43 protein-coding genes (1 of these 43 running past the window's edge) are annotated in these 57,671 nt (G+C 42.0%); 20 read left to right on the top strand and 23 right to left on the bottom strand.

The features are described 5' to 3' along the window. The 4 genes from MLE17_RS11985 to MLE17_RS11970 form a co-directional block, all read left to right on the top strand. Nucleotides 1-97, top strand: the final stretch of a protein-coding gene (locus MLE17_RS11985; protein WP_243346954.1) for an AAA family ATPase. 3,563 nt of this gene lie to the left of the window's left edge; only the last 97 of its 3,660 coding nucleotides appear in the window; its start codon lies off the left edge, out of view; the stop codon is at nucleotides 95-97. Next, complete coding sequence (locus MLE17_RS11980; protein WP_243346953.1) at nucleotides 78-269, top strand: hypothetical protein; 192 nt, start codon at nucleotides 78-80, stop codon at nucleotides 267-269. The genes MLE17_RS11985 and MLE17_RS11980 overlap by 20 nt, the downstream gene beginning before the upstream one ends. Nucleotides 270-333: 64 nt before the next feature. Beyond that, nucleotides 334-1,332, top strand: coding sequence for an energy transducer TonB (locus MLE17_RS11975; RefSeq protein ID WP_243346952.1), 999 nt, complete (start codon nucleotides 334-336; stop codon nucleotides 1,330-1,332). A 3-nt stretch (nucleotides 1,333-1,335) separates the two neighbouring features. Beyond that, complete coding sequence (locus MLE17_RS11970) at nucleotides 1,336-1,980, top strand: energy transducer TonB (protein ID WP_243346950.1); 645 nt, start codon at nucleotides 1,336-1,338, stop codon at nucleotides 1,978-1,980. A 69-nt stretch (nucleotides 1,981-2,049) separates the two neighbouring features. Here the strand turns inward: MLE17_RS11970 and MLE17_RS11965 are convergent, their stop codons facing one another. From MLE17_RS11965 to MLE17_RS11950, 4 genes are all read right to left on the bottom strand, one after another. Beyond that, nucleotides 2,050-3,297 carry an ABC transporter permease gene (locus MLE17_RS11965; RefSeq protein WP_243346948.1) on the bottom strand — a complete coding sequence of 416 codons (1,248 nt, stop codon included), beginning with the start codon at nucleotides 3,295-3,297 and terminating at the stop codon, nucleotides 2,050-2,052. Nucleotides 3,298-3,652: 355 nt separating this feature from the next. Next, nucleotides 3,653-4,822, bottom strand: a complete 1,170-nt coding sequence (locus MLE17_RS11960) for an ABC transporter permease (RefSeq protein WP_243346946.1) — start codon at nucleotides 4,820-4,822, stop codon at nucleotides 3,653-3,655. 99 nt (nucleotides 4,823-4,921) lie between these two features. After that, entirely contained in the window at nucleotides 4,922-5,902 is a 981-nt protein-coding gene (locus MLE17_RS11955) for an HlyD family secretion protein (RefSeq protein WP_243346945.1), read from the bottom strand. A 74-nt stretch (nucleotides 5,903-5,976) separates the two neighbouring features. Then, complete coding sequence (locus tag MLE17_RS11950) at nucleotides 5,977-7,497, bottom strand: TolC family protein (RefSeq protein ID WP_243346942.1); 1,521 nt, start codon at nucleotides 7,495-7,497, stop codon at nucleotides 5,977-5,979. A gap of 333 nt (nucleotides 7,498-7,830) precedes the next feature. On the opposite strand from MLE17_RS11950, the gene MLE17_RS11945 reads away from it, so the two are divergent. The 3 genes from MLE17_RS11945 (at nucleotide 7,831) to MLE17_RS11935 (ending at nucleotide 11,115) form a co-directional block, all read left to right on the top strand. Beyond that, nucleotides 7,831-8,835, top strand: coding sequence for an AraC family transcriptional regulator (locus tag MLE17_RS11945; protein WP_243346940.1), 1,005 nt, complete (start codon nucleotides 7,831-7,833; stop codon nucleotides 8,833-8,835). 27 nt (nucleotides 8,836-8,862) lie between these two features. Further along, on the top strand, nucleotides 8,863-9,372 hold the full coding sequence (locus tag MLE17_RS11940) for a hypothetical protein (RefSeq protein WP_243346938.1): 510 nt from the start codon (nucleotides 8,863-8,865) through the stop codon (nucleotides 9,370-9,372). 114 nt (nucleotides 9,373-9,486) lie between these two features. Next, nucleotides 9,487-11,115 carry a beta-N-acetylhexosaminidase gene (locus MLE17_RS11935; protein ID WP_243346936.1) on the top strand — a complete coding sequence of 543 codons (1,629 nt, stop codon included), beginning with the start codon at nucleotides 9,487-9,489 and terminating at the stop codon, nucleotides 11,113-11,115. A 351-nt stretch (nucleotides 11,116-11,466) separates the two neighbouring features. Here MLE17_RS11935 and MLE17_RS11930 read toward each other — a convergent pair whose 3' ends face one another. Further along, on the bottom strand, nucleotides 11,467-12,486 hold the full coding sequence (locus MLE17_RS11930; RefSeq protein WP_243346934.1) for a hypothetical protein: 1,020 nt from the start codon (nucleotides 12,484-12,486) through the stop codon (nucleotides 11,467-11,469). 209 nt (nucleotides 12,487-12,695) lie between these two features. Continuing rightward, on the bottom strand, nucleotides 12,696-13,298 hold the full coding sequence (locus tag MLE17_RS11925; RefSeq protein ID WP_243346932.1) for an acetate uptake transporter: 603 nt from the start codon (nucleotides 13,296-13,298) through the stop codon (nucleotides 12,696-12,698). 162 nt (nucleotides 13,299-13,460) lie between these two features. Between MLE17_RS11925 and MLE17_RS11920 the strand changes: the two genes are divergently transcribed. From MLE17_RS11920 to MLE17_RS11890, 7 genes are all read left to right on the top strand, one after another. Then, complete coding sequence (locus MLE17_RS11920) at nucleotides 13,461-19,232, top strand: alpha-2-macroglobulin family protein (protein WP_243346930.1); 5,772 nt, start codon at nucleotides 13,461-13,463, stop codon at nucleotides 19,230-19,232. 95 nt (nucleotides 19,233-19,327) lie between these two features. Continuing rightward, on the top strand, nucleotides 19,328-20,401 hold the full coding sequence (locus tag MLE17_RS11915; protein WP_243346928.1) for a DUF1573 domain-containing protein: 1,074 nt from the start codon (nucleotides 19,328-19,330) through the stop codon (nucleotides 20,399-20,401). Nucleotides 20,402-20,518: 117 nt separating this feature from the next. Then, nucleotides 20,519-20,977: an adenylyltransferase/cytidyltransferase family protein gene (locus tag MLE17_RS11910; RefSeq protein ID WP_243346927.1), complete on the top strand. Its 459-nt coding sequence runs from the start codon at nucleotides 20,519-20,521 to the stop codon at nucleotides 20,975-20,977. A 6-nt stretch (nucleotides 20,978-20,983) separates the two neighbouring features. Continuing rightward, nucleotides 20,984-21,718, top strand: coding sequence for an SDR family NAD(P)-dependent oxidoreductase (locus tag MLE17_RS11905; protein WP_243346924.1), 735 nt, complete (start codon nucleotides 20,984-20,986; stop codon nucleotides 21,716-21,718). 82 nt (nucleotides 21,719-21,800) lie between these two features. Then, entirely contained in the window at nucleotides 21,801-22,736 is a 936-nt protein-coding gene (locus MLE17_RS11900; RefSeq protein WP_243346923.1) for a CDP-alcohol phosphatidyltransferase family protein, read from the top strand. Continuing rightward, nucleotides 22,723-23,727: a lysylphosphatidylglycerol synthase transmembrane domain-containing protein gene (locus MLE17_RS11895; protein ID WP_243346920.1), complete on the top strand. Its 1,005-nt coding sequence runs from the start codon at nucleotides 22,723-22,725 to the stop codon at nucleotides 23,725-23,727. Before MLE17_RS11900 ends, MLE17_RS11895 begins: the two co-directional genes overlap by 14 nt. Then, a complete protein-coding gene (locus MLE17_RS11890; protein WP_317236619.1) occupies nucleotides 23,727-24,557 on the top strand; it encodes a lysophospholipid acyltransferase family protein in 831 nt (276 codons plus the stop codon). Before MLE17_RS11895 ends, MLE17_RS11890 begins: the two co-directional genes overlap by 1 nt. Before the next feature lie 29 nt (nucleotides 24,558-24,586). Here the strand turns inward: MLE17_RS11890 and MLE17_RS11885 are convergent, their stop codons facing one another. From MLE17_RS11885 to MLE17_RS11870, 4 genes are all read right to left on the bottom strand, one after another. Then, a complete protein-coding gene (locus MLE17_RS11885; protein ID WP_243346916.1) occupies nucleotides 24,587-25,828 on the bottom strand; it encodes an FtsX-like permease family protein in 1,242 nt (413 codons plus the stop codon). A 268-nt stretch (nucleotides 25,829-26,096) separates the two neighbouring features. Continuing rightward, complete coding sequence (gene rbfA, locus MLE17_RS11880) at nucleotides 26,097-26,432, bottom strand: 30S ribosome-binding factor RbfA (protein WP_243346915.1); 336 nt, start codon at nucleotides 26,430-26,432, stop codon at nucleotides 26,097-26,099. 45 nt (nucleotides 26,433-26,477) lie between these two features. After that, the gene (rpoN, locus tag MLE17_RS11875) at nucleotides 26,478-27,929 is read right to left on the bottom strand and encodes an RNA polymerase factor sigma-54 (protein ID WP_243346914.1); all 1,452 of its coding nucleotides are present in this window, start codon (nucleotides 27,927-27,929) and stop codon (nucleotides 26,478-26,480) included. A 168-nt stretch (nucleotides 27,930-28,097) separates the two neighbouring features. After that, nucleotides 28,098-29,756, bottom strand: coding sequence for a nucleoside kinase (locus tag MLE17_RS11870; RefSeq protein ID WP_243346913.1), 1,659 nt, complete (start codon nucleotides 29,754-29,756; stop codon nucleotides 28,098-28,100). A gap of 185 nt (nucleotides 29,757-29,941) precedes the next feature. Here MLE17_RS11870 and MLE17_RS11865 point away from each other — a divergent pair, with 185 nt between their 5' ends. Together MLE17_RS11865 and ybaK are read left to right on the top strand one after the other, a co-directional pair. Then, complete coding sequence (locus MLE17_RS11865; protein ID WP_243346909.1) at nucleotides 29,942-30,394, top strand: DUF695 domain-containing protein; 453 nt, start codon at nucleotides 29,942-29,944, stop codon at nucleotides 30,392-30,394. A gap of 9 nt (nucleotides 30,395-30,403) precedes the next feature. Continuing rightward, the gene (ybaK, locus tag MLE17_RS11860; protein WP_243346908.1) at nucleotides 30,404-30,877 is read left to right on the top strand and encodes a Cys-tRNA(Pro) deacylase; all 474 of its coding nucleotides are present in this window, start codon (nucleotides 30,404-30,406) and stop codon (nucleotides 30,875-30,877) included. 9 nt (nucleotides 30,878-30,886) lie between these two features. Here ybaK and MLE17_RS11855 read toward each other — a convergent pair whose 3' ends face one another. The 3 genes from MLE17_RS11855 to rlmH all read right to left on the bottom strand — a co-directional run bounded on the left by MLE17_RS11855 (nucleotide 30,887) and on the right by rlmH (nucleotide 32,999). After that, nucleotides 30,887-31,198, bottom strand: a complete 312-nt coding sequence (locus MLE17_RS11855) for a hypothetical protein (protein ID WP_243346907.1) — start codon at nucleotides 31,196-31,198, stop codon at nucleotides 30,887-30,889. Between the two features lie 32 nt (nucleotides 31,199-31,230). Beyond that, nucleotides 31,231-32,409, bottom strand: coding sequence for a M24 family metallopeptidase (locus MLE17_RS11850; protein WP_243346903.1), 1,179 nt, complete (start codon nucleotides 32,407-32,409; stop codon nucleotides 31,231-31,233). A 116-nt stretch (nucleotides 32,410-32,525) separates the two neighbouring features. Further along, nucleotides 32,526-32,999 carry a 23S rRNA (pseudouridine(1915)-N(3))-methyltransferase RlmH gene (gene rlmH, locus MLE17_RS11845; protein ID WP_243346902.1) on the bottom strand — a complete coding sequence of 158 codons (474 nt, stop codon included), beginning with the start codon at nucleotides 32,997-32,999 and terminating at the stop codon, nucleotides 32,526-32,528. A 193-nt stretch (nucleotides 33,000-33,192) separates the two neighbouring features. Here rlmH and MLE17_RS11840 point away from each other — a divergent pair, with 193 nt between their 5' ends. Further along, nucleotides 33,193-33,582 (top strand): DUF4783 domain-containing protein, encoded by a 390-nt coding sequence (locus MLE17_RS11840; RefSeq protein ID WP_243346900.1) that lies wholly within the window; start codon nucleotides 33,193-33,195, stop codon nucleotides 33,580-33,582. Continuing rightward, complete coding sequence (gene nadC, locus MLE17_RS11835; RefSeq protein ID WP_243346899.1) at nucleotides 33,575-34,414, top strand: carboxylating nicotinate-nucleotide diphosphorylase; 840 nt, start codon at nucleotides 33,575-33,577, stop codon at nucleotides 34,412-34,414. The genes MLE17_RS11840 and nadC overlap by 8 nt, the downstream gene beginning before the upstream one ends. A gap of 134 nt (nucleotides 34,415-34,548) precedes the next feature. Here the strand turns inward: nadC and MLE17_RS11830 are convergent, their stop codons facing one another. The 7 genes from MLE17_RS11830 to MLE17_RS11800 form a co-directional block, all read right to left on the bottom strand. Further along, complete coding sequence (locus MLE17_RS11830; protein WP_243346898.1) at nucleotides 34,549-35,244, bottom strand: hypothetical protein; 696 nt, start codon at nucleotides 35,242-35,244, stop codon at nucleotides 34,549-34,551. 98 nt (nucleotides 35,245-35,342) lie between these two features. Continuing rightward, nucleotides 35,343-35,786 carry a hypothetical protein gene (locus MLE17_RS11825; RefSeq protein WP_243346897.1) on the bottom strand — a complete coding sequence of 148 codons (444 nt, stop codon included), beginning with the start codon at nucleotides 35,784-35,786 and terminating at the stop codon, nucleotides 35,343-35,345. Between the two features lie 955 nt (nucleotides 35,787-36,741). Further along, nucleotides 36,742-43,869: a leucine-rich repeat domain-containing protein gene (locus MLE17_RS11820; protein WP_243346892.1), complete on the bottom strand. Its 7,128-nt coding sequence runs from the start codon at nucleotides 43,867-43,869 to the stop codon at nucleotides 36,742-36,744. 80 nt (nucleotides 43,870-43,949) lie between these two features. Next, on the bottom strand, nucleotides 43,950-45,485 hold the full coding sequence (locus MLE17_RS11815; RefSeq protein ID WP_243346890.1) for a leucine-rich repeat domain-containing protein: 1,536 nt from the start codon (nucleotides 45,483-45,485) through the stop codon (nucleotides 43,950-43,952). Between the two features lie 74 nt (nucleotides 45,486-45,559). Further along, nucleotides 45,560-46,123, bottom strand: a complete 564-nt coding sequence (locus MLE17_RS11810) for a hypothetical protein (RefSeq protein ID WP_243346888.1) — start codon at nucleotides 46,121-46,123, stop codon at nucleotides 45,560-45,562. 287 nt (nucleotides 46,124-46,410) lie between these two features. Further along, entirely contained in the window at nucleotides 46,411-46,854 is a 444-nt protein-coding gene (locus tag MLE17_RS11805) for a hypothetical protein (RefSeq protein ID WP_243346886.1), read from the bottom strand. Nucleotides 46,855-46,895: 41 nt separating this feature from the next. Next, nucleotides 46,896-47,675, bottom strand: coding sequence for a hypothetical protein (locus MLE17_RS11800; RefSeq protein WP_243346884.1), 780 nt, complete (start codon nucleotides 47,673-47,675; stop codon nucleotides 46,896-46,898). Between the two features lie 1,043 nt (nucleotides 47,676-48,718). Here MLE17_RS11800 and MLE17_RS11795 point away from each other — a divergent pair. Both MLE17_RS11795 and MLE17_RS11790 read left to right on the top strand, forming a co-directional pair. After that, entirely contained in the window at nucleotides 48,719-50,641 is a 1,923-nt protein-coding gene (locus MLE17_RS11795; RefSeq protein WP_243346881.1) for a T9SS type A sorting domain-containing protein, read from the top strand. Between the two features lie 6 nt (nucleotides 50,642-50,647). Beyond that, on the top strand, nucleotides 50,648-52,339 hold the full coding sequence (locus MLE17_RS11790; RefSeq protein WP_243346880.1) for a T9SS type A sorting domain-containing protein: 1,692 nt from the start codon (nucleotides 50,648-50,650) through the stop codon (nucleotides 52,337-52,339). 159 nt (nucleotides 52,340-52,498) lie between these two features. Here the strand turns inward: MLE17_RS11790 and MLE17_RS11785 are convergent, their stop codons facing one another. The 3 genes from MLE17_RS11785 to MLE17_RS11775 form a co-directional block, all read right to left on the bottom strand. Further along, nucleotides 52,499-53,260 carry a DUF6261 family protein gene (locus MLE17_RS11785; RefSeq protein WP_243346877.1) on the bottom strand — a complete coding sequence of 254 codons (762 nt, stop codon included), beginning with the start codon at nucleotides 53,258-53,260 and terminating at the stop codon, nucleotides 52,499-52,501. Nucleotides 53,261-54,938: 1,678 nt separating this feature from the next. After that, nucleotides 54,939-55,502, bottom strand: a complete 564-nt coding sequence (locus MLE17_RS11780) for a hypothetical protein (protein WP_243346875.1) — start codon at nucleotides 55,500-55,502, stop codon at nucleotides 54,939-54,941. A gap of 222 nt (nucleotides 55,503-55,724) precedes the next feature. Next, the coding region (locus MLE17_RS11775; protein ID WP_243349006.1) for a YDG domain-containing protein at nucleotides 55,725-57,671 on the bottom strand (1,947 nt) is incomplete at its 5' end.

Raw genomic sequence — 57,671 nt, 5'->3', positions numbered from 1 at the left:
CATCATCTCGCACGTGGACAGCCTCAAAGAACGTATTCCTACTCAAATCGTGGTGAAGAAGCGCAGCAACGGCGTGAGTGCGGTGGAGATTGTATGAGAATGGTGGTGCTTCTACCGGCTCTCGTAACGCTACTACCGGCTCTCGTGGTTCTTCTACCGGCTCTCGTGAAGCTACTACCACCTCTCGTGGTTCTTCTACCAGCTGTCGTGAAGCTACTACTGGCTCTCGTAGTTTTTCTACCGGCTGTCGTAGAATAACTACAATTTAGATACTGATATATAGCCTTTAATCGTTATTTAACTATCTTTGATTTCTTCAAAAATAGAATTTATATGACACCTTCATCCAAATACCATTTCCTCTGTTTTACCTTTCGCCTGTTGACCTATTTTGCCGACCGCACGAATGGCGCTGCACTGTTTGTACGTCCGAAGCTGATGGTGGGTTCAATTATTCTTTCGTTGGGATTGGTTTTACCGGAAAAAGCGGTTGCGCAAAAGCCTTATGAAGATGAAAAAACACCTCCGGCACAGACTGTAGTTCCGGATTCGGGAATGATAAAGGAAGAAATTATGCCTACTTGTTATATGGTAGACATGCCTGAATATCCCGGTGGAATAGATAGTATGATGATGTTCCTTTCAAAAAACATGGTATACCCAAAAGAAGCTATTGAAAAGAAAATAGAAGGGTTGGTTATCAACAATTTTTTCGTTGACAAAAGTGGTTTAATCTCAGACGTACAAATCATTAAAGGCGTCCATCCATTGCTTAATGAAGAGGCTGTAAGGGTAATTAAATCTTTTCCAAGATGGAAATGGAATAAAGACAGTAAAGATATTTCTCCACTTCGTTTCACATTACCTATCCGATTTACAATTCCAAAGGAGACGTATAAATCTTCAACACCGACAAACTCCAAGACTCAAAAGAATTCTGTCGTTCTATCTGATACTGTTATATATAAAAAAGATTCAACTATCTCCGATAATAACGATATTCCAGAGCCAATATTAATCTTTGAAAGTATGCCAGAATTTCCAAAAGGAAATGAAGCAATGATGGATTATATTCATGAGCATATTATTTATCCAAAAGAACTGCTTGATTCAAATATAAAAGGAACAGTCCTCTGTGAGTTCCTTGTAAGTAAAGAAGGAGTAATTTCAGATATTAAGATTGTAAGGGGGCTAGATCCATTACTTGATGAAGAAGCAGTACGAATTATAAAGACTTTTCCTAAATGGAAACCCGGAATGCAAGGAGGCAAAGCAGTTCCGGTAAAATATACCCTTCCCATCCGTTTTACACCACCCCATAAAAAGAAATAACCCATGTCCAGAAAAATCCAGTTCCATACCTTTCATCTGTTGTTTCGTCTCTTCTCTTATTTGGCTGATAAGTCGGGAGGGTGGAGTATGTTTGTACGTCCCAAGTTGATGGTGGGTGCGTTGATTGTGGGTGTAACCGCTTGTAATGTAAAGACAGGAAAGAATCCAGAAAAAGCGTTGGATAAACAAAAGTCAGATTCAGCAAAAGAAAGACGAAGCGATAATGATTCAGAAGAAAATGATGGCTCACACGTTTTTGCTTGTTATTCAATTGCAGGTCTAGCTCGTGTAGAAAATACAGATGACAATAATGGGCCATATATTATAGTTGATCAAATGCCCGAGTTTCCTGGAGGCCGAGATGCAATGAATCAATTTATTGATAAAAAACTTATCTATCCACCATTTTACCCACCATTAGACAAGATGAATAAAGTAGAAGGGATGGTCATATGTACATTTGTGATAAACAAAGATGGTGCAATTTCAGATATTAATGTCGTGCGGGGCATTAATCCACGACTCGATGCTGAAGCAGTTCGTCTTATTTCAATAATGCCCAAATGGATTCCGGGAAAACAAGGCGGGAAAGCAGTTCCTGTAAAATACACCCTTCCCATCCGTTTTACCTTACCTCCCAAAAAATAACGCCGACCCACTTTCGCAGACCGGCGTGCATTAATCAAGAAACTAAATATAGTCACTTTCAAAAGTCTTTTATCGGATTAGATTAATCCTTTTCAGCATGCGCATGGCACGGAGCCTTTTCAGTTTATTACCCGTAATCACAAAGTGATACGAGATGCACGCTGTGGTGAAGAAGACAAAAGTTTGGACCCATAGGGCAATGTATTCGAAACGGATTTGATGAAGGTCAGCCCCCATTGTACTTAGTTTCAAGAAACCCTGAATTCCAAAAGTAGAAGGGAAGAGATAGGAAAACCATTTCCATCCAACCGGAATTGCCGCCTGCGGCCACGATACCCCCGCCAGAAAGAGCAGAGGAACGGAGGTAAAGACAAAAATCAGCATTGGCGTTTCCCGGTCACGAATCACCCCTGCCAGTGTGATGGCAAAGAAGATAGCCGACAACAGGTATGGCAGCAGAAAGAGCATAATCTGTCCCGGATGCCCCACCATCGGGAAGTCGAAGATAGAAGGCACGCCACGTAGTACCCACGCACACACCGGTGCATAGATCATGAAATAGCACAGCGCTTTTCCCGTTACAATACGCAGGCTCCCGATGAAATGATGATGTCCGAATTCGAGCGGGAAGGTACGGTTTGCATGATTGCGGCTGGTTCCGGTGAGCATACCCACACCCAGTAAAAGTGTCTGCTGGATAATCAATATCAGAATAGCCGGCACCATAGCCGAACCAAATCCCACTTGCGGGTTAAACATCGGCACCCAATCGTATCCGGCAGGTGTAGTGATACGGTCGCCCTGGGTTTGGGTAACGTTACCCAGATTGCGTACCTGTATTTCTTTACCCATCTTCATCGAAACATCGGTAGAGGCCGTGAGCATCGCTTTGTAAAAGAGCATACTGCTCATGTCGCTGTAGAGCGAGACGGTCGATTGTTCTCCCCGGGCAATGTTCCGGCTGAAATCTTCGGGAATAAGCAGGATACCATACGCCTGACGACGGTGCATCAGTTCCTGTCCTTCACTCACTTCCGTACAGCGGGAAACGACATGTACATCAGGGGTTCCGTCAATACGGCGGATGAAGTCCCGGCTCATAGAGGAGCGATTCTGATCCACTACCACCATGGGAACCTCACGTACCATTTCGTTATTGTACATGTAGGAATAGAGCAGCGGGTATCCGAAGGGAACCACCAAAAAGAATATGATTACCCCTGCATCGGAAAAGACACTTTTCAGCTCCTTAAACCAGACAGAGAAGATGTCGGCAATCACGGTCCGCAGAAAGCGGTATAGTTTTGTTTCGGTCATATTTTTTTAGATTAAAGACCATGAGATAAAAGAGTCAGGACTTTGGTAGCGGCACTGAAAAATGGCAGGGAGTCAGTCTCCCTCACATTTCTGCGTGCCGCTGATGCATTTCTGCACGCCTCCCTCGCATTTCTGCATGCCGACGGAGCATTTCTGCGTGCCTCTCTCGCATTTCTGCATGCCGACGGGGCATTTCTGCGTGACTCCCTCGCATTTCCGGGTGCCGCTGATGCATTTCTGCACGCCTCTCTCACATTTCTGCATGCCGACGGGGCATTTCTACGTGACTCCCTTGCATTTCCGAGCGACCCCCTCGCGTTTTTATCACTTGTCTGATTTCTTATGTCTGGGAATACTACATTTTATACTCCTTATATTTCAAAGCATGTTTGAGTTTGGGTAAAAAAGGCAACGGCAACAACATGAATCCGACCAATACCAGATAATCTACCCGTGAGTAGTACATACTAATGCCGTTCAGCGCCTGGTCCACATAGATGAGGAAGTAGTGGCGCAACGGGAAAATATGACTGAGTACCTGTAACGGTTTGGCCATGGCAAAAACGGGGAAGGAAAATCCCGACATCGAAACGGAAATCACCCCAATCAGACTCGCCGCACTCAATCCCAACCGCAACACCGGCAGCAGCGAGATAAAGAATACTCCCAGTGCCTGCGATGCCATGACAAGTAACAAGAGCGCCAGCACCATTGGCCAGACACCGCTCATCAATGGGAAATGCAGGTATTTGTAAAGCAACACCTGAAAGAATACACCCACCAACGTAAAGATGACCGTATGTGGCAACAGTTTACCGATAATGGAAACCGTCATCGAATCCCCGCCGGTATGCAGCCAGTGCAGCGTCGTTTTTTGCTTGATTTCTATCCCTATTGAATAAACGGTCAGCAACAAAACCAGCAATTGTAACACTCCAGGCAATAAGATATTATTGAGGTAAATGGAATAGTTCATCCACGGATTACTCAACGGATGCGAATCCACCACAATGGGTTGCAGCTGCGCCATAATCTGCCGCATCTCCTGACCTTTGGCCAGACGCGTTTTGCGATTTGCTGCTCCCGACACCAATACCGATACGGTCTTCATATCTTTGAAAACCAAAGACGAAGCAATGAAAAAGGTATTATTGGTGTAAAATGAAATCTTCGGTTGCTCTCCATTCACCAAATCGCGGGTGAAATGGCGCGGAATGACAAACACGGCATAGACCTTTCCCTCCTGCATGGCCGAACGGGCTTCTGTAAACTGAGCCAATTCCATCACCACCTGACTTTGGGAAAAAACATCCAGCTGGCGAATGACGTTCCTCGATGTTGATGTCCCGTCCAAATCAACCACCGCCACGGGCAGATTGGTCGGCAATCCGTTCTTCATGAGCGAAGTAAACAGGAAGTAGCAAAACAACGGCGCAATCACCATCGTAAAGACGTAAATCGGATGCGATACGAGTCGCCGTATTTCCCGACGGATAACGGGGAGAAGACCTATATTATTTACCATTTAATCATTTACAATTTACCATTGAAATATGCAGAAACAATTAGCTCATTTACTAATTTCCCAATTTGCTAATTATCACTCCCTCATTCCTTCATTCCCTCAATCCCTAACCAGCAGCACCGACATTCCAGGACGTAAATCAGCCACTTTCTCCACCGGACGGGCACGCACCTCGAAGGTTTTCGCATCAAACTGTCCGGTTACTTTGGTTGATTTCCAGGCCGCGTAGCTACCCATATCCTTGAGGAAAGTTACTTTCAGCGTAATCTCTTTATTGTCCAATGCCGGAACTTTAGCCTTGAAGGTTGCACCCATCTTCAGCTCTTTCAACTGGTCTTCGCGCACGTTGAATACCACCCAGCTATCGTTTAGGTCCACCAGGTTCATGATGGGTGCTCCGGTACCGACCAGTTCTCCCACTTTCGGGTAAAGCTCCGAAACTTCAGCATCAACCGGAGAGGTAAGGGCCGTTTCTTTCAGGTAAGACCGGACTTCCTGCACTGCACCTTTCGCACGGTCAACCAGTGCTGCGGCAGCCAGCTTATCTTCACGTTCCGCTCCGTTTCTGGCCATGTCGTATTGAGATTTAGCGGCTTTTTCGGTGGCGACGGAGGCTTTGTAATTAGCCTCGGCTTCATCGCGTTTCTGTGCCGCTACCACGCCTTTGTCAAACAAGGTTTGCACGCGGTCAAACGATTTATGGGCAATCTCACGGCCTGCAATGGCTTTTTGCCACAGTTCATAAGCACCGGTAATCTGTTCCTGACGGGCACCTTTGATGGCCTTCATATTTTGCGCTTGTGCCGCATTTTCAGCCGCCTCTGCCTGAGTCAGTTTGGCCAGTACTTCGGGAGAATCAAGGATAACCAGCGTATCTCCCTTGGATACTTTTTCTCCTTCGGCAAAGCGAAAAGCCTGAATGCGTCCGGGCACTTTACCCGAAATGCGTACTTCGGTTGCTTCTACCTGTCCCTGAATCACCTCCTGTTGAGGTTTCAGGCATAAAAATCCGATAACGATTGCGGCTATGATTCCAGCCAGCAGAATCAGAAATACCCAGAAAAGTCTGTTCTTTTTCATGTTTGTAGTGATAGACCCCCTAAATCCCCCGAAGGGGGACTTGATGGCCGATTAATAATTTATTGAGTTATCATTTATTTGCCGGAACCAGAAGCCCCTCCTTTGGAGGGGTTGGGGAGGTCTAAGTTTTCCCCTAACGCTTTTGCCAGATACACCTTGCAAAGCCTTACGTCAATCTCCGCATCTATCTTTTCGGAGTTTGCCGAAAGCCAGGCAGTCTGAGCTTCGAGTACATTGGAAGCGGGGATTACTCCTTCGTTGAATCCTAATGTTGCATAACGCAGATTCTCTTCCGCTTTCTCCATATTCTTTTTCGCAGCGATGAGGCGCTTAGAGGCTTCGTTGGATTTGTACACCGCCTGATTGACCTGCAATTCGATTTTCTCCTTTACCTCATCCAACTGGAGTTGGGCTACACGGGTTTCGCTTTTGGCGGCTTTCAGGTTGTGAAAGTTTTCGCCCCAGTGGAATATCGGGACATGCACTGCCACGCCCACATTCCACATTCCACCGAATTTGGTTTCGTAACCGTTGTAGCTGTTGGGATTCGACAAGATATAGCTTCCGGTCATTGCAACTTGCGGCAACAGGTCGGCAATTACCAGTGACTCTTTTTTCTTGTATATTTTGGTGGCTAAATCCAGTGATTTAAGTTCCGGTCGATTGGTAAATGCCCGGTTTGCATCACCCGAAGCGATAACCATTTCCGGTTCAGTAGGGGTATTTTCATCATTCAGGATAAATTCGGATTGAAGGGAAATTCCACACAATTGGCACAAGGACATCCGGCTCAGGCTCAACCCGTTTTCGACTTTGGATAAAACGGTTTCCGCTTCATTCAGTTTCACCTTCACGGTCAGTCCGTCCGCCTTGGTAGCTACGCCGGTAGCGATAGAGGTCTGCACATCGGCATCCAGTTTCTGAAGGAGTTTCACATAACCTTCCGCCAGTTTTTTCTTGTTGGCCAATGAAACCACCTGCCAGTAGTTTTCGTCCGTTTTCAGGATGATGTCCTGCCGGTTGGTGTTGTGTTTGGTTTTGGCCAGCTCCTCTGCAAATTTGGTGATTTCGTTGTAAGCCTTGATTTTACCGCCCATATAGATAGGCTGCGTCACGGTCAGGATACCGGCGAAGACATTCTTCATGTCCATCTCGAAAGCCTCTTTGGGGATGATGGCGTAATCTTTCCAGAGGATTTTTTCGGGATTGGTCTTGGGATTGAATGGATTGCCGTTTTTGTCCAGAGGAACAGCACTTCCGTTTACCATTGTCCAGGAATTGTTGACCTGGTCCGCCCGAAAGCCGAATGAACCGTCAGACATCACCGTTCCCACCGGCAGGTAAGCATCTTCACTCAGCAGGGAGATGTTTTTGCTGTTGCGCAGGTAAGTTCCGGTAAAGGAGACATCGGGCAGGTATTTGGTAAATGCCGCTTTCTTTTTGCTATGCTCTTCGGTGATTTTCTCCTGAGAGATTTTGAGTTCCTTGTTGTTGTCGATGGCCATGCGGCGGCAATCTTCGAGGGTGAATTTTTGCTGTGCCTGTGCAGTTACCACACTGCATACAACAACGATTCCGAATACGCCTATTTTCATTTTCAGATAATATTTTAATTTCAAAATTCGATGGAACTTACACGCATTGACAGGCTCTCCCGAGTGGAGTCAATGCGTGCTTATTCACTGATATCTTATTTATATGAATTCGGGGGCAAAATTACTCTCACTTTAAGGTTTGCATTTTCCCCAAAATGAATTACTTTTATCCAATCGCGCAAGCCTTTTTATTTTAGCCACGAATTCACGAATAAAAACCGGAGTTAAACTCTGATATTTCAAGCGAATACTCCCGAATCTTTTTTCAAGACTGAAAAAAGGGAAGAAACATCTCATTCGTCCATTCGTAGCCTGGTCACAACAATTACAAATATGATTCACGGAATAGCCCTTCGCAATATACTTTTCAGCCTCGAATCCCGGGGCGTTGACTTTGATGACCTGCTCACGGAGGTCAATCTTACTCCGGATGACCTCTATAAGACCGATGTGGTGGTTTCGCCTGTGCAATTGGGTGAATTCCTGGAGAAAACGGTCGCAAAGCTAAACGACCATCGCATCGGACTAAAGATTGGGTTCGAATCGCCTTTTTCCACGTTGGGCGTACTGGGGCAGATTTACCAAAGCTGTAACACCTACGCCGAAGCGTTGGAAAACATGAAAAAGCACATCGACCTGATTGATACGCTCAACTATTATGATTTTCAGATAAAAGAGGACGGTATCTACCACATTACCTGCATTCATGAAGATTGGTTGGAGAATTATCCGATGGCGGCCCGGCAAATGACGGAGCACAACATCGGGTTTAACATACGGAACCGTCGTGAATTTCTGGGGCGCATCGTGAAGCCGGTGAAGATATATACTCCCTATCCCAAAGAGGGCGAGCGCGACTTGCTGGAGGAGTATTTCGACTGTCCGATTATATTCGGGGCAGAGTATCTTTGTATTGTTTTGCCACTGGAAATGCTCGAATGGAAAATTCCGACGGCCAATCCCGATGCCTTGCAGATGTACGAAAGCTACATCCAGCGCATAAAAAACCGGCGTAACGTCTGGACCGAGCATACCAAGCAACATATCTTTGAGCAAATGAAGAGTACGGCTCCGTCACTCAACCTGATAGCGTCGCTGATGAATCTCTCCCCGCGCACATTGCAGTTTTATCTGAAAAAAGAGGAGACTTCGTTTCAGGAGCAGCTCGACCTGATACGTTTCGAGTCGGCCAAGTTATTGCTGAAACAGCCGCAAATTCCTATTGTTGAAGTTGCCGACCGTCTCGGCTTCGAAGTGCAAAGCTCCTTTACCCGTTTTCTGCAAAAGCGTATCGGGAAAACGCCGAAGGAGTTCCGAAAGGAGCTGATGGGAGAGTGAGTAATAATATTCTAATTCAAATTATTTATGCGGATAAAAGAAGTAATATTGCTAATAATTATCTCAATTGGAATTATTTCATGCACTAAAATATCTCCTGCTGCTTTTTGGTTGAACTATAAAAAAGATTTTATAGTTAAGGAACTTAATAATCAAGGTCCTTGGGGTGGATATAGGATAATTCATTGGAAAATAAAGGGTAACGAAGCATTTGAAAAAAGTGATATTTTTAATTATGCTAAAGATAATGGGTGGATATTGATTGATAGTTGTAGTTATAATACTAAACTGCCTAATAGCTGGAGTTTCTTAGGAAAAGCTATTTTCCCATTTAATTACAATAAATCAAACAATGCTGATAATCAAATAAATGACAAACTACCTCGATATATTTATTCTGATTTTGACTTATATAGCTTTCGAACTGGGTGGCTTCTAGTTGAGCCGGGAACAGATGAGTCGATTGAAAAAACAGGATTTATACTATTCAGTAAAAGCAGACAAGAAATGACAATTTATCATTTATGGGGAGAATAATTCAATGAATTATCTTTTCCAAAGGTTCAAGCTTTAGAAAAGTTCGATAGTAAAACTTCACCCATTACCAATTTTTTTTTTGACCATATCTTGTTCAATTCATATTTATATCCAATGAAAAAAATAACCGCAATCCTGGCCGCACTCTTATTTACCCTGAATATGATGGCATCGGAAAAGAAAGCTAGGGTGGACCTGATTCCTGTCCCCGTGCATTGCAAAGTGGAAAAAGGGACATTTACCTTTTCACCCAAAACAGAAATCTGCCTCACCACCGACAATCCGGAGATGCGAAATGCAATCGCCATTCTCTCCGAACGTTTCGAGCGCAGTGCCGGAATTCAACTTAACGTAACTTCAAATGCGAAAGGCGCACAGGTAATCGTCTGCTCGCTGAGTCCGGCCATTACGCATAAAGAGGGCTATAAACTGAATGTTACTCCACACCGTATCGAAGTTGCGGCAGCCACTCCGGCGGGGATTTTCTACGCGATGCAGAGCCTTCGCCAACTGCTTCCGGCAGCTATTGACAAAGATTCGTTATCTTCCGGTGTCAAGTGGTCAGTGCCTTGCATGGAGATTGAGGATTACCCGCGCTACCCTTACCGCGGACTGATGCTGGATGTCTGCCGCCACTTTTTCCCCGTTTCATTTGTCAAAAAATACATCGACTACCTGGCTTACCACAAGATGAACCGTTTCCACTGGCACCTGACCGATGACCAGGGATGGCGCATCGAGATAAAGAAATACCCGAAACTGACGGCGGTGAGCGCCTTTCGTGACCGCACCCTGATTGGCCACTACAGCGACAAACCGCGCCGCTGGGACATGACGCACTACGGCGGCTATTACACGCAGGAGGAGATACGCGATGTCATCGCGTATGCGCAAAAGCGTTTCGTGACCATCATTCCTGAAATTGAGATGCCCGGTCACGCCGAGGCGGCTTTGGCGGCTTACCCGAATCTTTCGTGCAGCGGAGGCCCGTTTGAATTGGTCGGCGATTGGGGTATCCGGAAGGATATTTATTGTTCGCGTGAAGAGACGTTTCTGTTTTTACAAGATGTATTGAGCGAAGTGGCGGATTTGTTCCCTGCTCCGTATATCCACATCGGGGGAGATGAGGCGCCCAAGTTGCGTTGGTTGCGCTGCTTTGCCTGTCAGGAACGCATCAAAAAGGAGGGATTGAAGGACGGGCACGAACTGCAAAGCTACTTTATCCGTCGCATGGAGGATTTCCTGCAAACGAAAGGGAAACGAATCATCGGTTGGGACGAGATACTGGAAGGGGGTCTGGCGCCGAATGCCACCGTGATGTCGTGGCGGGGAACGGATGGCGGTATCGCAGCTGCACGCCAGCATCACGATGTGATTATGACTCCGCTGCAAAGCGTTTACCTCGACCATTATCAGGGAAAACAGGCGGACGAACCGCTGGCTATCGGCGGTTTCACTCCTTTGTCAAAGACATATGACTTCGACCCCACGCCCGCATCGCTCAAACCCGATGAAGCGGCTCATATCCTCGGGGTGCAGGGAAATCTCTGGACGGAATACATCGCTACCGAGGCCTATGCCGAATACATGGCTTTCCCCCGGGCTGCCGCTATTGCCGAAACGGCCTGGTCTTCTCAGGTAAATAAAGACTACAACGCTTTTCTGAATCGGTTGAATCTCCTTTTACCGCATTACGATGCGATGGGATTGCGTTACAGCCGGTCATTTCAGAAGGGGGAATAGGTGGGTTTTTGCCCGATGCAAATTTGCCGGAAATCGAAACTTGGAGAGATAATTTCACTGTGAAATCAGTTGCTGCAAATCTGCAGGAGATAATTTCTATGCGAGAATGACCGCTGCAAAATTGCAACAAACTTTCCCGGAATGGGAACGGGCGCTGCAAAGTTGCAGGAGATGTTCCCGATGCGGGACGGACTGTCGCAAAATTGCAGCGAATGTTCCCGAAGCGGGACGATGCGCTGCAAAATTGAGCAGGTTTTCCCGGAGTGGGAACGGACGCTGCAAGATTTTCAGGCAAATATTTTACCATATAAAACAAGAAAGCCGGCTCACGATGAACCGGCTTTCCTTGTTTTATTGATATTGAATGTAAATGGGTCTTGGTTTTTCCTTCAACACCTCTTCGGGGGTGAGCATGTGGTGAGGAGGATTCTTGAGGTCGTTTTTGTAAAACAGTTTGAATCCTGTAAACTGTACCGGCTGGTGGTGGATGTATGCCTCGTAACTGTCGTGTTTCAGGTAAGGAGCGCCCCAACCGTCCATGTTCATCACAATCTGTACTTCGGGGTGAAGTTTGATGTTCTTGTAGTTCTTCACCATGCCCTGGGTAAAACGGTGTACAATCAGGATTTTGGTGCTCAGGTGATTATCCTTGACCAGTTTGGCCAGATAATTGGAGCAATAATTCACATCCTCAGCATCAAACCAACCGATTTTCGTACCTGGGCGGTGTCCTTCCTTCATGGAAAATTCAGGGTCGATGGCCAGATGTACATTTGGCATTTTCAGATATTTTTCAAGTAACGGCACTTCTGCTTTCAGGTTACTCAGTGCCACCTGTACATCCAGGAAGACGATGGCATTTCCCATTTTTGCAATGGTCAGCGCCGAATCAATCTGCTTATCCGGCATCCGGTAACGGTACATTCCATCTTTGCCCGGACTGCCCTGCGCCACTACCGCGATGTAGTGAATGGCCGGAATCACCGGTGTCGTCGGGTCGGCCTTTTGCCACGCTTTCATCTCGGCATGAAGCTTCACCCAAAGCTCTTTCGGAGGATATTCACCCAAAACCCCCATTCGCTTAGAGAAAAGATTCCCGTAATAGGCAATGATACGGTGGAAGGGTAGAATCGCTCCGTTTTGCGGATAAGGTTGAGGCTTCACAGGCCATCTGCCGGTCGTGTCACCGTTGACCAGTGCCTGTAGTTTTTTGTTGTATGCGACTGTGTCCAAATTGGTTGTCTCTTTGGCAACTTCTTTTGACAAGGATTTCTTTGTTGAATTTTCTTTAGCTGAAGATTCAGATTTGTTTCCGCATCCGGTGAAAAGAAGGAGGGATGCGACGGTTAACGATAGAATGACATTTTTCATAAGGCATAATTGTCTGGTGGTTTAACGGAATGCAAGATAGCGAAAACTTTTTACTAACGGCGGTGATGGTTAAACTTTTCCAAAGTTCAAAACTTTGGAAAAGTTAGAGTCAGTGGGAAACAAAAAAATCTGGTGATTTGTGAAGCGCACAAAATCACCGGATTAATTGTTTTTTAGAGGTGTACGAATGAGCTTCGTTTACCACTAAATTATTTCATGATTGGAGAACCTACAGGAAGCATTACGCGACCGTAGAATTTGTTGAGCAGGTTAGCTCCGGCTCCGTAGAAGCCTAACAGAGAGATAAACAACTCTGACCATGCAGCGATGGTGTGCCAGATTTCGCCCATTTCGAAAGAGCTCATCATCAGGCCAAGGAAAAGCACATCAATCAGTACCATGATTGCAATCAGTACTTTATTTGTGCGGAACGAAGCCACCGTAATAAAGAGTGAGATAATCAGGTAACCCAGAAATGCAAAACCGAGTTGGTGAACATCTACAGTTTGTGCCAGAGCAGCTCCGAAAACGCCCAGTTTAATCAACCATGCGGTTCCGACTGACAACCAGAAAAATCCGTAGATACCAAAAGCGGTAGAACCAAAAAGGTTGTTGTGTTTAAAGTCATAAACACATGCCATCAACTGAGCGAAACCACCCAGGAAGATAGCCCATGGAATCACCATGGAAAGGCCTTCAGTCCAGCCCAGTTTTTGAGATGCGGCTACCAGGGTAACCATAGCAAGGCCGGTCAATCCCAGCGGGGTGGGGTCGGCCACTTCAATTCTAATGTACTTGCCTTGTTCGTGCATAAAAAGATTTTAGTTTATAATTTGCGGGCGCAAAGGTAGTTATAAATCAGTACACTGCAAACTAAGGTTAATTTATAAGACCTTATTTTGCTCATGGAGAAGAATGTTTTGAGTATATTTCCGTTAGAAAAACAGAAGCCGTGATATAAATCCTACATGAATATGAAAACAAAACTTTTATTTTGGACAATGATTCTCTGTGGCATTTTCGCCCTGAATGCGCAGAACTCTTCGGTAAATGACAAATACCAACCTTATTGGACCAAAATCGAAAAAGCGCAAAAAGAGGGGTTGCCTAAGAGTGCATTAAAAGAAAGCCGGGCTGTTTTAGCTCAGGCAAAGTCTGATAAAAACGGTCCGGCCATATTGAAGTCGTTGGTCCTGATAGCCGGGCTACAACAAACGATTGCCCCGGATAGTGTGAAATATCTGTTTAGGGAAATGGAAGGAATGTTGGAGGAAAATCAGGAACCAGTTTTTAAAAGTCTTCTTCACTCCGCTCTGGCTGAACTTTATCACCAGAGTTACCGGCGTGAGTGGTGGGTCATCAGACAACGGACTGCTATTGCTTCCGATAATTCTGATGATATGTCTTCCTGGACTTCTGCCCGGTATATCGATGTCATAGTCAGCCACATCAAACAATCTTTGCAAAATCAATCGACCCTCTCTACTGTTCCGACTGAGAAATACGCTCTGGTATTGGATAAAGGCAAAGATTCTCCGCGGTTACGTCCTTCCATGTACGATTTACTCGTTTACCGGGCAGTGGAGTTGCTACAGGAAAATGACTTCGATGAATACCGGTCAATTGCAATTTCGGCTTTGAATGATTTGAAGAACATAAATACCCAAAAAGGAAACGGGGATGCCTACCTGATGGCTGAATTGCAGCGATTATCATTCTGCAAAGGCCGCGAAGTTTCAGATAACCAGTACGAACAAGCATTATTAGCATTGCAAAAGAAATATAGGAATTCGCCAATTTCGGTGGAGGTTGACCTTGCTTTGGCTGAATTTTATCTTGAAAATGACAATGATATTATTCCCCTGAATGAAGATAATTCAGAGGTTGAACCAGACAACTCTACTAAAATCCGCAATTATGAAAAGGTGCTTCAGATTTGCAATGAGGCGATTCGTCTTTATCCCAATTACGACCGAATCGGACAGATTCAATCCCTGAAAGAACAGATTCTGTTACCGTTCGCCCATTTTTCCATGCCGTCGCAGCTTTATCCCGGTCAAAAGGCTAAAGTCAAAATCCACTACCGGAATCTTGACCAGCTTTCCTTCCGCATTTATCGGGTGGATGCTCCAATGATGGCGGAAATCATCCAGACAAAGAGTAAATATCCGGAGAAAATGGTATTGGAACAAAAACTATCACTCTCCAATCCGAAACCATATCTGGAAAAAGATACCGTAGTGGAAATTTCTGTTTCTCAAATCGGTAATTACCGGTTAGAAAGTTCAGCTGTATCGGGCAAAGAGGTCAAAAACAACGGGTCTGAACATTTCAGTGTAAGTAAAATAGCTGCAGTTAGCCGGTCTGCCGGAGGTGTTGTAGAGGTGCTGGCTGCTGATTTTAAAAGTGGCGACCCTTTGACCAACACCACAGTAATTCTATACAAAAGGAATTATCCCGACCAATTTGCGGAAGTCGGAAGAGGTAAAACACAGGCGCACGGACTTTTTACTGTGGATAAATCAAAATCAGCCAACGCCTATCAGGTCGTGGATGGCGATGATGTTTATTCCCCCATTTCCTATTTACCCTATTCCGGTGAACCCTTGACAACGGCAACGGGTGCTGACATCGAGCAACTATTCACAGACCGCATCGTTTACCGTCCCGGACAGACGGTTTATTTCAAAGGATATGTTTACCGGAGTTCGTTGGAGCGTGGGACGGAGGCCATCGAGCAAAGGGCAGTAACCGTTTTACTCAAAGATGCGAATGGTAGGGAAATAGATAAAAAAGAACTGGTTTCAAATGAATTTGGCTCATTTGCCGGCAGTTTTATTTTACCCAAACAAACCCTAAACGGGGAGTTTTCTATATCTACGGCTAATGCAAATTACTCCTTCTCCGTAGCAGAATACAAACTGCCGAAGTTCAAAATTGAGTTGAAGCAGTCAGACAAAACGTACCAGTTTGGAGATAACATTACCGTCAAGGGAAATGCACAAACCTTCTCCGGCGTGAAGATGGACGGCCAGGTCGTGAAATATAAGGTAACCCGAAGGATGCACTGGTTCTGCCGCTGGGGAAGCCGGATCGAAAAAATAATCGCTACGGGAACTGCTAAAACGGATGCGAACGGCCAGTTTACGATTTCTTTTCAGGCAGAAAAAGATCCTAATAGCTCTGCTTATCCCTGGCTGGCTTACAATTTCAATGTTGAAGCCTCATTGACGGATAAAACCGGAGAAACACAGCAAGCAGACCTGTCTGTTCCGGTTGGCAATGTTTCAATGGCACTTGATTTTGAAATGCCGCAGGATGTGGATCGGGAGCATTTGCCTAAAATAATCATTCGGGCGAATAATCTCAGTGGAATGCCGGTTACAGCAAAAGGCAGCTACCGGCTTTACCGGTATGAAAATCAGACTTTGCAGGAAATAGATGACAATCAGAAGTTGGTGCGCGAAAAGAAACCACGACTGGAAGCCGAATTTGAAGCCAATAAACCGATTAATACCGACCGTTGGAATGCATTGACTTCCGGTGAATATCTGATTGTTGCCGAAACAAAGGACGAACAAGGACGAATAATCAAGGAAGAACGTCGCTTTACCCTTTTCCATTTTTATGAAAAGGAGATGCCAAAGACGGCTTACGTCTGGTTGTACAAATCCGTCACCGAATGTCGTGTTGGCGAAGGAGCCGTGATGCTGTTCGGTTCATCGGCAGATGCCGACGTTCTTTTTGAAGTCTATGACAATAAATCATTGGTTGACCGGAAACGGTTGAAACTCAACAACAATGTAAGAAGGGTAGTTGTGCAGTATCTTTCAAGCTATGGGAAATCCATTACCGTGCAATTCAGTTATTTCAAGAACGGGCATTTCTTCCATGAATCCGTCGATGTGAAACAGGCCGAACCCGATCGTAAAATCTCTATGCGTTGGAGCTCTTTCCGCGATAAAACCACACCCGGACAAAAGGAAGAGTGGAAACTAACTGTTCGTGACCGGGAGGATTATCCCTTAAAAGCAGAAGTGCTGGCGGAGATGTATGACCTGTCATTAGACCAAATCAGACCTTTTAATCCGGTGTTTAATCTTCCTACGTTTACAACTCATGCGTTGAGTCCCTGGTATTCCGAAGGAAGAGGATTTAATAATGAAACCGGTTGGCTGAATTTTGACGGGAAACAGTACAAATCCCGCGAATTTGACTTTGACCGATTAAATCTGGATATCAATTCCTACAGAAACAGGTCATTAAGGGCGGGGGTAATGGAGGCAAAGGCGGCCGTTGGTGCTGTCAATTTTGACAAAGGGACAGATGATATTTCTGAACCATTTATGGTGCTTAATGAAACAAAAGTGGCAATAACCGGAGTGCAGCAAATTTCCACAAAAAAAATAACACTCGAACAAAACCAGAAACCTGTTACAATTCGCAAAAACTTTGGAGAAACAGCCTTCTTCTATCCGCAGCTCAAAACGAACAAAGACGGAGATGCTGTGGTCAGCTTTACTGTACCGGATAATCTTTCAGATTGGAAATTTATCGGAAGGGCCCACACTAAGGATATGCGGACTTATCAGCTGTTGGATACCATTTCCGTCAGGAAAGATTTAATGATTGAATCCTATATGCCGCGCTTCGTGCGTCAGGGTGATAAAGTGGTGTTGACTGCCAAAATCTCAAATCTCTCCGATAAGGCTATTTCCGGAATTGCCAAAGTCGAGATTTTCAATCCGTTTACGGGAAAGATTCTGACTAATATCAGCCTGAATCCTCTGCCTTATCAGCTTCCGACTGACGGTAATACATCGGTCGCATGGAATCTGGATATTCCTTCTGACGCTGAATTATTGGGGTGTCGTTTTATAGCCGAATCCGGTCAGTTTAGCGATGGTGAAGAACAGATTCTACCAGTACTGACCAAACGTCAGTTAGTCACGGAAGCAGTTCCTTTGAATCTCGGATGGACGGGAGATAAAAAGATTTCATTACCCCAAGGTTCACCTTCACAGACCGATTACCGGATTACTCTTGAGTTGGTTTCCAATCCGGCCTGGTATGCTGTTCATGCTTTACCCGTAGTGGCAGAACCGACCTCTGAAGACCTCGTTTCCTGGGTAACGGCTTTGTATGCCAATTCATTGGCAACACACATTGTAGCCTCAAATCCGGGCATACAGAATTACTTCAAGACCGCATCGTTGTCAACAAATGCGCAGGAAGCCTTCCGTTCCAAACTGGAGAAAAATGAAGAGCTGAAATCCGTCCTGATACAGGAAACTCCGTGGGTCAATCAGGCTGTAGGGGAAACGCAACACAAACAGAGATTAAGCGAACTGCTTAATTCCAACCGGTCAAAAACACTTACAGATAAGGCGCTGACCCGAATTACACAATTACAAAACAATGATGGTTCTTTTTCCTGGTATCCGCAAATGGCTGGAAGTGCTTATCTGACTCGCTTTGTACTATCCAGTCTTTCGAAACTTTCATCGTTGGGCGCAACAGAAAATAATCCGGAAATTAAACCAATACTTGAAAAGGCAGTCCACTATCTGGATGCCGACTTGCTCAAAACTTATGAGGATTTGAAGAAGTACAATTCAAATTGGTCCCAGACTGCAGTGCTGTCTCTGTCAGATTTACAGACGTTGGTTTTGCGTGCCGCATTTCCCAATATAGAAATGAGTGCTAAGGAAAAAGAAGCTTATCAATTCTATCAGACACTGGCAGAGCAACATTGGGTTGAAAAGTCATTACAGGAAAAAGCACTGACCTTAATCCTGATGAAGCGTCTGCAAAATCAGTCAGTGGCGACAAATATTCTAAAATCCATCAAAGAATTCGGCAGCGAATCACCGGAGTTTGGGTACTATTTCCCTTCTTTGACACCTGACCACCGATGGGGGCGAACAGCAATAACCGTTCATACCCAAATTATGGATGCCTTTGAGTTGATGGGAACAGAAGCTCCAATTTTGAAGAAAATGCAAATATGGCTATTGAAGCAAAAACAGACTGAACAATGGAATTCGTTGCCTGAAACCGTCGATGCCGTGTATGCTTTACTCAAGAGAGACAGCGAGTTACTCGCTGCAACCGGTAAAGTTTCAGTAAAAGTCGGGGATAATGTTGTTCTGAAAACAAATGACGATTCTCCAACGTTTGAATACAAGGCGGAAATTCCTGTTTCGGATTTCAATAAATCGAATCGGGAAATCGTTTTCACCAAGACAAGTCCGGGGATAACCTGGGGAGCCATTTATCGGCAATATTTTGAAGATATGGATAAAATCAAGGCTCAAAAAGGTGCTTTATCCGTTTCCAAAACATTGTATCGTGAGGCCCTAACTGGTAATCAGAAGCAATCACAGCCGGTTACACCGGAAATGCCTCTTAGAGTAGGCGATAAGGTTATCGTAAGACTGGTTCTAAAATCAGATCGGGATCTGGATTTTGTTCATTTAAAAGATAATCGGGCAGCTTGCCTTGAGCCGGTGGAACAACTTTCGGGATGCCGTTGGAAAGATGCCGTTTGCTATTATCAGGAAACAAAGGACGCTTCCACCCAGTTCTTTTTCCCACAACTTAATAAGGGAACTTATGTGATTGAGTACTCATTGTGGGTCAACCGGGCCGGGAGCTATACCGCAGGCGTTGCATCATTACAATGCTTATATGCACCGGAGTTTGTTGCGCATTCTGTCGGAGAATCTTTGTCTGTTAAGCCATAAAAAGGCTGTAAGGGATTCGCATTTACCCTTATTTTAATACATTTGCAGGGATATTCTGTATCATGATTTATTCATCTAAATAAAAAAGTGGAGTTATGAAAAAAGTGTTTTTCGCAGCACTAGTTATGTTAGCTGCAATTTCAGCTTTCGCTCAGAGTGGGCCAGTGATTGATTTCAAAGACAAATCGCATGATTTTGGAACCATCAAGGAAGATGACGGGAGTGTAACCTGTGAGTTCATTTTTACCAACAAAGGTGATGCCCCATTGGTAATCAGTCGAGTGCAGGCATCGTGTGGTTGTACTACTCCTGATTGGAGTAAAGAGCCAATTGCTCCGGGCAAAACGGGATTTGTAAAAGCAACTTATGCAGCCAAAGGCCGTCCCGGACAGTTTAGCAAAACCATCACAGTGTATTGCAACACAAAAGAAGGTACTGTCATACTGAACATCAAAGGAAACGTTTTACCCAAAACAGCAAGTATCGAAGACCAATATCCGGTATCTTTTGGTGACTTGAAGCTTGGTAAAATAAACCTTTCGTTTTATGACATTCAGAAAACCGGAACCAAAACTGACAAAATTGCAATTTACAACAGCGGGAAAAACCCGCTGTCTTTGCATTTTAGCCGTGTTCCGTCACATTTGACTGTAGTTGCTTCTCCTGCTGTTGTTCCGGCTTCAGGAAAAGGAGAAATCGTTGTAACCTACAAAGGTGCTGTGAAAGATTGGGGAACTCGTCTTGATGATATTTTTATTCTCCAGAATAATGAGTCAAAAATCGCCAGTGATCGCAAGATTACAGTTTCGGCTAATATCGTGGAAGATTTTTCCGTTTTAACTCCTCAGCAACGTGAAAATGCGCCCCGCATTGAAGCCAGTTCTACAAACGTAAATTTTGGCAAAATTAATCTTAGCGACAAAAAGACAGAAGTTATTACTTTGAAAAATGCAGGAAAAAGCACGCTTCATATCCGTAAAATAAAAGCTAATTCCAGCCTGTTACAGGTAAGGGCTGACCGTGTCAGTGTTGCTCCGGGGAAATCTATTCAGTTGCAGATTGCTCTTATTCCGGGTAAAGCCAAAAGTGGTGTGAATGAATTGGTAAGTGTTATATCCAATGATCCGTCCAATTCGATAATCAACATTCATGTAGCCGCTACACGTTAATACTTCCCAAATTCAGAGTGCTATAGACGGACAGAATATCCATTTTCGGACAATCTTTGGATTTAATGATTACTTTTGCGGAAAATTTTAGAGGCAGAATGCCGGAAAGCTTACAATATGTTTAAAGGAAAAACCGTAGTTTATACATCCGGAACGTTTGATATGTTCCATATCAATCACCTGAAAATGATCAATTACGCTCGTGGTTTGGGCGATTTATTGATTGTTGGTGTCAGTACAGATGAGCTGGTTTGTTCATATAAGGCCAAACCGGCTATTCCTTTTACAGAGCGTTTACAAATTGTTGAAGCACTTAAAGGCCCCGATATTGTTATACCTCAGCACAGCCTTGATCACACTGAGATTGTGAAGAAACTACACATTGATGTTTTTGTGGTAGGGGATGACTGGTATGGTAAATACGACTATCTGCAGGATTTAGGTGTGGATGTTTTTTATTTCCCATATGGCAACGGTATTTCTTCTACCAGCCTGAAAAAGTCAATTTACGAAAGCTATAACCAGAGTCTGCGCGTTGAGCGTGAAGCAAAACCGATAATTCCCAAAGAAGAATAAGAGATAATGAATCAACAAACCGCTTTAATAACAGGTGGGACAAAAGGAATAGGCAAAGCCGTTGCTCAGCGATTGTTGGGTGAGGGCTTTGATGTTTTATTGACCTATGGATCCGATATTCAGCGTGCAAACGAAGTTAAGGATGAACTCGCAAGTGCTTTCCCTTCAAGTCGGGTTTATATCCTTCAGGCTGATATTTCAGATTTGGCATCAATTGATCTTATTTGTAATTATATATCTGATAATGGCCTTTCTATTGGTTCTGTGATTTTCAATGCCGGACTGACTGACCGAACTGACTTTCATCAAATCAATCCGGAAGAGTGGAAACGTGTCTTTGATGCTAATGTTCATTTCCCAGTCTTCCTTCTTCAAAAATTATATGATCAAATGCAACCCGGTGCATCCGTTGTCTTCACCGGATCATTGATGGGAATTCATCCCCATTCGGTGTCACTTGTCTATGGAGTCACCAAATCGACCGTTCACGCATTGGTAAAGAACCTGGTCAAATTCCTAGCTCCAAAAGGGATTCGTGTAAATGCTGTGGCACCCGGTTTTGTGGATACAGAGTGGCAGAAGACGAAACCCGCAAAAATCAAGGCTAATATTAATGCCAAGATTGCTTTGGGGCGTTTTTGCGAACCGGAAGAATTAACTGATGTCTACCTGATGTTGGTTGAAAATAAATACATCAACGGCGAAATTATCACTGTGGACGGTGCCTATTCGTACAAATAACATATCTGAGGAATCGAAAAATAGCTTAATTTGACTACCTTTGCGGCCATTATGAAGACTATGTCTAAACATTACAACCACAATGGCTCAAAATTCAACTGAAAAAATAACACTCGAATCCTCTCTAAAATCTCTGGAAATTGAGAATTTCCTTGACCGTTACTTTTATCGTCCGGTCGCTTTTCAGATCGCTCTATTACTTCGTCATACTCCGGCAACACCCAATATGGTCACCGTTTTGTCCATTTTTGTTGGGATTGCCGCTGGTACCCGCTTTTACTTTGATGATATCTGGACAAATATTACGGGTATCCTTCTCCTGATTTTAGCTAATACACTCGACTGTGTTGATGGCCAATTGGCCCGACTTACTGGGATTAAATCGAAAATCGGTAGAATTCTTGATGGATTTGCCGGTGATCTTTGGTTTGCAACTATTTATATCGCGATATGTTTGCGTACCATGAATGAAGGAGCTCCGGTATATATCTTTGCATTAGCTATTTTCTCTGGTTATTCTCATTCCCGTCAGGCTGCTATCGCTGATTATTTTAAGAATATCCACCTCTTTTTCCTGAAGGGGACAGCCGGTAGTGAACTGGATGATGCCGAAACTTTACAACAAAAATATCTTGCCCTTTCCTGGAAAAATGATTTCTGGGAAAAATTATTCAAATTCTTTTATCGCTTTTATACCCGCGGACAGGAAAAGCTTACTCCCGAAATTCAGAAAATGCGAAAAACTATCGCATCCAGATACAACAATAACATTTCAGAAGAATTAAAAAGCGGTTTTCGTACCGAATCAACCGGAATCATCTTTTGGATGCACTCGTTATCTTTTAATACTCGTTCTCTTTTCTTATTCGGATTTACTTTAATCGGTCATCCATGGTACTACTTTATTTTTGAGATTGTGGCGTTGAATCTGGCTTTACTTACCGGATTGAAGAGATATGAGCAAGTTTGTAAAACTATTAATGAAAACATTTTAGCCGGAAAATATGACAAAAGGTAAAATCACCAAGAATATCTTCTTTCTCATCGCTGTTGTAGCCATTGTGTTAATTGTATGGAAGATAGGTTTTGATACTATTGTTGAGAATATCCTGAAAACAGGGTGGTGGTTTTTCCCGATTATCGGTATCTGGCTGGTGGTCTATCTGATAAATGCCAAAGCGTTTCATCTGATCATCAACGACGAAAAGCATAATGGCAAAGTCTCTTATCTGAAGTCTCTTCAACTGACTATTACCGGTTTTGCCCTTAATTATTCTACTCCGGCCGGTATGATGGGGGGGATGCCATATAGGGCTTTAGAACTACAGAAGATAGTAGGAGGGCATAAAGCGACTTCCTCAGTGGTGCTTTATACCATGATGCATGTGATGGCCCACTTTTTCTTTTGGTTGACCTCTATCCTGGTTATTGCATTCTTTATTACCGTTTCCCACGATTTGTCGATTGTGCTAACGGTTATATTTATCTTCTTCGTTGGTCTGACATTCCTGTTTTTCAAAGGATATAAAAGAGGATTGTTATTGAAGTTTTTTGCTTTCCTCAAAAAACAACCGTTTTTCAAAAAGAAGGCTGCAGCTTTTTATGAGAAAAAAGAGGCAGAGTTGATTGAAATTGATACTCAGATATCAGATCTGTACCTTAACCGCAGGAAGACGTTTTATTATACGTTAGGCCTAGAATTCCTCGGTAGAATGGTGAATAGCCTTGAAGTCTATTTCATCATTCATGCAATTGGTATTGATGTGACCTACATGCAAGCGTTTGTAATGGTTGCTCTCACAACATTACTGGCCAATATTCTTTTCTTTTTCCCAATGCAATTGGGTCCAAGGGAGTTCGGATATACCGGAGCTTTAAAGTTGATGAAAATAGCGCCTCTTGTAGGCCCGGTAGGTGGTTTGGGTATTTATGTAAGTCTCGTTACACGTATCCGGGAAATGATCTGGATCGGTATTGGTGTTGTTCTTATGAAAATTAATTCGAAATAATGCGCAGGGTAGTTCTTGACCAAAAAGATTTCGCAATAATGTCACCGCTGTTAAGGGGTAAAAAAGGGTTACGTTTAGGACGGTGTCTTGTCAGGTTGTTGTCAATACATCGGGTAAACCGGGTATATGAAAACTCTATACATTTGAGAGGGGCAGAGTTTGCCGCTTCTTTACTTAAAGACGTGGGAGTATCTTATGAAATTGAAAATGAAGAACAGTTATCTAATTTACCAGAGGGGACTTTCATAACTGTTTCTAACCACCCTTATGGTGGATTAGACGGTGTTATTATGATCGACATCATGGTTAGACGTCGCCCTGATTATAAATTCATGGTAAACTCCATTCTGATGAATGTCAGAACCATGGCTGATAATTTTGTCGGTGTTCAACCTGCAACGGCTAAAAGTTCAGGTTCTAATGATAATGCTCTAAAACTTAAAGAAACAATTCGGCACATGAAAGAGGGGCATCCTATGGGTTTTTTCCCGGCAGGAGCAGTTTCCAACTTTCATAAACCCAACTGGTTTCAACTTACTGATCGTGACTGGCAGCCAACTGTAATACGTCTTATTCAAGCGGCAAAGGCACCGGTTATACCTATTTTCTTTCATGGAAAGAACTCCTGCTTCTTTAACTTTCTCGGCCGGGTCAACTGGCAACTCCGAAGCATGCGTATGCCTTACGAAGTTTTCAATAAAAGAGGGAAAACAATAAAAGTAACAATCGGTGATCCAATTTCCTGGGAAGAGCAGAAACAATATGCAAAAGTAGAGGAGCTGGCTGCTTTCCTGAAAGCCAGGACTTATGCACTGAGTAAAAAAGGGTGAATGGAAAATTTTCCACTCACCCTTTTTTATCAGTTATTTTGTCTGGTTTCGCTCAGATATTTATTCTTCAGCGATTTTACCGGATACCAGGCAGACAGGAACCCAATCGTAAATACCACTCCTAATATGGTCATCAGGTCTGTACAGACCACTTTTACCGGATAGGTATCCACTACAAATGCTCCCATATTGCCTCCCATTCGTAATAATCCGAAACTTTCCTGAGCGACACATAGAAGAAGTCCTAGTACAATACCGACTATTGCTCCAATTGCGGAGATCATCCACCCTTCAAATAAGAAGATCCGTGAAATAAGCTGATTGTCCGCACCCAGGCTACGTAGTGTTGCAATATCAGCCTTCTTCTCGATAATCAGCATAGACAGCGAACCGATGATATTAAATGTCGCAATCATCAGGACGAAACAAAGGATCAGGAAGGTCATCCATTTTTCGATTTTCATCATTTTGAAAGCCTCTTCCTGTTGTTCGTACCGGTCTGCAACTTTAAACTGAGGCCCCAGAGCCCTGGCTATTTTCGACTTAACATCGTCAATATCTGTGTTTGGCTTCAGTTTTAACTCAATTGAGGTTACCTCATTGGTATATTGGAAAAGCTTTCTGGCCAGACTGATCGGAACGATGATAGTTGACTCATCGTATTTCGCCTGATTGACACTAAATATTGCAGTGACATAGGCGTAGTCTGTATTAAATGCGGATGCCGGATTAGCCATGCTGACTTTACCTTCCCTTTTCGGAGCGTAAATTTCAAGCGGCTCCACAAAGTTAGCCCCCACTCCAAGCGACAGGGATAATCCGGCGCCAACGGTCGCATAACTCACCAGGCTATCAGCCAATACAAATTTCCCATCATACAGGATACTATCAATGTGGGTTAGCTTTGAGAAATTATCCGAAACCCCCATCAGGGTTGCAGTTACCTGACGGTCCTTGTAGCGAACTAAAGCGTTGTCTTCCACAATCTCAGAGAAGACAGCTATCTCGGGCATCTTTCTCAATGCATTGATTTTTTCATTATTTGCATTGAATGTTTTTCCTTCAACAACAGAGACCTTTAGTTCGGGGTCAAAGGAGCAAAAAAGAGATGCAACCAGATTCTGGAATCCATTGAAAACCGATAAAGTACAGACCAGTGCCATTGTAGCGATGGCTACACCACTGACCGATACCATCGAAATGACATTGATGGCACTGTGGGACTTTTTCGAAAAAAGATATCGAAATGCGATTTTACCGGAAAGACTCATGGTGTAGTTTTCTTTATGTCATCCTGGGGATGAATTGCCAGTTTGTGGGTTAAGAGCCTGTTTTAATTTTATTGCTCGACTTTTTTAGGGCTATTACAAAGTAGATTTTTTGCTTTTCTCCCGCAGATTTAGCGGGCTAAATCAAGGGCGAAAAGTGAAAAATATGCACGGAATAGACTAAAAAAGGAGCAAAGAAAGACGATAAGCCTGCTTTATAAGATGTTTCGGTAAAATTTAAACAGGCTCTAAGTCCGGATGGGAAAATGCTTTATTTCTTAAGCAGGTTGTCGATATTCTCGATGTAGTCCAGCGAGTCATCTATATAGAATGACAACTCAGGAATCACGCGAAGCTGGTGACGTACACGTTTGCCCAAATCGAAACGAATCTGCTTCACATTAGCCTGAATAGCTTTAATCAGCTCCGGGCCTTTTGCCGATGGGAAAACGCTGAGATATACTTTGGCAATTCCCAGGTCAGGAGATACGCGCACGGTGCTCACGGTAATCAGGATACCTTGCATGGCACGGGCTTGTTGAAGGAATATATCGCTCAATTCTTTTTGTAACAGGCGATTGATTTTACTTTGTCTTGTTGTTTCCATTTATATAAACTGGTTTGCTCCTGAAAAAAGAGGAGCTGATATTAATTAAACTTCTTTACGTAAGCGTGCTACCGGCATGCCTAATTGCTCCCGGTATTTAGCTACTGTGCGCCGGGCGATGATGTACCCTTTTTCGTTGAGGATTTCGCACAACTTTTCATCGGGTAGCGGGGAGCGCTTATCTTCAGCCTCAATAGCATCCTTGAGGATCTTCTTGATTTCGCGTGTTGAAACTTCTTCACCCGATTCAGTCTGCATACTGTCAGAAAAGAAAAACTTCAGCGGGTAAACCCCGAAATTGGTCTGTACATATTTGCTGCTGCTCACCCGGGAAATCGTGGAGATGTCCAGGCCTACCTTTTCAGCCACGTCTTTCAAGATCATGGGCCGAAGGTCGGTTTCATCTCCCGTAAGAAAAAAATCACGTTGTAACTCTACGATGGCCTCAAAGGTAGAAGAAAGCGTCATCTGGCGTTGCTTGAGTGCATCAATAAACCATTTGGCGGAATCAAGTTTTTGCTTGACGAACTGTACCGCCGCTTTTTTATCCTTGGTTTGGTTTGCTTTATTACCCATGAAATCCTGAAACATATCCGAATAACCGCGGCTTACCCGAAGGTCAGGAATATTTTTATCATTCAGGTAAATCGAAAGCTCTCCATCAATGGCTTCAACGATAAAATCAGGGATGATCTGATTTACTCCGATCGCTTCGCCTTCCTCTCCGGAAGAGTTCCCGGGTTTGGGATTCAAAGAGGTAATTTCGGCAATGGCCGCTTTAAGCTCTTTTTCGCTGATTTTATACAGGGTGATTATTTTGTCAAAATGCTTTTTGGAGAATTCCTCAAACGAATCAGTGACAATGCGGATGGCAAGTTCGATAGACGGTTCCTGTTTCTTGCGTTTCAACTGAAGCAAAAGACATTCCCGTAAATCCAGGGCACCTACACCCGCCGGGTCAAGGTCCTGGATAATATCCAGAATCAGACGTAGCTCTTCGTCGGATATATCTATGCCGACCTGAAACAGCAAATCGTCAGAGATGGCACGCAAATCGCGTCTCAGATAGCCGTCCGGGTCAATGTTTCCAATGATGTATTCACCCACTTTTTCTTGTAGCTCGGAGAGTTCTCTTAAGTGGAGTTGCCGGATAAGCCCCTCGTGAAAAGTCTCGCGCTCACCTACAAAGATAGTTTCGCTGCGGTCTTCGCGGTTTTGCTTTTCATTTAGCTTGTAGGAAGGGATTTCGTCTTCGTTGATATAATCGCCCAGACTGAAATCTTCATTCGACCAGTTATCATCAGTTTCGTTGCCAAAGTCATCTGTGTCAGAAACTTCAGCCAAATCAACACCCTCTTCTAAAGCCGGATTTTCCTCCAGTTCCTGATGGATTTTCTCCTCCAGCTCCATGGTGTTTAGCTCCAGCATTTTAATCTGTTGGATTAATTGCGGAGTAAGCTTTTGTTGAAGTTTTTGTGATAGTTGAAGTTTTTGCATAAATCGGGTAAAGTCAGGCTCAGCGCATGATTGATGCAAAGGTACGACATTTTCAACGCTTATAAAAGTTGAAAATATAAAACAGCAGAAGCCCTGAAGGTGGAGATTGCCTGAAAAAGAAAGCCTGCCGGATCATTTCTCCGACAGGCTTTAGGGATATGTCTGGTATCAATACCGGAAACTGCTTCCACCCAGAAACTCCCGGATAAGGGATGTCGGTGGAATTTCCCGGTCGTAAATCGGATAGAAATAGCTAAGGAAACGCAACAGGCGAGTGGCTTCGGAATATTCGTCACAGTTTTGCGGCACAGCCATCAGCAGCGGCTCCACATAGCGTTTCAGCACGGCCAACTCAAATAACAGAGCCGAATTGAACATCGCATCGGCATTTTCCTGAAAGGGGAAAATCCACTTCTCTTCGCCCCGGCGAACACTCGGCCAGCGGGCAATGGTGTTACGGGCAGAGTAGTTGCGGTATTTGAAGTCGCGGATGATGCGGCGTAACAGACGGTTATCCGTTGTGGGAATCCAGTTATGGTCATCCAGCGAAATCGTGGTCAACGCCGAAACGTAAATCCGGTACTTCAGTTCATCGGGGATATGCGGGGTCAATTCCGGATTCAGACCGTGTATACCTTCAATCAGCAGGATGTTATTTTCATGCAGGCGCAGTTTATTTCCTTTATACTGACGTTTGCCCTGTTCGAAACTGAACGTTGGCATGGCGATTTCCTTTCCTTCGAGCAAATCATTCAGGTCTTTATTGAAAAGCTCCAGGTCCAGGGCATAGAGGGATTCAAAGTCATGCTCCCCATGTTCATCCAGCGGCGTTTTGTCCCGTTCGATAAAATAGTTATCCAGGGAAATGGAGACCGGCTTGAGCAAATTGGTCATCAGCTCGATGCTCAGTCGTTTGGTAAAGGTCGTTTTTCCGGACGAAGAAGGGCCTGCAATCAGGATGATCTTGGAGCTTTTAGCGGCAATCTCATCGGCAATGTGGGAGATTTTCTTTTCGTGAAGCGCCTCCGAAACCTTGATAATGTCGGTCGCTTCCCCGCTTTTGCTGGCCTGATTCAACGTCGCCACATCGCTGAACCCGAGGATTTCATTGAAACGGTTGTATTCGTGAAATATATCGAGCATCTTTTTCTGAGGCACAATATCCTCCAAAATCGTCGGTTTATCCCGGTTGGGGATTCGAAGCAACACACCGTCCTCGTAACAAATCAGGTCAAACAGGTAAAGGTATCCGGTCGATGGAACCAGGTTGCCATAGAAATAGTTGATGTGCTCGCCCAGCTGATAGTATGAAGAATAAACCTCCCCCGTGGAAGCCAGCAATTCAGCCTTGTCCATCATGTCGTTGAGTTCAAACAGACGGACGACCTCTTCGGTCTGCGCCTCTTTGCGGTGGAAATGAAGGTCTTCGTCGATAATCTCCTGCATCCGTCTTTTTATCCGTGATACTTTATCCGAACAAACATCCGCTCCCAGTTCCATTTTACAGAAATAGCCTTTGGAAATGGGGTGTTCAATCCGCAGTTTTGACCCCGGGAAAATTTCCGCCATCGCCTTATAAAGCACAAAGCACAGCGAACGCACATACGTGCGCATTCCCGATGAATTGGTCAAATCTATGAATTCGACATTTTTTGAGGTGAAAACACGGAAACGAAGTCCTTCCACCCGGTTATTCACCTTCGCACTAACGACGAGGTAAGGCGTTTGAACCTCCAGTTCATTGTAAATATCAAGCAGGGTTACTCCCACGGGAAAATCACGAAACTCATTCGTGTTTTTGCAATATATTCTGACGGTATCGTACATGGTGGTTCGTGTTTTTGGTGAGACAATAGAGGTTATTCTCCGAAATATATCCGTTTTGAGTAAATAAAACAAACAGTCGCCTCTTTTTTTTCTCAAAGCAATGAATTTAGGGAATTCCATGCCGGTTTTCCTCAGAATTTCGTAGGTTTGTCGGTTTTCTAAATCAAACAATAATTTACTCCTATATGAAACTTACCGACAAATGGTTTAGCGCTATCTCTGAAGATGAGAATGGCAAACTGGTCATCGTGACCGGCCGTGACGATATTATGGATTTTGTGAAATCCGGAAAATTCAAAGAGCGAGCCGAGATTTACTGGAAATACGAAGGCGATGGACAGGGAATGCCGTCGGAGGAGCTTTCAGAACAAATGGAGCAGGTGGAAGAGGCTTTGCGTAAATCCATGGAAAAGGACAAACTGGCCATCCTGACCGGCGTCTATACCGGAGGTGGGCAGAAGACCTGGGTCTTTATCTGCCGCACCGTTCGTGTATTTGGAGAGCGCTTGAATGAGGCACTCTCTTCCTTTGACCTGTTGCCAATTGAGATTTATACGGAAAATGACCCTGACTGCGAAGAGTATCTCGATATGCTAGAGATGAGAAGCTGGGGTGGTGATGATGACGATGAAGATTAATTTCTTACCATGAAGATACAGAAGACCAATGCCGCCCGCATACTCGACCGTTTGAAAATTGCTTACGAACTGGTTCCGTATGAGGTGGACGAAAGTGACCTGAGCGCGATTCACGTTGCAGAGCAATTGGGGCAGTCCATCGAACAGGTGTATAAAACCATCCTATTGCGTGGTGATAAATCCGGTGTTTTTGTCTGTGTCATTCCCGGTGCGGCAGAGGTTAATCTCAAACTGGCAGCCAAAGTCTCCGGTAATAAAAGCGCCGAAACCGTTGCCATGAAGGAGCTTTTACCGTTGACCGGATATATCCGTGGCGGCTGTTCTCCTTTGGGTATGAAAAAGCCGTACCCTATTTACCTCCACAAGGATGCGCTGGAGCAACCGTTTATCTACATCAGTGCCGGACAGCGCGGCCTGCAATTGAAGCTCTCTCCGCAGGATTTATGTCAGGCGGTAAATGCTACGGTTTGCGAGGTGGTGTAACTCTGTTATTCAGGCGAATAAATGAGATAATACAATTTCGTAGGTAGAAGAACCGCGAGAGGTGTTCGCCGTTTCACGAGAAGTGGTAGAAATACTACGAGAGCCGGTAGTAGTTTCACGAGAGGCGGTAGAAGAATCACGAGAAGTGTTCGCAGCTTCACGATAACCGGTAGAAATCTTACGAGAGGTGGTAGAAATACTACAAGAAGCGGTAGTAGCTTCGCGATAGGTGGTAGATGAACAGCGAGAGCCGTTCGCAGCTTCACGAGAGGCGGTAGAAATACCGTTTAATTGAATAAAACAAGCCGGAACGATTGACATTGTTCCGGCTTCTCTTTTCTATGTCGAAGAACTCAACAAGGAAGTTCTACAATCTCCTCATTAAGGACAGTCAGCTTTTCGATACCGTCGGCATTTACTACAAAAGTATTTTCTACACCCACAGCTCCCGTGCCAGGGATTACGAATTTAGGTTCGAGGGCAAAGATGTGGCCTTCGGTCAGGATCTCTTTCGAACGTGGAGCCAGTACAGGCGATTCGTTGATTTGGATACCGATGCCGTGACCGATGAATCCGGCCTGTTGGCTGTATCCCATGAAGTAGGGGAGAAGGTCATGTTTTTTTACCTTTTCAATGGCCATGTTGTAAAGCTCTGCAGTTGCTACACCTGGTTTGGCGATAGCTACAATGTCGCTCTGAATCTCCAGGGCCAACTGGTGTGCATTATAAGCCAGCGGAGCCACTTTGCCTACCGAAAATACGCGGGTCATATCCGAAATATATCCGGTAAAAGTTCCTCCCATATCCACCATAATGGCTGTTCCCGGAGTCAGGACTGTTCCGTTTCCACCGACCGGTAAGGAGCTGTGCAAGCCGCTACCGCCCATTGCAAAATCATAAGGCGAAGGTGCATCAGCATTGTCCCCGGCAATTACACTTCCCATAAAGATTTCCATCGATTGCCCGAATACCCGGAAATGTCCCAAGGCTCCTTTCTGACGGAACAGACGTTCGATTTCGATAGAGAAGTCGATGTCGGTCATGCCCGGTTTGTAGAGTTGCGGTACTTCGCTGTAACAAGCTGCGTGCAAAAGTCCTGAATGGCGCAGCAGGCCAATCTCATAAGCCGATTTGATGGTACGCACTTTGCGTAATACGGCGGTTGCATTGAAGGTCTGTTCCGGTGTAAAGATGGATTGCAGACGGGTAACGTCGTTGTAGCTCAGTTCGTCAAGCTCCAGCATCAGTGTCTTTGGAGTTGTGATACCTTCCTCTGCCAGAATCTCTGCGATTTGTTCCGGTTTGCGGATATAATATACGTTTTCACCTTTGAGACCTACCGGACGTTTCACAAAGAAGAAAGGACTGCCTTCTACCGGCAAATAAAAGTAACCGCTGAATACACGGTCAGCCACATAAAACAGGTTGACATTTCCTGCCAGTAAGCAACCTTCGGTGCCTTGTCTGGCCATCTCTTTCTGTATGGCTTTCCAGCGGTTGCTGAGCTCAGGTAAAATTTCGTTTTTAAACATCTTGTATATGTACAATTTATGGATTTACAATTTACTATTTGGGGCCTCAATTTACTATTTGTAAGTATCGAATCACGAAGATGTCAATTGTAAATAGTAAATTGCTAAATGGTCAATTATTCGTGGTGATATGGTTCGTTATTCAGGATAGTCATGGCCCGGTAAAGCTGTTCCAGAAATATCATGCGGATCATCTGGTGTGAAAAGGTCATTTTCGATACCGAAATCTTTTCCTGCGCCGCTGCATACACTTTATCCGAAAAGCCATAAGGCCCTCCAATGACAAAGACCAAACGTTTCGATACCGAATGCATCTTTTTCTCAATATAGTCGGCAAATTTCATTGAAGTAAACTCTTTGCCATGTTCATCGAGTAGAACCAAAACATCTCCGGGTTGCAGTTGTTTTAATATCAGTTCCCCCTCTTTCTCCTTTTGCTGAGACTCGCTCATGCTCTTGGTGTTCTTGAGCTCGGGAATAATTTCAAATTCAAAGGGAAGGTAGAATTTCAGTCGGTTACGATATTCATCAATAGCTTCGGTGAAATATTTTTCGGTGGTTCTTCCTACGGCGATCAGCGCTATCTTCATTTAATAAGTAACAGCTTTAAATGGGTGAAAAGTTGGTTTTTGTCGTTTGGGAGGCGAATTTACGGTTTTTCTGAGTAAATTTGTATTGTATTTCAGGCAAATCATCATGAAACGGGCATTCAGCATTTCTATTTTAGAGATTGTATCCAATGCAAGTTCCAAGTGAAGCCAAAACCAAAAAAATCAAGGTCTCATGAAACGTTTCTTTTTAATCATAATCGCAACCTGTCTGTTCTCGGTGAGCAGACTCTTTGCTCAGGATGCATCTGATATTGAGACTGCATTCCAGAAAGCCAATCTCTCGCTGATGTCTGACCAGATCAGTTCGTCAGTCGATCTGATTTTACCGTCAGAAGATTCATCTGTAAACCACGATGAGTGTGTGATTTTGGTTACGCGCTTTTTGCGTTCCGTTTCACCGAAGGATTTTACTATTATTCACCAGGGGAATCGTGGCGAAACCAAGTTTATGGTCTGTTCTTTAACGACAGCACGGGGAAATTACCGCGTGCACCTGCTCTTCAAAAAAGTAAATACACAATATCTAATCAGCCAGATACGAATCGAACCTTCCAATGAATGAATTAATCGATCAATTGATTGACATTGCCCTTAGAGAAGATATAGGCGATGGCGATCATAGCACATTTTGTTGCATTCCCGAATCTGCCACAGGCAAAGCAAAACTATTAGTTAAAGATCCCGGTGTGATTGCCGGTGTTGAATTGGCTCAACATATTCTTAAACGTTTTGATCCTACTCTCAAAGTCGAAGTCTTCATTCAGGATGGAGCTGAGGTAAAACCCGGAGATATCGTTTTTACCGTTGAGGGAAAGGAGCGTTCGCTTCTGCAAATAGAGCGTCTGATGCTTAATGTAATGCAACGCATGAGTGGTGTGGCCACCACCACCCGCTGTTATGTAAACGAACTTGCCGGTCTTAAAACCAAAGTGCTGGATACCCGCAAAACCACTCCCGGCATGCGTCTTATAGAGAAGGCAGCTGTGAAAATCGGAGGTGGTGTAAATCACCGCATCGGCCTTTATGATGCCATTATGCTGAAGGATAATCACATTGACTTTGCCGGAGGAATCAGGAATGCGATTCTTCGTGCTCAGGAATATCTGAAGGAAAAAGGGAAAGATCTGACCATTGAGGTAGAAGTTCGTTCGATGGAAGAACTTGAAGAGGTCATGCAAACAGGCGGCATCAACCGTATTATGCTCGATAACTTTACTCCCGAGCTGACCTGCAAAGCCGTTGATCGCATAGGTGGTAAATATGAAACGGAATCGTCAGGTGGTATTACTTTCGAAACTCTTCGTCAGTATGCTGAATGTGGCGTTGACTTTATTTCTGTAGGGGCATTGACCCACTCGGTAAAGAGTCTTGATTTAAGCTTTAAGGCTTGCTGATAACACTACCCGACAGTTTCGGGAAATATATTATTTCCGGGCGATATCCTGATTTCCAGACCAGGTATCGCCCGGTTCCTTATTATTGCTGATCCGGAGTCCTGATTGCATGAGTGAACATATTCCATTGATGCTTAGTATAATATCTTACAGGTATTGAAATTTACGACAAAAGCCAATCCGAAGTTCCATATTATGTTGGTTACATTCCTGACATTAAAGGTTGCACCAATTTCAGGTCGTATTGCCCATTTGTTCAGGTCAGAGCTTATACCGCAACCCAAATTTCCACCCCAATACGAATAATGCTCCCTGTTAAGTGCTAAATCGAGTTTAGTACCTGTGGTTACATCAAATCTGTTTGAAATATTAAAAGATAGTATCAACCGGGGACCAATGAACTCATAGTGAGTGTTTCCTGAAAAATAGCTGCTGACATCCAACGCACCGGATAGTATGTCTTCTTTAAGTGTAATACGTGGTGATATTGCGACATAATTAAAGTCACCTGACATATCTTTATTATTTTGCATGAATCGTTCGTACCTGACTTTCAGATCGAATGTTTTGTTAATCCCATATCCCAATCTGACACCTACGTGGTTTGTACCTAAAATTTCCGATGGTAACAGGACATCGGAGCAAGACTTATGAAGGGAGTAATTGACAGTACACTCCATATCTCCTTTGTAGATAATATTGGCTTTTTCATAATATGTGTTGACAATCTGGGCTGTAGAAGCAAAACAGCCGAGAAAAAAGAGAATGGATGTAAGAATCAGAGCTTTTGTACTTCTGGTCCGGATGAGAAATTGTCGTTGTGTATTCATATTCTGCCGAAGTTTATTGTTCAATAGTACTGACCAAAAGGCCAAACCTAACAGGTTTTGAAAACCTGTTAGATTTCGTCTCATTATCCATACATATTCTATTTCACCCGTACATATTTTTCTATAAAGTGGAAAAGGATCGCTCTTCCGTCTTCATTGTACGGTCCGGTCTGAATCAGCGAATCACCTTTAATTTGTACATTGTACAAAGGCTTTTTGCCAAAATATTTAATCGCATCCGGAAAGTGGCTATCCAGTGTTTCCTCCAGGTTATTTCCTTTCAATACGTACTTTCCGCAAACTCCGCTATTTCCTGGCTTATTGTTATTTATGGACTGATATACGGCCATAAAATAACCTTTGCAGAATGTTTTCCATTGGAAATCTCCATCTTTTGCCGAAAACTGAGACATTAACGAATCCAAATGGTAGTATTGAGCATGTACCATTTGCCAGGTACCTTCGATAGGAACAGCTTTTTTCAGTCCATAGCTCAACGTTGCAGTGATTGCAACGATAAGCAGAGTAATAAATCGTTTCATAGTTTAAATGTTTAGGGTTGAATTGATTGTTGTAATATCTCTTTTCCAGATAATACACGGGATTTACAGTATATTCATAAACAAAGGTTTTAAGAGTCCGACTGAGATTCCGGTTCCGGATGCACTTGTTTGCGGGAGCAAGTGCGGAGTCCTGTTAAATCTCTGTTTGTTAATGGGCGTTGATTGGCAATCTTATGTATAAAACAATCCTGTAATATAGAAAGTTGTGGTTTTTAGGCGATAAGAGTTTAAGAGCCTGTTTAAATTTTACCGAAACATTTTCATAAAGGAGAAGAGTCTCCTTTCTTTGCTCCTTTTTTAGTCTCTTTTGGGCATATTTTTCACTTTCCTTTCTTGATTTAGCCCGCTGAATCTGCGAAATCAAAGCAAAAAATCTACCTCAAAATAGTCCTGAAAAAGTATCGCAATAAAATTTAAACAGGCTCTAAAATGAAATAAGCCGGGAATTTGTTACAAATAGATCTTCTGAATATTTACCCATAAATAACCTCTTATCCTATGAAAATAACCGGGCGGAATAATATCGTGCTTATCTGTTGTTTTTGTTACATCTTGCAGAACAATGAATTAAGATATACTTCATGTTATTCAGTATAACGGATCATGCTATTGTGAATCTCAAGAAGATACGGTCGGTTCGACTTTCATGACCGGAATGCCGGATATTTACAAGGGATACCTTTTCTCGGTAGATATGGAAAAAGCCCTGAATCATTACTTTAAAACAAAAGCGTTTTCAGAGATCCGGAACTCATAAGACTCCCTAATGTCAGCATTTGAACCTGAATTTGCCCCGGGAGGCTTAGTTATGGAAGATATGATTTCAATATCTGGTTGCTTTAGGGCTGATCCAGACTGATAGAAGGACTAAAACCTGACAGATCTTTATTACCTGTCAGGTTTTACTCATTAACTACTCAACGAAGGCTTCATTCTATAAATTCACTTTTTCTGTGATGCTTCCGACTTTTACGATATAGGAACCTTTGGGTAAGTTAATAGTCGTAGTTCCTTTCTGGCTATTTATTGTTTTGATAAGTGTACCAGATATTGAGAAAACTTTAATAACCTCGTCTGTAACTTTTTCTACAATGATCAGACCATTTGAACTGTAAATATTATATAGCTGAGCCTTTATTGGTGTGATTCCCAGAGAGATTACCTTATAAAATTCAGACCAGTAGAGGGCTGTTTGATAGGCCGTAATAGAACCACTAGGAACAATAAGTAGGCAATTTGATTTATTCACCTGATTAAAGGTATAGCTGGAAATTGTTGGAGGCACAGGGTTTGTGGATTTAATTTCCATCAAACCACTACAGCCCTTAAATGTGTAATCGTCTATTTTTTTGATATTTTGGGGTAAATACAACTCTGTGAAGTTTTTACAGTCTTCAAAAGCATTCCAGTAGATATAGGTAACCGTTCCCGGTATTTTTATACTACCGGTTAATCCACTACATCCCCTAAATGTGCCATAATAGATCATAGAGAGGGAATCGGGAATGGCTAAGCTACCATTTAAGCCTTTACAACCGGAGAATGCATAAGCATCTATTGTTTTAACAGAGTTTGGAATGATAAGATTTCCGGTAAAACCTGAGCATCCGGCAAATGCCGACCATCCAATTGCCTGAACAGAGTTTGGAATGACTAAATTGCCACTTAGACTACTACATCCCTGGAAAGCATCATAACCAATTGATTTGATAGTATTAGGAATAGTCAGATTACCGGTCAGTCCAGTACAACCTTCGAAAATACCGTTGCCAATTGAATCTATGGCAGATGGAATACTTAATTCCCCGGTAAATCCAGAACAACCGGCAAAAGCATAATCGCCGATATATGAAACCGAATCCGGAATCAATAAACTACCGGTTAATCCGCTGCATTGCCCGAATGAGTGATTTCCGATTGATTTTACAGATTTCGGAATGGTTAAGTCTCCTTTAAGTCCGGAGCAGCCATCGAAGGCATTGTCTCCAATCGCTGTCACAGAGTCTGGAAGATATAAATTACCGCTAAATCCGGAGCAATAAGCAAAAGCATTGTTACCGATTGTTCTAACTACCCCCGGGATCGTTAAGTTACCGGTTAATCCACTACATAAAAAGAACACACTGTCATTAATCATTGTAAGTGAATCGGGGATAATTAAATTTCCGGTTAAGTTACTGCAGCCGTAGAATGCATATTTCCCGATATTTTTCACCGAATTAGGTAACATTAAACTGCCTGTTAATTCATAGCATGCGGCAAAAGTACCATCACCGATTGTTTTTAAAGAGCGAGGAATAGTCAGCTCACCGTCTAACCCGGAACAATATGCAAATGCACCATCCCCAATTGAAGTTACTGAGTTGGGGATATTAAGACTACCAGTTAATTGGATACAATACGCAAAAGCTCCTTTACCAATATAAATTACAGAATCTGGAATCATCAGGTTTCCGGTTAATCTCATACAATAAGCAAATGCCATGCTTCCGATTGAGGTGATTGAGACTGGTAGTTTAATTGTTTTGAGAAGAACCGGATCTGAATAATAATAGTAGTAATCTGGATAATCTTCATCGGGTTTAGAGAATGAATATACGGGCATTTCGTTTACCGGATAATAGGATAAAGTATTAGAATTGGTACCTTCTGTTCCAGTATAAGATGCAATTTTTACACCAGATAAGTCCAGGTTAATTAATGCACTCATGCTGTCCCGCATAAATCTTACGTCTCGGGCGTCAATAAAACCTATCACAGTTAAATCTGTAATTGTGTCAGCTTCATTAATGTTGAGTAGATTGCATAATGTTCCTGGTGTGATTACATCAATGACTTTTCTTATGGTAAAATCCTGTTCTATAATATTAGAAAAATCAGACCAGTAGGTTGCCGATTTGTAGGCTGTTTTTGATCCTGTAGGGACAATAAGCTGACAACTGTTTTTATTTATTTGATCAAACGGATTTGCATACGAATAAATCAGAGGTGGTACAACACTGGCCGACATTATTTTTTTTAGATTGTTGCAGGGGCCGAATGTCAGATCGTATATCTGTTCGATGTTTTGAGACAAAAATAATTCAGAAAAACCATTACATCCATAAAAAGCCTTCCAATCAATTGTTGAGACAGAATTTGGAATTGTTAGTCTTCCAGTGAATCCACTGCAACCATTGAATGCCTGGTAACTGATAGTTCTTACCTGATTAGGGATTGTTAGATTTCCTGTCAGACCGCTACATCCCTGAAATGCCTCAGAGCCGATAGTCTTGAGGTGATCCGGTAAAATCAGGTCTCCGGTTAGTTTGTTGCAGTTATAAAATGCATGATTACCAATAGTTGTTACAGTCTGGGGTATTTGGACGATTCCTTGTTTAGCCAGTGGACATTGAATTAAAAGGTTTTGATTTTTATCCAATAACATACCATTTGATGATGAGTAATATGCATTATTATCATCAACCAGGAATTCTGAAATTCCCCAACATTCATCAAAAGCATTTGATTCAATAGATTTAACGGATGATGGAATTGATACTCTTCCAGATAATCCGCTACATCCTCGAAATGCCCAGTCTTCTATAGTATCAATGGAAGATGGAAGCACTAAATCTTCGGTAAATCCACTGCAATAACTAAATGCATCACTACCTATTTTTTTTACTGAATTTGGAAGTGTTAGATTTCCTGTAAATCCTTTACATTCAGCGAATGCTGATGATTCAATGGTTATGACTGAGTTAGGGATTGTCAGATTTCCTGATAGACCGCCACATCCGTAAAAAGTGCCGGATTCAATTTTAGTCAGTGAATTTGAGAGCCTTAAGTTGCCGGTAAATCCGTAGCAATAACCAAACGCATAGCTACCAATTCTTTTTATTGAATCAGGAATAATTAAATTTCCGCTTAAACTACTACATCCCTGAAAAGCATTTTTACCAATATATTTGATGTTTGGAGGAAGGGCCAAACTGCCTGTCAATCTGCTACATCCAATGAAAATCCCTGATGAAATGGAATCTAATGTTGCCGGTATAATGATATTACCAGTTAGTCCTCCACACCAAGAAAAAGCATATTCTCCAACGGCTGTAACAGCATTAGGCAAAGTTAGGCTACCATAAAATCCATTGCAATTTGAAAAAGCGGATTTTCCAATCACTTTCACTGAATTTGAAATAGTCAGGTTGCCACTAAATCCGTTGCAGGAATAAAAAGCATAATCCCCGATCATACAGACCGAGTCAGGAATTATCAGGTTTCCATTAAATCCATAGCAATAATAAAATGCGTAATCACCAATTGATTTTACGGATCCGGGAATGACAAGGTTGCCAGTCAATTTTGAGCAATAGGCAAAAGCACTATTACCAATTGAATTTATGGTGGAGGGTAGTTTGAATGATTTGAGATTGCTTTTATTGTTATAATAGGAGTATGTACCTGGTGTACTGAATGCGTAAACAGGTAATTCATTAGCAGGATAAGTGGTCAATGAGTCAGTATAGGTACCCCCTTTTCCAGTATATGACACTATATTGACTCCTGATAAGTCCAGATCGGTAATAGAAACGAGACTGTCACGTATAAGTTTAATATCTCGTGCATCTATAGTGCCGGTCAAAGAAAGAGATGATATAATTGATATGTCAAATGCATTAAGTAAAGCACCCAGAGTCCCGGGTAGTATTACATGAATTTTCTTACTGAATCCAAAGTCCTGCTCTGTTATATTGGTAAACGCTGACCAATAGGTTGCAGATTGGTAAGCTGCTGTTGATCCTGTCGGAACGATCAGTTGAACGGCTGATTTATTTACCTGGTCAAAAGTGTAAGAGCCTATTGACACTGGTTGTGTATGGACTGATACTATTTTGGTCAATCCAGTACAGGAACTAAATGCCCAATCATAAATGGATATTATACTTGGAGGGATAATTAATTCCGTGATACCAGAACATCCACTAAAAGTGTTCCAATTGATAGTTGTCATAGATTTAGGAAACGATAGACTTCCTGATAATCCACTACATTTACCAAAAGCATTTTGCCCAATTTGGGTTACAAAATCAGGGATTGTCAGATTGCCGGATAAATTTTTACAATTGTAGAACGCATTATCACCAATAGATTCGATAGAGTTAGGCATAATCAGGTTGCCGGTTAATCCGGTACATCCCTGAAATGCATTACTACCTATCGTTTTAACTGCGTTTCCAATTTTAAGATATCCATTAAATCCACTACAATAACTGAAAGTGCCAGGTTCAATATTGGTTATGAAATCAGGTATGATCAGATTTCCAGTAAATCCCGAACACCAGTTGAAAGCAGAACTGCCGATATATGTGACTGATTCGGGAATAGTCAAATTGCCCGATATTTTGTTACATCCATTAAAAGCATAGGCTCCAATTTGTTTAACCGAAGCGGGTATAATTAAATTTCCGTTAAGCCCCTTACATTGCTCAAAACAATAATCCCCTATTGAAGTTACCGAACCGGGTAGAGTAAGGTTTCCTGTAAATCCTGAGCAATACGAAAAAGCACCATTTCCGATTGTTATGAGAGAATTTGGTAGATTTAAATTGCCTTTAAGTTTAGTACAATGATTAAAGGCGTAATTGCCTATTGTCTTTACAGAAGACGAGAAAATTAAATTGTCTGATAGTCCACTACACATTGAGAATGCATAATCTCCGATACTTGTGACAGCATTGGGTATTACTAAACTGCCAGATAGACCGGTACAATCTGAAAAAGCATAATTCCCAATTGTATGAACAGAATCGGGGATTATTAAACTACCGGTCAGTCCTTTACAGTATGCAAAAGCGTAATCCCCGATTGAAGTAATTGAAAGGGGAAGTTTTATAGTCTGGAGATAAGTATTGCCGTTTTGATAAGAATCAACTTTTCGAAAAGAATATATTGGCATTTCGTTTACCGGATATGTGGTCTGGATATTTGTATTTGTACCCAGTGTTCCCGTATAAGCTGATATATTCACCCCTGACAGATCCATATTAGCCAATACAGTCATGCTGTCCCGCATGAACCTTACATCCCGCGCATCAATAGTACCTGTTACTGTGAGATCGGTAATTGTTGCAGCTTCAGTATATGAAAGTGAGTCTTTTAATGTCCCTGCTGTGGTCAGATGGATAGTTTTGGGTTGGGGTATATTTGCAAAAAAGTCTGACCAATAGGTTGCCGATTGATAGGCCAGTTCTGAACCAGAAGGAACAATAAGTTGGCAGCTTGTTTTATTTACCTGATCAAAGGTACTGCCATAAATTGTTGGAGGTACAGGATTATTGTCTGTTATTTTCTTCAATCCGGTGCATGAAGCAAAAGCCCAATCTGATATAGTAGCTAAACTTTTGGGCAAAAGTAAGTCAGTAAATCCGGTGCAATTAAAGAAAGCCTTATTTCCAATCGAAATCACAGAATCCGGAATTACTAAGCTTCCTGTGAGTCCGTTGCACTTATAGAATGCATTATTGCCAATTGAAGTCACTGAGTTTGGTATCGTTAAATTTCCAGTTAATCCATAGCATCCGGCGAAAACGCCATTGTTTATCGATGCCACAGATTTTGAAATTGTTAAACTACCCATTAGCCCGCCACAATAGAAAAAAGCGCTATCTCCGATTGAGATTACCGAATTAGGAATGGTTAAGCTACCTTTTAGCCCTTTACAATAGAAAAATGAGCTCTTCCCGATTGAAGTTAAAGAATTGGTAAAGGATAAATTACCCACTAATTCAGGACAGTAATAGAAAGCAAAATCGCCTATTGAAGTTACTGAGTTTGGAATATATAAACTGTCTGTCAGTGTATAGCAATTATAAAAGGCGAAATCTCCAATAGATGTAATTGAAATGGGGAGTTTTATACTTTTTAGTGTGGTTTTTCCTAATGGTGAAACGGGCCTTCTAAAAGAATATTTTGGTATTTCATTGGCGGGATAGATTGTTGTATTAGTTGAATAAGTTCCGTCCGTACCCGTATAGGCAGCAATACACACTCCCGACAAATCCAGGCTTGCCAATACAGTCATACTGTCCCGCATAAACCTTACGTCGCGGGCATCAATGAGCCCGGTTAAGGAAAGATTTGCAATCGTTGCAGCATCAGTATGGGAAAGTGAGTCTTTCAGTGTTCCCGCTGTGGTCAGATGAATAGTTTTGGGTTGGGGTGTTTTTGCAAAAAAGTCTGACCAATAGTTTGCTGATTGATAAGCCAATTCAGAACCTGGAGGGACAATCAGTTGACAGGTGTTTTTATTTACCTGGTAGAAAGTCCAACTATAAATTGTAGGAGGAATCGGATTAGCTATTGTTATCTTTTTCAAACCGCTGCATGATGCAAATGCCATATCTGATATTTCGGATAAACTTTGGGGTAAAAATAATTCAGAGAAGCCGGTACAAAGATAGAAAGCACCAAATCCGATCGTTGTCACGGTGTTCGGAATGATTAAGCTGCCTGTTAGACCTTTACAATCGTAAAAAGCAGAATCCCCAATCGTTGTAACCGAATATGGGATTGTTAGGTTTCCTGTTAGTCCCTCACAGGCACCGAAAGCTCCATTGCCAATTAACTTGACCGAGTCTGGGATTGTGAAGCTTCCACTCAGCCCACTGCACAAAAAGAACGTATAATTCCCTATTTGGGTTATTGAGATAGGTAATTTTACATTTTTGAGGGAGACTTTGCCGGAGTATGTGTACGGATTGCAGAATGAAAAAATGGGCATTTCGTTAGCCGGATAGGTAAATGATTCATTTATAGTGCCTTTTATTCCTGTATAGGCTGTTATATTGACTCCGGACAAATCCAGATTGGCCAACATAGTCATACTGTCCCGCATTAACATCACATCGCGGGCATCAATAGTTCCCGTTACAGTGAGATCGGCAACCGTTTGCTTTTCAGTTGCGGAGAGTAGGCTGCTCAGTGATCCCGCAGTATTCACATTTACTGTTTTGGAAACCTGCCCAAAAGCAACTATTGCCAACAGGGCAAAACCGAAGGAGACGATTGTTTTTTTCATGGCATTTGAATTTTTGTTTAGGTTAAATTGCATGTGCAGAAGGTGATAAAAAACGAGCGTTTTATATTCTGTACACTATATCATTTTACACATTCCACTTTCTGATAATTATTTCCGACTTTTACAATATAAGTCCCTTTAGGTAGGTTGATTGTTTTGATTATTTCCCGGTTATTAATTGTTTTGACCAAAACTCCGGAAAGAGTGAAAACCTCAATGGACTCATTCGTCGCATTTTCGATAATGTTTTGACCATTTGAGCTATAAACTTTGCAGATATCAGTTTTGGTTGTAGTTATACCGGCGGATAAGTCCTGTTCCGTGATATTGGTAAATTCTGACCAGTAAGGTGCTGCCTGATAAGCTGTCCTTGCACCTATGGGAACAATCAGTTGGCAAGTGGATTTGTTTACCTGTTCAAAACTCGAGCTTTTGATTGATGGAGGTAAAGGATTTGCCGACTTGATTTTCTGCAAACCTATGCAACCGCTAAAAGACATGCCTGAAATATATTTAGTGCATTTGGGAAGAATCACCTCTTTAATGGACGGACATTGGTCGCATACAGTGTATGGTATTGTCGTAACAGTTTCAGAAAATTGAACCTTCCCATCCAGTCCGGGGCAATCATAGAATGTGTACCATCCGACAGTTGAAACAGACTCTGGAATAATTAAATCACCGGTAAAGCTTTTACATCCTGAAAAGGAATAATCTTCTAAGTTGGTTACCGAACCGGGAATAGTAATTTTACCGATAAGTCCCTCACAATACTGAAATGCATAGCTCCCGATATAGGTGACTGAATTGGGAATAGACAAAATTCCACTTAATCCTGTACAGTAATTAAACGCCAAATCTTCAATTCGGGTTACAGAATTGGGAATAATCAGGCTGCCGGTCAGACCAGCACACCAGGCAAATGAATTTTTTCCGATGATATTTACCGTTCCCGGAATCTCGTAATTTCCTGTTTTGCCACAAGGATACAGAATGAGCAGAGTTTGATTTTTGTTGAAGAGAACTCCGTTTGTTGCAGTGAAATAGTTATTTCCATCTTCTACAATGAATGCTGTAATACCACTACATAATCCGAAAGGAACGGCATCGATTTGATTAACAGATTTAGGGATAATGATAGTGCCGGTCAAACCGGGACATTCGTAAAAGGCAAGATATCCGATAGATTTGAGATTGCCGGGTAGAGTGAGACTACCTGTTAGTCCGGATTGATAAAAAGCGAATTGTCCGATTGATGTTATTGAAGCAGGGAGTTTGATTGTTTTGAGTGAAGTCTTTTCGTAAAAGGCATATTCAGAAATTTGATTTGCCGGGAAAGATGAAGAGTAAGAGGGGCCGGCATCACCTGAATAGGAAGTGATATTTATCGAACTAATATTCAGATTCGTAAGCATCGTCATATTATCCCTCATAAATTTAAAATCCCGAGCATCAATTGTCCCGGTTACTGTGAGATCGGTTACTGTTGCTTTTTCAGTTGAGGTTAACAAAGTATTGAGGGTGCCGACTGTGGTCACGTTCACGCTTTTTGAAACAGCTCCGTTAGCAATTGCAGCCAATAGAACAAAACAGAGGATAAGGAATAGTTTTTTCATGGCTTTGAATTTTAGATAGGAGTATATTCTACTACTGATAAATTAGTAAAGTGTACAGTATTCTCCTTTAATAGTCAATATGGAAATATTTCGTTTGATCTTTTTCTGACCTCTTTTTGCATGAATGTATAACTCCATTTGTGATGAGAATAGGTTGATGGCCAGATCAACAGGCATCCAATACCTATTGGAATTAATCCGCTATATATGAAGATATCGCCAACTGCTTCATTAGATATTTGAATTGTTTGAAAACCATGATTTGAGGCTCTTTTTTCAGGAGCAGACCTGATAAATAACCCAATTACAGATACTGAAATTCCACTTAATATATTACCTACTCCATATCCATGATACTTATAGTACTTTATATTTGATATATCCGTGATATTCAATGTGTCGCCCTTAATGATGATTCGGGTAAATTCCCCGGTTTTCTGTTCAAAATACATTTTGAAAGGACCACTAAAAGATTGTTTATCATCCATTACTACCTTGATTCTTTTCCCTTCCGGTATATTAATCTTTGCACTCGAGATTTTATTCTTTATGACCAGGTAATTCTTTATCTCATACTGGCAGAACCCTTCAGAGAGAAAAGCTAAGGACATAAAAACGATAAGAATATTGGTTTTCATACATTTGTCGTTTATGACTTGGGTTTTGATGTTCTATGTAATGTGTTGATATACAATGTAAATTCAACGCAAAAGCTCACGACAGAGTAGTCATTGAAAGATGCCAGATTTTTCATTAATCCGAATTCAGAGCGTATAGCCCATTGATCTGGATTAACGCTGAATCCGCATACAAGATTCATTCCCCGGTAAGGCCCTTTATTCTCATTTAACGAAATATCAAGTTTGGTCCCAAATGTGATGTCAAAGTACTTTGGGGCAGTATCTGAGTAAGATGCGCCATATCACTACTTCATCCGCACATATTTTTCCACAAAGTGGAAATAGATCATTCGTCCTTTTTCATCATACGGCCCTGTCTGGATTAAGGTGTCCCCCTTAATCTGTACTGTATATTGGGGCAGTTTACTAAAGTATTTGATCGCATCCGGATAATGGTCGTCCAGGATTTCCACCAGGTTAGAACCTTTCAGTTCATATTTCCCGCAAATGCCGCCATTCTGAGTCTTTCCGTTATAGATGGATTGGTTTACAGCAACGAAATAACCTTTGCTGAACACTTTCCATTGAAAGTCTCCATCTTTTACAGAGAATTGAAACATCAGTGAATCCAGGTGGTAGTATTGGGCATGTACCATTTGCCAGGTTCCTTCGAGAGGCACAGCTTTTTGCTTTCCATAGCTAAGCGTCACAGTTATTGCAACGATAAGCAGGGTAATAAATCGTTTCATAGTTTTAGAATTTAAGTTGTTGTGATTTGTAATCTTCTGGCTTATTTCAGGGAACTGACTTTGTTTTTCTTTTGAGGAAAATTAAAATAGAGGCCAATATTTAGCTGTTTAGTCCCAAATAAAGACTTGTATTTATAATTGACTGGAATTAACGGTATATACTGGATTTGCAATTTGACATATTCCCAACCGCCTCGTACTGTAAAAGACGGTTCAAAAAATAGAATATTCTTGTGTTGAGACAAAAACCAAATTCTGCCATACTCACTTAAGGATGGATCCAGATTAGTTTCTACACTATAAAATCTCAAATAATCAAACTGAGTGCCTACTGCTAAATCAAAACAACTAGAGGTGTATCCAAGTGAAGTTTGGATAAATTGTTTTGAAGCCGATAATCTTGACGTGTAGTTTTGATTAGTATATCCGAAGTCATTTGGTGAATATAGGGGGTATGTGTATGAATGATGTTCACTTATACTTCCCAGTCCGGCGTATGTTTCAAAAACAAATGATTTTTGGAAGGCCTTATAGTACCCGATAGCTCCATTAAATCGCGATTGTTTGCCTCCTGTTGCATCACTGGAGGATGAAAACGTATAATCTGACATTAATGCAAATTGATTCGATATGGAATATGCAATACCGGCATTCAATCCATCAGAACCATCATCCCCAAAGGTAAGCCCTCCCGTCAAACGAAGATCATGCTTTTTCGTAAATAACGGAATTTGCTGGAGACCGGGTGAATAGTAATAATGTGCACAACTGCTCATTATGACGGGCAATATGCAGAGAATAAAAAAAACGCTCTTTTTCATGGCTCAAAGATTGAAGATGCAAGTAAATTTCAATCTGGTATGGCTGTGAAGTCTGAAGGTTGAGAAAACAAAAAACGACATAGAGTCAGCTGCAGCATTCAAGCTTTAGTTGCTTTTCTACGTCGGTTTAATATCTCTTCAATTCATCGCTTGATAAGCGGAATGAATTAATGGATTTTCAATCACATGCACCTGGGTCCTTAGTCCGATATTTAAAGTTGCTGGTTCTTTAGAAAAATAGCCATCGGTGTGGGTTTTGTAGTAGCTATATAAAATAAAACAATCAGACCATTGATGTTGTTTGCTCTATCCGGTTAGTTGCCGACAGAATTTCTTAATCATCTATGGTCTGAGGATGTAAGTCCGGGAAATAATAAGAACGGAATAAATAGATATATTTTTCTGTAGTTAAGGTTTAGGTCAAGGTCAAAGATTATTGTTATAACATCCGGAGTTACATATAGAATAATCATATATAGTACACGACTTGATTCTGAACTGGCATTATAGAAAAAATGAAGTGCACTTCCCCTCTAAATTGTGTGGTCTCCAGGAATTAGGTTCATAAATTGTCCTATGATACTAGCCATTCAGAAGCGCACTTCCCATTCTGTTCATGCGTGGTATTCTATTTCCATACGAAGATACAACATTCTTTCCCCCGAAATCAATACTACCAAAGTAGTATTTTTAGCTCAGACAATTAGTTTTTTGCACCTGGTGGGGGCTTAATGAAGTACCAGATTGTTGTATATTATATGGTGTTGTGATTTGCACTGGTTATTTTCAAAAATGACAGGTGGCTTCAGGACTTGTATATATATTGGACGTAAACTCTTTACTTTTCAGATATAGATCTTTTATGTATTGAATATCATTTAGATATTGTGCCTAATCTTCCGATTGTAACTTTATTTCGAAATGAATGGTCTGTGTATTATTAACCTTAATTTATAGCCGATTGTATTTTGTCTGTTCAAAGGATGGCTATTCTTTCTGATTATTGTTGTTGAACTTATTCTAACCCAAAAAACTGAGAACGTATGAAAACTTCTATTTTAAAGATAGTTATTGTGGTCATATATCTGACAAGTTTATCCTTAAGAGCGGCTGATGTGATATATCTGGGGAAATATGATGATATCACAACTGTAATTGCAAATAAGTCAAGCTATCTGGGAAAAGATGTAGTAGTAATTATTCCACAAGGTTACACTAATCCGTTATCAACCAATTTTACAAGCATCAATACACTGGCCGAAAATACCCGGATAACCTTCAGAGGGGATGGTACAATGCCTGTCTTGAAACTCAGACGGTTAAATCCTCCACCTAACCTGGCTGCACTGACATTTGAAGACCTGACAATTTCAGGGGCAATGAGTGATCCTACCCAAAATTACATCATTAATGTAGCCAGTTCTACTGTACTTATCGATACTATTGCATTTTCTAATTGTAATATCTCGACATTTCGCTCATTGGTCCGTTTTCAAAGTACAGATACGTTGGTACCTCAGAGGGTAAAAAATATTTTTATCACCAATTGTAAAATAAGCAACTTCGCTGATTATGGTGCCATTTATAATAATAAAGTGGGTAGTTATATGGATCGGATTAAAGTGAAGAACTCAACGTTTTATGGATTCGGATTAACTGTGTTTTATTTACAGACGAATACAGGACAGTTGGAGCTGTCAGATTGTACATTTGACAATACAATGTTATTATCTTCCGGAGCAAATATCAGATACCTGATTGATTTAGGTACATCACAGAAGACTCCCGTAACCATTTCAAATTGTATCTTCGGTAAATCGGGGAATCCTTCGGTTTGTATTCGTTCATCCGGAACATTGAATATTGATAATTCATATATCACAACTGACTTTTATGCTGCCGATTCTATGAAAATCTCTGATATAACAGGGGCTTTTACTACTTATCCGGGTGAATCAACGGATATTTTCACAAGTCCGTCTTCATCAACACCCGGAGCGACATTTGTAAATCATGGTATTAACTACAGGATAAAAGATAACAGTTTTGCCGGAGCTAATAGTGCTGGTGATCCCCGGTGGTATATGAATGTCATAGATCCGATTCCCAATTCAGGTTTTGAAAATTGGGAATTGGTATATGCCGATTACGGAAAATTTGTAATGCCTAAAGGTTGGTTTGTAGCTGGGACGGCAGTACAAACATCAGATACACAGTCGGGAAGGTATGCCTTAAGACTTCAAAATAATATTTCCGGCTTATATTACACAGACAGGTCTGGTTTAGCCAATACTGCTCCGCCAGCGGGAGGTGATTGGGGTGCAATGTGTCCGGCTTTTGAAGTGAGTAAAAGGCATACCTCATTGAATGGATATTATAAATTCATTCCTGCAATCACAGGTGATTCCTGCCAGTTTTTTGTCTTCATGTATAAACATGGATTTTTAGAATCACCTGATCCTGAATATCCCTTAATGGGTTACGCTATTAAATGCAAAGAACCTGTTTCAACCTGGGCTCCTTTCTCTATTGATTTAGATTATTTTGATGATACTTCGATTCCTGATAGTGCATGTATTGGGATATTTGCTTATAAAATGTATGACATAAGTACTGGTTATCACTATGAACCTTTGGGTAACTCAATACTATATGTCGATAACTTATCATTTGATGGTTTCCCGGCGACTGAGGTAAATAACATCAGGGATAGGGTGAAAGAGATTACTGTTTATCCAAATCCGTCAACCACAGAATTGTACATTGAAATGCAATTGGCTGATGCACACTATACAATAAGATTGTATGATACCTCCGGCAAGTTTGTCAAAGAAGTGTTTTGTGGCAACAGTGGAGGCAGAAAACAAATGAAAGTAGATATCAGCAATATTCCATCAGGTGCTTATTTACTAATGATTACCACTGATGAAGGGTATTGTTGCAGGAAAATCATGGTGAAAAAGTAGTTGTTTATGAAATCAATACTCCTTTTATTTAGCAGCATCCTTTTGTGTGCATATTTGCAGGCTCAAATACCCGCATTTCCGGGAGCAGAAGGCAGCGGTATGTACACATCCGGGGGAAGAGGAGGGAAAATCTTATATGTTACCTCCCTGGCAGATGATGGCTCGGTAGGGACATTACGCTGGGCATTAAATCAGACTGGTCCCAGGATTATTATGTTTAAAGTGGCAGGAGTAATTCCTTTGACCAACAAGATTCAAATCACGAATGGCAATCTTACCATTGCTGGTCAAAGTGCGCCGGGGGATGGCATTTGTTTGAAAAACTATCCGGTATTGGTATCGGCCAATAATGTTATTATCCGCTTTATGCGTTTCAGGATGGGCGATGAAGCAGCGGCAGTCAATCCTACCTTTGGCTGGGATGGGGCTGATGCGATATGGGGGCGTAATTTGTCTAATGTAATCCTTGATCACTGTTCCATGAGTTGGAGCATAGATGAGTGTGCCTCCTTCTATGATAATAAGAATTTTACTATGCAGTGGTGCATACTGTCTGAGAGCTTGCGTTATTCGTTTCATACAAAAGTTTCACACGGCTATGGTGGTATATGGGGAGGTGCACCTGCCAGCTTTCACCACAATCTCCTGGCTTGCCACGATAGTCGTAATCCCCGTTTTTGTGGAAGCCAGAATACCAATAATCCGTCAATTGAAAAGGTCGATTTCCGAAACAATGTCATCTACAATTGGGGTAATAATTCCGGTTATGGTGGGGAAGGAGGATCTCATAATATCATCAACAATTATTACCGTTCAGGTCCGGCAACAAGGGTAGGAGAGGTCAACTACCGGATTTTTAGCCCCTGGCCTGACGATGGATCCAGTAGCCAACCGGCAGGGGTGTGGGGCGTTTTTCATCTGAGTGGAAATGTGATGAAGAATAGTCCGTTTGTTACTGCTGATAACTGGTTGGGATTTCAGCCGTATTATCTTGGTACAAAACCTCTGTCTGACCTTCAGTTATTTACTCCGTTTCCAATGGCTTATGTAACTACTCAATCTGCGGAAGATGCCTATCTCCGTGTAACATCTTATGCTGGAGCCAGTCTGAAGCGTGATGCGGTCGATTCCAGGATTATAAATAATGTATTGAATGGAACTATTTCCTGTAGTGCTGGAAGCAATGGGAGTACAGGTGGCCTGATCGATTCTCAGAGTGATGTGGGCGGATGGCCTGCCTATAACTTTAACCCTGAAGATGTACCTACTGATACGGATAAAGACGGTATGCCCGATAGTTGGGAAACTGCACATGGTCTTGATCCGAATAATCCGGCAGATGGGCCGTTAATCTCCTCCGGTGAAAGCTACACTAACGTTGAGGTATATCTTAATGAACTGGTAAAACAGATTACTGATTCTCAAATGGCAAATTCTTCTGGAATTGTAAATTCAACTGTAAATTCATTGAGGATTTATCCCAATCCGGTAACAGATGGGGATATTATCTGTATCGCATCGGACGCGCCAATACAACGGGTGCAGATTTTCTCAATTGAAGGTCTTAAAGTTATAGAAGTTAATATCCCGGAAAATGTATCTTCAATTCCAGCCCGGGGATTCAATGCCGGAGTTTATGTTATATTAGTCACTTTGCAAAACGGATTTATTATTCAGAAAATGGTAATCAAAGAGTAGTTGAATTTGTAAATAAAAACGCCCCACAGCCATTACAGCTGCGGGGCGTTTGATCATTACTCTTTTTACAATAGCATCGCCTCATGCAAACTCTTTCCCGGCAAAAAAGGCATTGCATACGGTGTAACCTGACAGGTTTTCAAAACCTGTTAGGTTTCATTACTTTGCCGTACTATCAGTTTCACTCTTTGTTGCAGATGAACTGCTGTCAGTAGAGCTCGTATTGTCAGAGCTTGTGGAAATGCTCGAAACAGCGTTGTTGTAGTTCTGCATCAGCGTTTCTGCCAGATTTTTCCAAATCTCCTGCTTGTTTACAATCGAAGTAGCATGGATCCATTCGTAATAGTTATTGATGGCATCCGTCAGATCTTCACGCATACCCGTAGCCGACTTGGTAACATTGATGTCTTTCTGGTCGGAGTCACGGTCAACGTATTGGTCTACAAATGATTGTTGCAGCTCCTCCACTTTTGATTTCCAACTGGATAGATTAATGGCATTGAGAGCATCAGTGTACTTTTGCTCTCTAAGCTTTGCCAAAAAAGTGTTGATCACACCAGTCTGTTCGCTGATAATGGTTTTAGTCAGACTTCTACCGAAACTGGTGAATACCGGATAGAGCAGGTTTGCTGCATCCCGTTCAGCCTGAATCGGTGATTTAGTCAGGTTATAGACTATGCCCTTGAAGCCTGAAATAATTCGGCTACGCTCTGCTGAAATCGCTGTAAGCGATTGGTTCTGCGAGCTGTAACGGCTCCTGGCGATGGCAAGTGTGAATAAGGCATCCTGATTCACTAACTCCTCAAATACAGCACCTTGCTGTGCCTCGGGGATTCCTGACTTGCGCACTGCGCCAATCAGATTGATGGATAACGTTGACAATTTACGAATTGTCAGTTTTGAAGTAGAAAAATTTCTCATACAAAAATAGTTTAATTAATACTTGAGATATAACTCACGGAAAAAATTGAGTTGACGACGTATTCTACAGGAGGAACAGATAATCATTCGGCCAACAGATAGGTTTAATAAATTCCACCGGAAATTGATCGACCAACGGATTGGTTTGACAAAACCCAACGTAAAATGCTCTGACTAACGGGTCGGTTTCGCTAATTTCACCGGAAATTGATTGACCAACGGATTGGTTTGACAAATTCCAGCGTAAATTGCTCCGACCAATGGGTCGGTTTGGCTAATTCCACCGGAAAATGATCGACCAACAGATTGGTTTTGCAAATTCCATCGTGAATTGTTCCGACCAACGGGTAGGTTTTATTAAATGCACTGTTTTTTAATCCAACCGAAAGAATGTTTGTGTCAGGTAGCAGTATAAAACACCCGTATATAAATATCGAATAGCCCAAACCGCCATTGAATTACAAACTGTTGCTTATCAGTTGTCTTTGTAAAGCACTTGCATCAGGCCGGGCATGCAATAGCTTTACATCTTCCCGCAAAAAAATTTCAAAGAACGCCATTATCTCATTGCATATACGACTTAATAAATGATTCAGCAGCTTTTGCAATTTGATAATTAATGTTGATTGATTAACCGTGTCAATTCAACCCTTAGCCCTCATTCTGTAAACAGTGTTGAAGACTATATTGCAAAGGTAAGCAGATTATTTTATTTAGAAAACAATTGAATGTGAAATTAACAACTAAAATTTTACATTTCTGCTTTTTATCGTGTATGTGTATTTAATAGGTTGAAAAACAGTGTAATAAGGTGTTCGTTGTTGTGGCGTAGTATCTCGGGTATTGATGGGGGCAATGAGAATAGTAAGATGATGATGAGTTTTTTGTTGAGAATTATACCTTTAGGGACGAGCTGATAAATGTGGCGGTATTTGATATTGAGTCTAAATAATGCGGGTTTTGGTATAAAGCAAAATGTGAGAGATTGAAAGATTTAAAAGAGGAATAATAATGAATTAATAGAGAATAGTGGAGGCAAAGTGTAAAAATGTAAGAATATTAAGTGGTGGGTGAGGTGTGGCTGTATAAATATTGAGGGTGGCTTTTTTCGAACGGGTCGCTCATAGAGACCCGTTCGATACGATGCTGAAGGTCTGTTATTCAAAACCTGACAGGTCTCAAAGACCTGTCAGGTTTTCCAGCTACATCATCGAAGTACGATTGATTAAATAGACTTACCACCGCAACCCGCAAACCTGTCAGCGTGCTTGCACCTGACAGCGTTAGAAAAAAATTAAACGCTGACAGGTCTATCGACGCTGTCAGGTTGTGGGAAACGAATCGGAGTGCGATTTAATATCGCACCCCGAATAATAAGATCGTTTGATTCCCCTCCCTTTTCCGATGAGCGAAAGGGAGGGGAGCGTCTTAAAGAGGGTGTCCCAAAAGTCAATTCTGACAAAATTGAACTTACAAAATGATAGTTGAATCGTTCTTGCCGCCCCTAATTGGCTCCGCCGATCTACGATTCCCCTAAAGGGGACTTTGAAGAGTGGTATTTCGGAGCTAATTTGCACTTCAGAACTTTAGGGCTTGGGGCAATTCATACTTACAATTTGTAACTTTTTAAATAGCCTATTTCTCTTTTGGGACACCCTCTTTGTTATCATCAATTCAGTTACTTTGAATCTATTTTCTTTGAAAATTCCTTACTGTTCTTTTTCAATGCTGTTTGTAAACATGAGTACTCCCAGTTGTTCTGTGGGTATTTCTTTGGTCTGGAAATTAAACCACCAATTGCTAATGGAACTATTCCCACACCCAGCGTGGAATAAGCTATGGCGTCTGCTGGGATAATTTCCAAATGCGAATCTGATTTATTTGAAGATAACAACCCTAACAATCCTATCGAAGAATAAATAGCTCCTAGAGCTATTAGGGTAATACTTGCATCCTGACGTGAATTATAACTGATGTATGTTATTTCACTTGTAAGGAGTGTGTCTCCCTTAATGATTATACCGGCTAACTCCCCGGTTTCCTGATTCAGGTCAAGGTGAAATCTCCCCTTGTGTGATTCCATGTCGGCCATTACGACTTTAATTTTCTTTCCTTCGGGGATTACAGTCCAGGCTTTGCTGGTTTTACTCTTTATAACCAGATAATTCTTTAGCTCATTTTGGCTAAAGGAAGGTGATATAATCGCGAGAAGGAATAGTGTAGTTACAATGATTGTCTTCATTTGAATGATTGTTTAAGGTAGGATGGGGGTGAAGCAAAAAACAGATAGACCGAAAGCTTATTAGCTTTGTAGCAGATACAGAAACTACCGGCGCAGCTCCTGCAAAAACCCTTTTCTATAAAACCCTTCTTTATATAGCAGGTTTATCGCGCCGGTAGTAATGTGGAAAAACCTGACAGGTCTCAAAGACCTGTCAGGTTTAGTTTTAATTTACCAGATTAATTATCTGGGTGTGTAAATTACTTTTCCGTTAATCACATTGTCATCGAGTGTCAGTCGGTAGAAGAGTATGCTGCCCGGGATAATATTCGCAGCAGGTACATATTCTATCTTGTACAGCTCGTTGGCTTTGATCTGTGCATCGTAGATAGTAGCTACTTTCAGACCACTTGCATCAAATAGCTCGATCCTTGCCCGTGTATCTTTCGTCCATTGCAGATCGAAGTAGAGTCGGTCTTTGAATGGATTTGGATATGCCTTAAACATGTTTTCAGGGGCTGACTCGGAAGTCAGGTCTTGTTGCATGTCGGTAGTGGCGGATTTAGAGATGGTCGTACATTTTCCTCCTCCTGCAACATACACATTACTACCTGTATTTACAGCTTGAAGTTTTGTTGTTGAGCTTGCTTTATCCCAGTTACTAGAGAACCAAACACCTCCAGCTTTACGATAAAGTGTTATTGCTATTTCTTGGTCACAAGCATTCTGGAATGCTACCATTTGGAATGTTGCTCCACCTTCAATAGCTACTGTAGACAAATCTGAAAGCTGTTCTACCAAATTAGCTTTAGCACTGAACGTACCAGTTGCGGTAGGTGTACCTACATTCAATAGCGCAATTGCATTTGTCGTAATTATGTATGTATGCATTTTTGAATCAAGAATGCCATCTTTCGTATAATAACTACGAACTAATATTGTTACCTTTCCTTTCGGATTCGTACCGGATTTTGTATATTGAATATCAAATTCATAATCAGTATTCAATCCTTTAGCTCCGCTAATATAACCCGAAGAGTTAGAGTTTAGCATACTACTACCACCAGTAATATATCCACCAGTTACAGGTTTTGAAACCGTAACAATTGATTGTGATAATGCGTCACCCGGATTATTTGTATATGCCCCGGTTACTTTAATCGCAATTTGGAAACTGGCAGCATTTGCTGAACCGATATTCAACTGAACAATTGCACTAGCAGCACCAACACTTCCATCTGTTACATCAATCAGTCCAACTGGTAAATTCTGCGCACTTGGTATAGCTGTATAAGTGGTACCATTGACAATGTAGAATGAAACCTTAGCACCACGAACGTCACCTTTACCTTTAAGTGAACAAGTATCTTGAATCACAGCTGTCATCGTTAATGTTGCAGTACTGGTATTTGTTCCGGTAGTCCAAGCAAAACCATCACCGGTATAAAAACCAGTTGCATTGTATGGAGTTGCAGTTCTTGGATCAACCGTTAGTTTTGGACTACCAACTTCACTTCCTGAGTAATTTGGATTTGATGAAATGAAATTACATTTGACATCATAAGTTGCAGGTAAGTTTTTAACTTGGACAATCATCATAGCCTGTACTGAACCATCAGTAACTCCTGGGATAGGTACAACACTTGCACTGCCATATTCTTTATCACCAATCATGAATTTAACTTCACCTGTTAATGGACTACCAGTATTTAGAGGTTTAATCTGGGCAGTCAGAGTTAAATAATCCATATACCTTACCCTTTCGGCACTTGTACTAAGTAATGTTGTGGTTGTCGCTTGTGTAATTTTTGCAGTGGCAGTTGCTGTTGTATTAAGCAATTTATAGTTCGTGGCAATAGCCCCGCTTATAGAAATTCCATATACAGTTACAGCTTTGTTAGTGCCTACTTCTGAACCGTCTAATGGACCAACACCATCAGGATCATCAAAAGACGCAGAAGTATAGCTTGCTTCAACATTATCGCCTGAAACTTTGTCCGTTGTTAAATGTACAACTACTGTTGTATTACCATCGTAGGTTTTATCATCGGCTGTTGCTGATACAGTGAGATCACGTTGTGTTATGTTGGCAGTCGTTGTGTTTACCGAAGTCAGACTGTAATTGCTTGCGTCAGTACCGGTCAGGGTTGCACCAGTTAAGGTTACGACTTTGTCAACGCCCCAGTTTTT

The organism is Parabacteroides sp. FAFU027 (genome assembly GCF_022808675.1).
Classification (GTDB): domain Bacteria; phylum Bacteroidota; class Bacteroidia; order Bacteroidales; family UBA7332; genus CAXXIC01.
Note: the sequence above shows the minus strand (reverse complement) of the source record. Positions and strands in the feature narration are given on the sequence as shown.

Bases quoted from the DNA above. Each gene is read 5' to 3' on its own strand.
- MLE17_RS11890 (WP_317236619.1), top strand. From the start codon at position 23,727: ATGCGCAGGGTAGTTCTTGACCAAAAAGATTTCGCAATAATGTCACCG.
- MLE17_RS11920 (WP_243346930.1), top strand. From the start codon at position 13,461: ATGAAAACAAAACTTTTATTTTGGACAATGATTCTCTGTGGCATTTTC.
- MLE17_RS11915 (WP_243346928.1), top strand. From the start codon at position 19,328: ATGAAAAAAGTGTTTTTCGCAGCACTAGTTATGTTAGCTGCAATTTCA.
- MLE17_RS11830 (WP_243346898.1), bottom strand. From the start codon at position 35,244: ATGAATACACAACGACAATTTCTCATCCGGACCAGAAGTACAAAAGCT.
- MLE17_RS11960 (WP_243346946.1), bottom strand. From the start codon at position 4,822: ATGGTAAATAATATAGGTCTTCTCCCCGTTATCCGTCGGGAAATACGG.
- MLE17_RS11820 (WP_243346892.1), bottom strand. From the start codon at position 43,869: ATGAAAAAAACAATCGTCTCCTTCGGTTTTGCCCTGTTGGCAATAGTT.
- ybaK (WP_243346908.1), top strand. From the start codon at position 30,404: ATGAAGATACAGAAGACCAATGCCGCCCGCATACTCGACCGTTTGAAA.
- rbfA (WP_243346915.1), bottom strand. From the start codon at position 26,432: ATGGAAACAACAAGACAAAGTAAAATCAATCGCCTGTTACAAAAAGAA.
- MLE17_RS11855 (WP_243346907.1), bottom strand. From the start codon at position 31,198: ATGTCAATCGTTCCGGCTTGTTTTATTCAATTAAACGGTATTTCTACC.
- MLE17_RS11925 (WP_243346932.1), bottom strand. From the start codon at position 13,298: ATGCACGAACAAGGCAAGTACATTAGAATTGAAGTGGCCGACCCCACC.
- MLE17_RS11955 (WP_243346945.1), bottom strand. From the start codon at position 5,902: ATGAAAAAGAACAGACTTTTCTGGGTATTTCTGATTCTGCTGGCTGGA.
- MLE17_RS11930 (WP_243346934.1), bottom strand. From the start codon at position 12,486: ATGAAAAATGTCATTCTATCGTTAACCGTCGCATCCCTCCTTCTTTTC.
- MLE17_RS11780 (WP_243346875.1), bottom strand. From the start codon at position 55,502: ATGAAGACAATCATTGTAACTACACTATTCCTTCTCGCGATTATATCA.
- MLE17_RS11885 (WP_243346916.1), bottom strand. From the start codon at position 25,828: ATGAGTCTTTCCGGTAAAATCGCATTTCGATATCTTTTTTCGAAAAAG.
- MLE17_RS11935 (WP_243346936.1), top strand. From the start codon at position 9,487: ATGAAAAAAATAACCGCAATCCTGGCCGCACTCTTATTTACCCTGAAT.
- MLE17_RS11895 (WP_243346920.1), top strand. From the start codon at position 22,723: ATGACAAAAGGTAAAATCACCAAGAATATCTTCTTTCTCATCGCTGTT.
- MLE17_RS11785 (WP_243346877.1), bottom strand. From the start codon at position 53,260: ATGAGAAATTTTTCTACTTCAAAACTGACAATTCGTAAATTGTCAACG.
- MLE17_RS11840 (WP_243346900.1), top strand. From the start codon at position 33,193: ATGAAACGTTTCTTTTTAATCATAATCGCAACCTGTCTGTTCTCGGTG.
- MLE17_RS11825 (WP_243346897.1), bottom strand. From the start codon at position 35,786: ATGAAACGATTTATTACTCTGCTTATCGTTGCAATCACTGCAACGTTG.
- MLE17_RS11870 (WP_243346913.1), bottom strand. From the start codon at position 29,756: ATGTACGATACCGTCAGAATATATTGCAAAAACACGAATGAGTTTCGT.
- MLE17_RS11810 (WP_243346888.1), bottom strand. From the start codon at position 46,123: ATGAAAACCAATATTCTTATCGTTTTTATGTCCTTAGCTTTTCTCTCT.
- MLE17_RS11790 (WP_243346880.1), top strand. From the start codon at position 50,648: ATGAAATCAATACTCCTTTTATTTAGCAGCATCCTTTTGTGTGCATAT.
- MLE17_RS11900 (WP_243346923.1), top strand. From the start codon at position 21,801: ATGGCTCAAAATTCAACTGAAAAAATAACACTCGAATCCTCTCTAAAA.
- MLE17_RS11800 (WP_243346884.1), bottom strand. From the start codon at position 47,675: ATGAAAAAGAGCGTTTTTTTTATTCTCTGCATATTGCCCGTCATAATG.
- MLE17_RS11805 (WP_243346886.1), bottom strand. From the start codon at position 46,854: ATGAAACGATTTATTACCCTGCTTATCGTTGCAATAACTGTGACGCTT.
- MLE17_RS11965 (WP_243346948.1), bottom strand. From the start codon at position 3,297: ATGACCGAAACAAAACTATACCGCTTTCTGCGGACCGTGATTGCCGAC.
- MLE17_RS11940 (WP_243346938.1), top strand. From the start codon at position 8,863: ATGCGGATAAAAGAAGTAATATTGCTAATAATTATCTCAATTGGAATT.
- MLE17_RS11910 (WP_243346927.1), top strand. From the start codon at position 20,519: ATGTTTAAAGGAAAAACCGTAGTTTATACATCCGGAACGTTTGATATG.
- MLE17_RS11945 (WP_243346940.1), top strand. From the start codon at position 7,831: ATGATTCACGGAATAGCCCTTCGCAATATACTTTTCAGCCTCGAATCC.
- MLE17_RS11905 (WP_243346924.1), top strand. From the start codon at position 20,984: ATGAATCAACAAACCGCTTTAATAACAGGTGGGACAAAAGGAATAGGC.
- MLE17_RS11975 (WP_243346952.1), top strand. From the start codon at position 334: ATGACACCTTCATCCAAATACCATTTCCTCTGTTTTACCTTTCGCCTG.
- nadC (WP_243346899.1), top strand. From the start codon at position 33,575: ATGAATGAATTAATCGATCAATTGATTGACATTGCCCTTAGAGAAGAT.
- rpoN (WP_243346914.1), bottom strand. From the start codon at position 27,929: ATGCAAAAACTTCAACTATCACAAAAACTTCAACAAAAGCTTACTCCG.
- MLE17_RS11795 (WP_243346881.1), top strand. From the start codon at position 48,719: ATGAAAACTTCTATTTTAAAGATAGTTATTGTGGTCATATATCTGACA.
- MLE17_RS11970 (WP_243346950.1), top strand. From the start codon at position 1,336: ATGTCCAGAAAAATCCAGTTCCATACCTTTCATCTGTTGTTTCGTCTC.
- rlmH (WP_243346902.1), bottom strand. From the start codon at position 32,999: ATGAAGATAGCGCTGATCGCCGTAGGAAGAACCACCGAAAAATATTTC.
- MLE17_RS11950 (WP_243346942.1), bottom strand. From the start codon at position 7,497: ATGAAAATAGGCGTATTCGGAATCGTTGTTGTATGCAGTGTGGTAACT.
- MLE17_RS11850 (WP_243346903.1), bottom strand. From the start codon at position 32,409: ATGTTTAAAAACGAAATTTTACCTGAGCTCAGCAACCGCTGGAAAGCC.
- MLE17_RS11865 (WP_243346909.1), top strand. From the start codon at position 29,942: ATGAAACTTACCGACAAATGGTTTAGCGCTATCTCTGAAGATGAGAAT.
- MLE17_RS11815 (WP_243346890.1), bottom strand. From the start codon at position 45,485: ATGAAAAAACTATTCCTTATCCTCTGTTTTGTTCTATTGGCTGCAATT.